At 52.4% G+C, this 57671-nt stretch carries 53 protein-coding genes (1 of these 53 running past the window's edge); 34 read left to right on the plus strand and 19 right to left on the minus strand.

Translation table 11 applies throughout. The features are described from left to right. Positions 1-525, plus strand: coding sequence for a helix-turn-helix domain-containing protein (locus tag NST43_RS00005; protein ID WP_209992853.1), 525 nt, complete (start codon positions 1-3; stop codon positions 523-525). On the opposite strand, the gene NST43_RS00010 is transcribed toward NST43_RS00005, so the two are convergent. Beyond that, complete coding sequence (locus tag NST43_RS00010; protein WP_339221714.1) at positions 522-1142, minus strand: flavin reductase family protein; 621 nt, start codon at positions 1140-1142, stop codon at positions 522-524. The two genes, NST43_RS00005 and NST43_RS00010, sit on opposite strands and share 4 nt — an antisense overlap. 94 nt (positions 1143-1236) lie before the next feature. On the opposite strand from NST43_RS00010, the gene NST43_RS00015 reads away from it, so the two are divergent. Further along, positions 1237-1926 (plus strand): helix-turn-helix domain-containing protein, encoded by a 690-nt coding sequence (locus tag NST43_RS00015; RefSeq protein WP_339221715.1) that lies wholly within the window; start codon positions 1237-1239, stop codon positions 1924-1926. A 15-nt stretch (positions 1927-1941) separates the two neighbouring features. On the opposite strand, the gene NST43_RS00020 is transcribed toward NST43_RS00015, so the two are convergent. After that, positions 1942-2385, minus strand: a complete 444-nt coding sequence (locus tag NST43_RS00020) for an SMI1/KNR4 family protein (RefSeq protein ID WP_339221717.1) — start codon at positions 2383-2385, stop codon at positions 1942-1944. Positions 2386-2590: 205 nt separating this feature from the next. Then, complete coding sequence (locus tag NST43_RS00025) at positions 2591-3001, minus strand: hypothetical protein (RefSeq protein ID WP_339221719.1); 411 nt, start codon at positions 2999-3001, stop codon at positions 2591-2593. Between the two features lie 239 nt (positions 3002-3240). On the opposite strand from NST43_RS00025, the gene NST43_RS00030 reads away from it, so the two are divergent. From NST43_RS00030 to NST43_RS00045, 4 genes are all read left to right on the plus strand, one after another. Beyond that, on the plus strand, positions 3241-3933 hold the full coding sequence (locus NST43_RS00030) for a response regulator transcription factor (protein WP_339221721.1): 693 nt from the start codon (positions 3241-3243) through the stop codon (positions 3931-3933). After that, the gene (locus NST43_RS00035; protein ID WP_339221723.1) at positions 3930-5402 is read left to right on the plus strand and encodes a HAMP domain-containing sensor histidine kinase; all 1473 of its coding nucleotides are present in this window, start codon (positions 3930-3932) and stop codon (positions 5400-5402) included. Before NST43_RS00030 ends, NST43_RS00035 begins: the two co-directional genes overlap by 4 nt. 103 nt (positions 5403-5505) lie before the next feature. After that, positions 5506-6630 (plus strand): hypothetical protein, encoded by a 1125-nt coding sequence (locus tag NST43_RS00040; protein ID WP_339221724.1) that lies wholly within the window; start codon positions 5506-5508, stop codon positions 6628-6630. A gap of 68 nt (positions 6631-6698) precedes the next feature. Then, entirely contained in the window at positions 6699-6935 is a 237-nt protein-coding gene (locus NST43_RS00045; RefSeq protein WP_209992860.1) for a hypothetical protein, read from the plus strand. Positions 6936-7036: 101 nt separating this feature from the next. Here NST43_RS00045 and NST43_RS00050 read toward each other — a convergent pair whose 3' ends face one another. From NST43_RS00050 to NST43_RS00060, 3 genes are read right to left on the minus strand one after another with little or no spacing between them, the layout of a single operon-like run. Further along, a complete protein-coding gene (locus tag NST43_RS00050) occupies positions 7037-8119 on the minus strand; it encodes a mannose-1-phosphate guanylyltransferase (protein ID WP_339221725.1) in 1083 nt (360 codons plus the stop codon). Next, on the minus strand, positions 8112-9218 hold the full coding sequence (locus tag NST43_RS00055) for a glycosyltransferase (RefSeq protein WP_339221726.1): 1107 nt from the start codon (positions 9216-9218) through the stop codon (positions 8112-8114). Before NST43_RS00055 ends, NST43_RS00050 begins: the two co-directional genes overlap by 8 nt. Beyond that, positions 9218-10399, minus strand: coding sequence for a glycosyltransferase family 4 protein (locus NST43_RS00060; protein WP_339221727.1), 1182 nt, complete (start codon positions 10397-10399; stop codon positions 9218-9220). The genes NST43_RS00055 and NST43_RS00060 overlap by 1 nt, the downstream gene beginning before the upstream one ends. 201 nt (positions 10400-10600) lie before the next feature. Between NST43_RS00060 and NST43_RS00065 the strand changes: the two genes are divergently transcribed. The 3 genes from NST43_RS00065 (at position 10601) to NST43_RS00075 (ending at position 12479) form a co-directional block, all read left to right on the plus strand. Beyond that, entirely contained in the window at positions 10601-10897 is a 297-nt protein-coding gene (locus NST43_RS00065; protein WP_209992864.1) for a helix-turn-helix domain-containing protein, read from the plus strand. Further along, positions 10863-11810 (plus strand): DUF1861 family protein, encoded by a 948-nt coding sequence (locus tag NST43_RS00070; RefSeq protein ID WP_339221728.1) that lies wholly within the window; start codon positions 10863-10865, stop codon positions 11808-11810. The genes NST43_RS00065 and NST43_RS00070 overlap by 35 nt, the downstream gene beginning before the upstream one ends. Before the next feature lie 84 nt (positions 11811-11894). Then, a complete protein-coding gene (locus NST43_RS00075; protein WP_339221729.1) occupies positions 11895-12479 on the plus strand; it encodes a 50S ribosomal protein L25 in 585 nt (194 codons plus the stop codon). Between the two features lie 127 nt (positions 12480-12606). Here NST43_RS00075 and NST43_RS00080 read toward each other — a convergent pair whose 3' ends face one another. The 3 genes from NST43_RS00080 to NST43_RS00090 form a co-directional block, all read right to left on the minus strand. After that, positions 12607-13485, minus strand: a complete 879-nt coding sequence (locus NST43_RS00080; protein WP_339221731.1) for a carbohydrate ABC transporter permease — start codon at positions 13483-13485, stop codon at positions 12607-12609. A gap of 112 nt (positions 13486-13597) precedes the next feature. Continuing rightward, positions 13598-14482: a sugar ABC transporter permease gene (locus NST43_RS00085; RefSeq protein WP_339221733.1), complete on the minus strand. Its 885-nt coding sequence runs from the start codon at positions 14480-14482 to the stop codon at positions 13598-13600. Positions 14483-14568: 86 nt separating this feature from the next. Then, positions 14569-15864 (minus strand): extracellular solute-binding protein, encoded by a 1296-nt coding sequence (locus NST43_RS00090; protein WP_339221734.1) that lies wholly within the window; start codon positions 15862-15864, stop codon positions 14569-14571. A 617-nt stretch (positions 15865-16481) separates the two neighbouring features. Here NST43_RS00090 and NST43_RS00095 point away from each other — a divergent pair. Both NST43_RS00095 and NST43_RS00100 read left to right on the plus strand, forming a co-directional pair. Continuing rightward, entirely contained in the window at positions 16482-18413 is a 1932-nt protein-coding gene (locus tag NST43_RS00095) for an S-layer homology domain-containing protein (protein WP_339221735.1), read from the plus strand. A 23-nt stretch (positions 18414-18436) separates the two neighbouring features. After that, positions 18437-20980, plus strand: coding sequence for a hypothetical protein (locus NST43_RS00100; RefSeq protein WP_339221736.1), 2544 nt, complete (start codon positions 18437-18439; stop codon positions 20978-20980). A 92-nt stretch (positions 20981-21072) separates the two neighbouring features. On the opposite strand, the gene NST43_RS00105 is transcribed toward NST43_RS00100, so the two are convergent. After that, positions 21073-21789 (minus strand): GntR family transcriptional regulator, encoded by a 717-nt coding sequence (locus NST43_RS00105; RefSeq protein WP_036723582.1) that lies wholly within the window; start codon positions 21787-21789, stop codon positions 21073-21075. Positions 21790-22062: 273 nt separating this feature from the next. Between NST43_RS00105 and NST43_RS00110 the strand changes: the two genes are divergently transcribed. Then, the gene (locus tag NST43_RS00110; RefSeq protein ID WP_339221737.1) at positions 22063-23391 is read left to right on the plus strand and encodes a 6-phospho-beta-glucosidase; all 1329 of its coding nucleotides are present in this window, start codon (positions 22063-22065) and stop codon (positions 23389-23391) included. A gap of 88 nt (positions 23392-23479) precedes the next feature. On the opposite strand, the gene NST43_RS00115 is transcribed toward NST43_RS00110, so the two are convergent. The 3 genes from NST43_RS00115 to NST43_RS00125 form a co-directional block, all read right to left on the minus strand. Continuing rightward, positions 23480-25825 carry a UvrD-helicase domain-containing protein gene (locus NST43_RS00115; RefSeq protein ID WP_339221738.1) on the minus strand — a complete coding sequence of 782 codons (2346 nt, stop codon included), beginning with the start codon at positions 25823-25825 and terminating at the stop codon, positions 23480-23482. An 817-nt stretch (positions 25826-26642) separates the two neighbouring features. Next, entirely contained in the window at positions 26643-27575 is a 933-nt protein-coding gene (locus tag NST43_RS00120; protein ID WP_339221739.1) for a serine hydrolase, read from the minus strand. 365 nt (positions 27576-27940) lie between these two features. Next, the gene (locus tag NST43_RS00125; RefSeq protein WP_339221740.1) at positions 27941-28396 is read right to left on the minus strand and encodes an Imm30 family immunity protein; all 456 of its coding nucleotides are present in this window, start codon (positions 28394-28396) and stop codon (positions 27941-27943) included. A gap of 136 nt (positions 28397-28532) precedes the next feature. Here NST43_RS00125 and NST43_RS00130 point away from each other — a divergent pair, with 136 nt between their 5' ends. After that, the gene (locus tag NST43_RS00130; protein WP_339221741.1) at positions 28533-28658 is read left to right on the plus strand and encodes a hypothetical protein; all 126 of its coding nucleotides are present in this window, start codon (positions 28533-28535) and stop codon (positions 28656-28658) included. Between the two features lie 37 nt (positions 28659-28695). Here the strand turns inward: NST43_RS00130 and NST43_RS00135 are convergent, their stop codons facing one another. Continuing rightward, positions 28696-29565 (minus strand): Cof-type HAD-IIB family hydrolase, encoded by an 870-nt coding sequence (locus NST43_RS00135; protein WP_339221743.1) that lies wholly within the window; start codon positions 29563-29565, stop codon positions 28696-28698. A 256-nt stretch (positions 29566-29821) separates the two neighbouring features. Here NST43_RS00135 and NST43_RS00140 point away from each other — a divergent pair, with 256 nt between their 5' ends. After that, positions 29822-31063: a DUF445 family protein gene (locus NST43_RS00140; RefSeq protein WP_209992871.1), complete on the plus strand. Its 1242-nt coding sequence runs from the start codon at positions 29822-29824 to the stop codon at positions 31061-31063. Positions 31064-31163: 100 nt separating this feature from the next. On the opposite strand, the gene NST43_RS00145 is transcribed toward NST43_RS00140, so the two are convergent. The 3 genes from NST43_RS00145 to NST43_RS00155 all read right to left on the minus strand — a co-directional run bounded on the left by NST43_RS00145 (position 31164) and on the right by NST43_RS00155 (position 33814). After that, positions 31164-31490, minus strand: a complete 327-nt coding sequence (locus NST43_RS00145) for a P-II family nitrogen regulator (protein ID WP_036695584.1) — start codon at positions 31488-31490, stop codon at positions 31164-31166. A 285-nt stretch (positions 31491-31775) separates the two neighbouring features. Beyond that, on the minus strand, positions 31776-32882 hold the full coding sequence (locus NST43_RS00150; protein ID WP_339221746.1) for a glycosyltransferase family 4 protein: 1107 nt from the start codon (positions 32880-32882) through the stop codon (positions 31776-31778). 104 nt (positions 32883-32986) lie between these two features. Next, positions 32987-33814 carry a hypothetical protein gene (locus NST43_RS00155; protein WP_339221748.1) on the minus strand — a complete coding sequence of 276 codons (828 nt, stop codon included), beginning with the start codon at positions 33812-33814 and terminating at the stop codon, positions 32987-32989. 302 nt (positions 33815-34116) lie between these two features. Between NST43_RS00155 and NST43_RS00160 the strand changes: the two genes are divergently transcribed. The 3 genes from NST43_RS00160 to pulA are packed head-to-tail and all read left to right on the plus strand — an operon-like array spanning position 34117 to position 40215. Then, positions 34117-37590: a PAS domain S-box protein gene (locus NST43_RS00160; RefSeq protein WP_339221749.1), complete on the plus strand. Its 3474-nt coding sequence runs from the start codon at positions 34117-34119 to the stop codon at positions 37588-37590. Continuing rightward, the gene (locus tag NST43_RS00165) at positions 37587-38207 is read left to right on the plus strand and encodes a C39 family peptidase (protein ID WP_339221750.1); all 621 of its coding nucleotides are present in this window, start codon (positions 37587-37589) and stop codon (positions 38205-38207) included. The genes NST43_RS00160 and NST43_RS00165 overlap by 4 nt, the downstream gene beginning before the upstream one ends. A gap of 52 nt (positions 38208-38259) precedes the next feature. Continuing rightward, entirely contained in the window at positions 38260-40215 is a 1956-nt protein-coding gene (gene pulA, locus NST43_RS00170; protein ID WP_339221751.1) for a type I pullulanase, read from the plus strand. A gap of 242 nt (positions 40216-40457) precedes the next feature. Here the strand turns inward: pulA and NST43_RS00175 are convergent, their stop codons facing one another. Next, positions 40458-41126, minus strand: coding sequence for a hypothetical protein (locus NST43_RS00175; RefSeq protein WP_339221753.1), 669 nt, complete (start codon positions 41124-41126; stop codon positions 40458-40460). Between the two features lie 179 nt (positions 41127-41305). Next, positions 41306-41827, minus strand: a complete 522-nt coding sequence (locus NST43_RS00180; RefSeq protein WP_339221755.1) for a TetR/AcrR family transcriptional regulator — start codon at positions 41825-41827, stop codon at positions 41306-41308. Positions 41828-42056: 229 nt separating this feature from the next. Between NST43_RS00180 and NST43_RS00185 the strand changes: the two genes are divergently transcribed. The 17 genes from NST43_RS00185 to NST43_RS00265 all read left to right on the plus strand — a co-directional run. After that, positions 42057-42383: a PadR family transcriptional regulator gene (locus tag NST43_RS00185; protein ID WP_036723569.1), complete on the plus strand. Its 327-nt coding sequence runs from the start codon at positions 42057-42059 to the stop codon at positions 42381-42383. A gap of 5 nt (positions 42384-42388) precedes the next feature. Then, the gene (locus NST43_RS00190) at positions 42389-43372 is read left to right on the plus strand and encodes a permease prefix domain 1-containing protein (protein ID WP_339221757.1); all 984 of its coding nucleotides are present in this window, start codon (positions 42389-42391) and stop codon (positions 43370-43372) included. 293 nt (positions 43373-43665) lie between these two features. Beyond that, a complete protein-coding gene (locus NST43_RS00195) occupies positions 43666-45150 on the plus strand; it encodes a glutamate synthase subunit beta (protein ID WP_339221759.1) in 1485 nt (494 codons plus the stop codon). 548 nt (positions 45151-45698) lie between these two features. Beyond that, the gene (yfcE, locus tag NST43_RS00200) at positions 45699-46250 is read left to right on the plus strand and encodes a phosphodiesterase (RefSeq protein WP_209992883.1); all 552 of its coding nucleotides are present in this window, start codon (positions 45699-45701) and stop codon (positions 46248-46250) included. Between the two features lie 152 nt (positions 46251-46402). After that, the gene (locus NST43_RS00205; protein ID WP_209992913.1) at positions 46403-47437 is read left to right on the plus strand and encodes an agmatine deiminase family protein; all 1035 of its coding nucleotides are present in this window, start codon (positions 46403-46405) and stop codon (positions 47435-47437) included. Positions 47438-47676: 239 nt separating this feature from the next. Beyond that, positions 47677-48552, plus strand: coding sequence for an N-carbamoylputrescine amidase (gene aguB, locus NST43_RS00210; protein ID WP_209992884.1), 876 nt, complete (start codon positions 47677-47679; stop codon positions 48550-48552). A 222-nt stretch (positions 48553-48774) separates the two neighbouring features. After that, on the plus strand, positions 48775-49590 hold the full coding sequence (locus NST43_RS00215) for a transporter substrate-binding domain-containing protein (RefSeq protein WP_339221761.1): 816 nt from the start codon (positions 48775-48777) through the stop codon (positions 49588-49590). A 97-nt stretch (positions 49591-49687) separates the two neighbouring features. Beyond that, on the plus strand, positions 49688-50335 hold the full coding sequence (locus NST43_RS00220) for an amino acid ABC transporter permease (RefSeq protein ID WP_209992886.1): 648 nt from the start codon (positions 49688-49690) through the stop codon (positions 50333-50335). 14 nt (positions 50336-50349) lie between these two features. Further along, positions 50350-51072 (plus strand): amino acid ABC transporter ATP-binding protein, encoded by a 723-nt coding sequence (locus NST43_RS00225; protein WP_209992915.1) that lies wholly within the window; start codon positions 50350-50352, stop codon positions 51070-51072. 257 nt (positions 51073-51329) lie between these two features. Beyond that, the gene (locus NST43_RS00230) at positions 51330-51776 is read left to right on the plus strand and encodes a tellurite resistance TerB family protein (RefSeq protein WP_036695597.1); all 447 of its coding nucleotides are present in this window, start codon (positions 51330-51332) and stop codon (positions 51774-51776) included. A gap of 112 nt (positions 51777-51888) precedes the next feature. Continuing rightward, the gene (locus NST43_RS00235) at positions 51889-52485 is read left to right on the plus strand and encodes a TerD family protein (RefSeq protein ID WP_036695598.1); all 597 of its coding nucleotides are present in this window, start codon (positions 51889-51891) and stop codon (positions 52483-52485) included. Between the two features lie 29 nt (positions 52486-52514). Further along, complete coding sequence (locus NST43_RS00240) at positions 52515-53090, plus strand: TerD family protein (RefSeq protein ID WP_076085949.1); 576 nt, start codon at positions 52515-52517, stop codon at positions 53088-53090. Positions 53091-53140: 50 nt separating this feature from the next. Further along, the gene (locus tag NST43_RS00245; protein WP_036723550.1) at positions 53141-53722 is read left to right on the plus strand and encodes a TerD family protein; all 582 of its coding nucleotides are present in this window, start codon (positions 53141-53143) and stop codon (positions 53720-53722) included. 94 nt (positions 53723-53816) lie between these two features. Next, positions 53817-55142 carry a TerD family protein gene (locus tag NST43_RS00250; protein WP_339221766.1) on the plus strand — a complete coding sequence of 442 codons (1326 nt, stop codon included), beginning with the start codon at positions 53817-53819 and terminating at the stop codon, positions 55140-55142. A gap of 27 nt (positions 55143-55169) precedes the next feature. After that, the gene (locus tag NST43_RS00255) at positions 55170-55916 is read left to right on the plus strand and encodes a TerC family protein (RefSeq protein ID WP_209992888.1); all 747 of its coding nucleotides are present in this window, start codon (positions 55170-55172) and stop codon (positions 55914-55916) included. Between the two features lie 236 nt (positions 55917-56152). After that, on the plus strand, positions 56153-57361 hold the full coding sequence (locus NST43_RS00260) for an HpcH/HpaI aldolase/citrate lyase family protein (RefSeq protein WP_209992889.1): 1209 nt from the start codon (positions 56153-56155) through the stop codon (positions 57359-57361). A 76-nt stretch (positions 57362-57437) separates the two neighbouring features. After that, positions 57438-57671, plus strand: the start of a protein-coding gene (locus NST43_RS00265; RefSeq protein WP_209992916.1) for a phosphoribosyltransferase. Its footprint extends 1059 nt past the window's final position; the window shows 234 of its 1293 coding nt (coding positions 1-234); the start codon lies at positions 57438-57440; its stop codon lies beyond the right edge, outside the window.

Consider the following 57671-nt stretch of genomic DNA (forward strand, 5'->3'; position numbering starts at 1 on the left):
TTGATAGATAATAACAAAGCCGGGCAGAATATATTGAACTTAAGGAAGAGGCTATCCCTGACCCAAACAGAGCTGTCCAGCTTACTTGGCGTAAGCCATCAGGCGGTTTCCAAGTGGGAGCAGGGTGACTGCCTGCCTGATATCGGGGTGTTGCTGAAGCTTGGACAGGTCTTCGGGAAGTCGGTGGAGGAGCTTCTGTTAGGGGAGAGCGTTAGCCGCGATTCAGCTTCTGAGAAAATTGTAAGCCCTCCCATCGAGCTGCCGGATGAGGTCTGGACGCAAGCTTTGGATCATATCCAAGGCCGCATCTCACCACCCAGCTTCAACACCTGGTTCAAGGGCACAAAGGGGAAACAGCTGGGGGAGACTTATTGCGTCTACAGTCCGAGCCGTTTTGCTTCAGAATGGTTATATCACCGTTATTCCAATTTGATTGTACCGATTCTCGAAGATATTACAGGCACATCCAGCCTTAAGGTCGAGTTCTGCTCTATGGGAGCGTGGGACATTAACCGTAAGGATTAGGTTTCTGCCCGGTAGGTTTTGCCAAGCTGATGACCCAGACCAAAATAATGGCGGAAATTGTAGATGAGCGGACTCCATTTCAGAGGATCGATATGTTTGTCATCCATAATAATATCCTGGTGCGCATGTACATGAACAGCTTGTGCCTCAATGATTGCAAAGGCAGACGAATGATCCGGTATCCGGATATGTTGGATGCGTGCTTCAATTTGTAACGGACACTCCATAATTCGTGAAGGCTTAACCGTTTGGGACGCCACAGGTGTGAGTCCGCTGGCAGCATATTTATCCCTTTGATAGGAGTAGCCGTATTGTTGCTTATCATCAGGGACAGGATGTTTACCCGTATAGGGGGCAAGCCGCTCCACATTCTCCCACAGTGAGGGACCGGGGATGTTAATGACGCATTCGGGAAGCCGTTCCAGGTTCTCGATGGCTTTTCCCCCAAGGCCAATTCCTAGTACAATACAGTCTCCCAAGGCCCAGGAGGATGAAATAGGACTGATATTTACGGTATCATCCTCATTCAAGGTGTTCAGTAAGATGACAGGAGTTCCATAATATAAAATCTTGGGTTGTATCGTTACAGTGTTCATCATTTGCTTCGTAGGGTTCATTGTGTTTCTCCTTCCATGTTGTATATCCTACTTCAGTGTATAATATAAATAATTCAACACTCATCGAAGTATGGAATGCAAAAGGAGGGTTAGGATGCAGGCAAATCCGAATGTTGCTATCATCGCAGCTCTAGTGGGTGAAGCTTCAAGGGCAGCAATATTAACCGTTTTACTGGATGGAAGGTTCCATTCGGCAAGCGAGTTAGCATATATGGCAAGAATCAAGCCTCAAACGGCAAGCTTTCATTTGGCAAAATTGATCGATGCTAACGTAGTCGCCGTTGAGAAACAAGGGAGACATCGTTACTTTGCGATTCGGAACCTGGAAGTGGCGCGGGTGATGGAGTCCTTATTGTCTATTGCCCCGCCTGTTGCAGTTAAATCTTTACGGCAATCCTCGCAGGACAAGGCGTTGCGTTATGCCAGAACATGTTATGACCATCTTGCCGGGAATGTGGGGGTGCAATTAACCCATGCATTGCTAAGCAGTGGTATTTTACTTGAACAAAAGGACAGGTATACGGTGACGGAGGATGGCAAGAAATTTTTTGCTGACTTTGGCATTGATGTGAATGAAGCTGCAACGAAACGCCGTCTGTTCTCACATCAATGCCTGGATTGGAGCGAACGCCGCCACCACCTGGCCGGAGCCCTGGGAAATGCCCTTCTGGAGAGAGTCCTGGAGCTGGACTGGGTCCGGCGTCTGCCGGGTACACGTGCGGTACAGGTCACCAATGAGGGAAAAGCGGGTTTTGAAAAAGTATTCTCACTTGATTTGAATTAGCTGCAGGAGATAAAGCTACCACTCCATAAAATTCTCTTCAATCAGCGCAGCGAACGATTCCGCGATCACCTCGTAATCTCCATTGTCGTGATCGATGAGCAGCACCCGGCCTTCGGGGTCAAGCAGGATCGGGTTGCCCGAACCGTCCATGGAGAAGACTGCGCTTCGTGCGAGCAGCCCGCTCATAGCGGTATCCTTGTAATCCTCGCGGAAGGACAACGTTAACTCGGTCACACTCTCCCGTCCGATGGAGGAACCGTTGCTGAAGCCGTGTACGGATAGTCCGGCATAGGCGCCGCCAAAGCTTCGGATGAATTGAACATAATCCTGATCCAGCGACAGACCCAGTAGCTTCTCTGCCTCAGCGATTTGTTCCTCTGTTGCTGGTGTACCGAGCAGACTCTGATTCCCCTCTTTGGTTAAAAAAAGCTGCAAACGTTCCATTAGCGCATCATTCATAGCTATTCCTCCACTTCTAAGGTATCTATTAATCATAACAAGAGCGGGACTTAGGTCAATAGTGCTCTTTGAATGATCTGAATATGTAGCTGCGAAGGCATATGAGCCGGATATTAAAAAGCTGTCCCACGCGCAGTGTACCTGCTCGTAGGACAGCCTTTTTAAATATTTTCAGCCACATTTAATTGTCGCTGCTCCGATTCACTCACCCAAACGAGGTTTCGACACTCTGCGCCACAATCTCCCTAAGCTCGGCCTTCTGTGCGTTGAACTGCTGCGGGGTGATGCTGCCGCTGGCGAGTCTGGCTTCGAGCTGCTGGGTCAGCTGCTTGACTTGCAGGTTAATGATCTGGGTGACATTGCCGCCATTCTCTTCTGCGATGTTACGCAGGGATTTGCCGTCATATAAGGCGTCGTATAGCTCTTCGTCAGAGGTCGGGTTCAGGTTCAGGGCATCCAGCAGCTCATCGGTATCGGCCACATCGGATGTGGACCATTTGGCGACAGGAAGGGTATGTAAAGCCGGCTTACCCCAGGCCGTTCCTCCGAACGACATAGCTACGATCATTGTTCCTACAATCATTACGCGCTTAATATTCATATGTTTTATATTCATGTGTATCATCCTCTTTTCGTGGTTGGTTATATCGGTCAAGGTTCATTATTTACGGCGGCTTGTGAACTTCAGCTAAGTACAGTTTACTAGGCAATACTGAAATGAAGCTTAAGTCTTCTTAAAGATAACCTAAATCTTTGCTTGCCCCTGCCGGTTCCTTGCTCCGGCTTCTTCATCTGCGTTATTCTTGAAGGGCATTACCCGAACGGAACAAGCGAGAGCGGAAGGATGAACCGTCTATGAAAAAAATACTGGTCGTCGATGACGAACCGGCCATTGTAAGTGCGATTGCCTACGCGCTGCGGCGTGAAGGCTATGAGGTCGATACTGCCGGTGACGGGGAGGAAGCGCTAAGCAAGGCGAATACCTTCCGTCCGAATGTGCTGGTGCTGGATGTAATGATGCCGAAGCTGAGCGGTTATGATGTCTGCCGCAAGCTGGAGGACCGGGATGATATTGGAATCATTCTGCTCACTGTCAAGAATGATATTGTTGATAAAATTGTCGGTCTGGAGCTGGGTGCAGACGATTATATGACCAAGCCCTTCGAGATCCGCGAACTGCTGGCCCGGGTGAAGGCGCTGCTGCGCCGGCTGGAGAAGAATACGTCTGAGGTCCGCAGTGAGCTGATCGAATACGGCCTCTTGCAGGTTCACCTAGACCGGCGCAGCGCCGAGCTTGGCGGGGAGCCGCTGGAGCTGACCCCGAAGGAATTCGATCTGCTGCATCTGCTGCTCTCGCACCCGCAGCGGGTGTATATGCGCGAGGAGCTGCTGGAGCAGGTCTGGGATATGGACTATGCCGGGGGAACGCGCACCGTAGATATTCATATCCAGCGGCTGCGCAAAAAGCTGGGCGAGCCCTACCAGAATATCCTGCAAACCGTCTACGGGGTAGGCTATAAGGCAGTGCCTGCGGGGAGCTACTCATGAGAATCAGTATTAAGCTGAAGTTCAGCCTGTTCCTGGCGGCGCTGCTGATTCTGGCCGTCGGCGTGCTGAGCTACTTCGTCCTGCGCGGCGTGGAGCGCAATGAGCAGGGCCAGACGGAGCGCAGTCTGGCTCAGCATGTCAACACAGTCAATCTGCGCGTGAAGCAGACTTACTATACAGGTGCGCGCCTTACACCGCAGGTCTTCATGCAGCAGCGGGGCAAGGCGCTGGCTGCTGAGCTGGCCGGATTCACCGGCCTGGAGGTGACCCTGTACGACAGCCAGGGCCAGCAGGCGGGCACCTCGGCGCAAGGCGAGCCTGGGCCGGGTCCGGGCAAGCCGGATCTCAGCACAGCGCTGGACTACGCGCTGAATAACAAGGTCGCCTACCAGAGTGAAGGCGACAAGCTGTTCTACCTGGCTCCGCTACAGGGACCGGAGGGGCAAATGGGCGTAGTGCAGCTGCAGTATTCCCTGGAGGGAGCCCGCAGCTTCCAGCAGACACTGTTGAATCTGTTCCTGACCACAGGCGGCGTGGTGCTGGTGTTCAGCTTCATCCTCGGGTATCTGTATTTCAACCGTGCGGCTGCCTCCATCGGGCGGCTGAAGAAGGCGGCGGAGGATATCCGCGGTGCCAACTATATCACGGCTCCGCCGGTGCGGCGTAAGGATGAGCTGGGGGAGCTGGCCGAGGGCATCTACTTCATGAGCCGGGAGATCGAGCGCAGCATTGCCGCCAAGGACGATGAACGGCGCAAGCTCCAGCTGGCTGTGGAGAAGCTTCAGGTGCTGGAGCAGCAGCAGAAGCAGTATATCGGGAACATCAGCCATGAATTCAAGACGCCGCTGACCTCGATTAAGGCGTATGTTGATCTGCTGAATATGTATGACGATGACCCTAAGTTGCTGCATGATGCCAAGCTGAGTATTGCCAAGGAGACAGAGCGGCTGTACGAGATGGTGGATAAGGTGCTGCAATTGACGGCGCTGGAGAAGTATGATTTTGAATCCCAGGCAGAGCTGCTGGAGGTTGAGAGTACCCTGCGCGATATCTGCGGACGGATGAAAGGCAAGGCGGAGCGCTACGGCCTCACAGTCACGCTTGACGCCCAGCCTGCGCATATCTGGATCGACCGGGAGAGCTTCATGCATATCTTCATCAATCTGCTGGACAATGCGATCAAATATAATGTCCCGCAGGGGAGTATTTATCTGCACAGCGAGGTCAGGGAGCAGCGGGTATGGATTACTGTTCAGGATTCCGGCATCGGCATTCCGGAGGCGTCGCGGGATAAGATTTTCGAAGCGTTCTATACGGTCAACCGTGACCGTTCCAGAGCCTCGGGTGGCACAGGGCTTGGACTCTCGCTGGTCCGTAATCTGGTGGAGAAGCAGGGCGGCACCATTGCCTTGCTGGAAAGCTCAGGCGAAGGGGCGGCGTTTGAGCTGTCTTTTCCGCTGGTGTCCTGAAAGGATAATGTTTACAACTTAGATATATTTGAGATGCGGTTTGGAAATAAGCGTCCGGTATGCTGAAGAGGCAACATGAGCGATGAGCTGGAGGGAAGCCTGAATGAATCATGAGAGCCATAGAGCCTGGGGCAAGATCTGGAGCATTCTGCTCTGCGGAGCTGTTCTGCTATCGGTTACTGCCTGTAGTACTGAGAACACAGATACACGTGAGGTTGTAGAAAAGGCAGGCCGCAAAATTACAGTCCTCGACAATATCAGCGAACCGGTCTACACGAAGCTGAAGCTTGCGGGCATACAGAAGGTGGAGGGTGTGCGGGGGACGGATTTTGCCGGCGAGGATGTAATGGTAGTGACCAAGGAGAACCGCAGTCTTCCCTCGCAGGTTATTGAAGGACAGGAACGGTATCCGCTGAATCTCTATCTGCATACCCTGTCCACAGGTGAGGAAGCACCGCTTCAGACGGGAGAGCTGAATTACGGCGCGCCGCAGTTGTCTCCGGACAAGATGCATGTTTTCTACAAGGAGCTGTATGACCCCACAGGATTCGGCTATATTATGGATCTGTCCGGGGGTGCCCCGGTGAAGGTAAGTGATGGGGAGTTTCGGGTGGAGGAAGGGAAATGGGCGGATGACGCGCATGTGATTTTTCCCGATATGGAAGGCAATATTCTAAGTGCTGATGTAACCGGCAAGCAGGAGACGATCGTGAAGACGGGCATCCCGTATGTGCATGAGGTGGTTCAGACCGGCAGCCGGATTCTCTATGTTACAGGTGAAGACAGCCAGCTTAGCGCCTATGACACAGTGACGAAGCAGACCAAGGTGCTGCGAAAAGATGTAATCTGGGCGGTTCCTTCTCCGGATGGAAGTCTGCTGGCGATTGTCGAGCGTATCGGACGCGGAGAGATGACTCTGCAGCTCTGTGACAGCGAAGGCAATGAGCAGTCTAAGCTAGCTTCGGGGCAGCAGATCTTCGGCACCAGCTGGTCGCCGGACGGCAAGCTGCTGGCTTATGCGGTCACCGCGGCCGGTTCAACGGATGACCAGCAGGACCTGTTCATTACCGAGGTGGAGACCGGAGAGCAGACGCCTGTGCTGAATGATTTTCATCTGGCTGACCCTCTTCACTGGAGTCCGTCCGGCAAGAAGCTGCTGGCTACAGCTACGGTGCTGAAGGATAATATCTATCAGTTTCTGACCTACGTGGTCAGCCTTCTGGAATAACAACGGCGGGATTCATGGTATAATGGGGGAATCTGCGAACAGGATGAACAGGAAGGAGCAATACCCCAATGGTAGTAACCGCACAGGAAGTGGCGGAGTGGATGGTGAAGGAGATTAAGTTTACAGGAACTTTATACCAGACCGCTGCGATTGAATATGTGAAGGCGAATTTCGGTGAGGAATTTGTATTCGTAAATGAGAATGGCAATGCATCGCTGTCCAAAGAAGTGAAGAAGGCTTTCCGTAAGCTGCATGGCGGCCGGATTGCCTGGGACCGCGACGGATTCCTGTGGGCCTGGACCTGAGACTGGCATGGGCGTAGGGCCAACTTATATTTTAACAAAGGGAGCATTGCTTGTTCAGCAGCGCTCCCTTTTGTATGCAAATAGAACTTACGTGACATCACCTATACATATTCCAGCATCCCTTTTTCCTTGAGCAGGTCAACGATGTCTTTGACGGACTGCGCCTTGTCCTTAGGGCAGATCATGATGGCATCCCCTGTGTCGGCGATGATGAAGCCGTCAACGCCGATGGTGGTGATCAGCCGCCCGTTGCCATAGATAATGGAATTGCGGGTGTCGATGCCGACATGATTGGCCTTGATAATGTTGCCTTCATCATCAGGCGGGAAGATGGCGCCGAGTGCGTCCCAGCTGCCGATATCATTCCAGCCGAACTGGCCGGACAGCACCACTACCTCATCAGAGCGTTCAAGTATGCCATAGTCAATTGAGATATTCTGCAGCAGCGGATAGATCCGGTTAATCGTCTCCTGCTCCTGGTCTGTACCGAGCGCTTCACTGATCGGCAGCATCGTATTATACAACCGCGGCAAATAACGCTTGAAGTTATCGATAATGACCGAAGTTTTCCAGATGAAGATCCCGCTGTTCCAGAGATAATTGCCTGAGGCCAGATACCCCTGTGCCTTCTTGAAATCCGGCTTCTCCACGAATTCAGCCACATCGTATACGGCAACCGGTTTGACTGCGATCGGCTCTTTGTCATAAGCGATGTAGCCGTAGCCGGTGGACGGGAAGGTCGGTTTGATCCCGATCGTGACAATGGCGTCACTCTCCATCGCGACGGTGCAGGCTTCGTCCAGCGTAAGCCGGAACTGCGGCTCATCGGTAATATAGTGATCGGAAGGCAGGACAACCATTAAGGAATCCCCCTCACTCATCTGCTGGATGGAGAAGGCCGCGAACAGGATGCTTGCTGAAGTATTCCGGGCCACAGGCTCGATCAGAATATTGCTCTTCTGCACACTGCTGTGCATGATGCTCTCCAGCAGGACCGCCTGGGTGCGGTTCGTCACAATAACGGTATTCTCCTGCGGAATGATGCCCTTGAAGCGTTCGATCGTATCGTTCAGCATAATATCGTTGCCGCTGATGTTCAGCAGCTGCTTGGGAATTTCCTGTCTGGACAATGGCCAGAAGCGGGTACCGCCTCCGCCTGCGAGGATCGTTGCATATTTATTCATGGTGAGTCACCAGATGGGCAATCGTGAAGGAGATGATGCTCTCCGATCCCTGATTGAGGTTCAGCCCCGAGCTGTGAATCCCGTCGTAGCAAGCCCCGGTCTGGGGATCAATCAGGGAGAGCTGCAAGGAATTATGTCCCGTGTACCAGGCGTAGCATAATTCAGCCTGCTTCAGATAAGCCGGCTCCTGCAGCACTGCGGCAGCCTCCCGGCAGGCGAGCAGCATCTCGCAGGCTTCGATCGGCTGCTCGTCATAGAGAGCAGGCTTCCCGCCGCGCAGCAGCCAGCCATGGCTGCCGATAGGCCGGTAATAGCCTTCCGGTGCGAAGGTCATGGAGATCAGGAAGTCCAGACTTTCTATGGCTGTTACACGAAGCTCAGGATTGCCGGAGAGCGTGGCAGCCTTAAGCAGCGCCCAGGGCAGCATCGAATTTCCGTACGTCAGGCTGTCTTCGTACCAGTTCCAGCCCTCGCCCTTGGTATGGTTGTACTGGTCATTCAGCCGGACCGCGACCGATTCTATAAGTTCTTGAATGTAGGCTTCAGGCAGGAAGGCCCGTTCCTCTTCTGTACTTGGTATATGCGGATAAGGGAAGGAGTAGGTGAGTGCTCCGGGAGTCTCAAGCAAATAGCTGAGGCCAATAACGGCATAGCCCAAGGCGCGGGGAGAGCGCAGGCCACTTATATGCGGCAGTGCCTGGTTGATCAGATACCGGCAGGTGTTCAGCAGATTATCCGGCAGAATGGAGGAGTGGGAGAGTACGAACCCCAGCGCCCAGAGTGTGCGCCCCTGACAATCCTCGGAGCCGCGCTCCTCCAGGAAGGAACGGCTGTAGTCCATGAAGTTGCGGAAGTTACCTTCCTCCGTCTGTGCATGATGGACGAATGAGAGATACGTATGAATCAGACCAAGTGAAGCAGTGTCCTGATTCTGCCGGTACATCAGCACGGCTGCGATTAATGCCCGCGCATTGTCATCGGTCGTGTAGCCCTTGGCACGGTCGGGAACACCGAATTTCGTATGCTGGAAAATGCCCGTGTCATCGGTTATTTGCTTCAGATAGCCGGTATTGAACTGTAACACCGCTGGCGCCTGCATCAGATCACACTCCGGTCAGCCGGTGTGGCAAGGCCTATGATGTCCTGGAAGATGGCGGCATAGGTCTTGGCAACCTCACTCCACATCATTGTACTGCCGAGAGCCTGTGTACGCTGTTCCATATCCCGGACTTTGGCCGGACTGTCCAGCAGCTCTAGAATACAGGCCTCCAGGGAAGCCGAATCGCGGAATTCCGCCAGCAGTCCTCTGCCTCCGGCAAGCATTTCTTCGGCATAGCGGTAAGGGGTGGAGATAATCACTCTGCCATAGCCGACTCCATAAGCGAGCGTTCCGCTGACGGCCTGTTCCTTGCCCAGATAAGGAGTCATATAAATATCCGACATCACCAGGGACTCAATGACCTCTTCCTGGGTCAGCAGCTTGTCGACGAACAGCACATTATTGACCAGGTCTAATTCATGCACCAGATCGGTCAGCTTTTGACGGTATACTTCACCGATCTCTTGTTTGACAACCGGATGCGTCTTGCCCCAGATGATATAGAGCGCGTCAGGATGCTGCTTCACTACGCCGCTCATAGCCTCAATCGCATATTCAATGCCCTTGCCGGGACTCAGGAAGCCGAAGGTCGAGAGGATTTTGCGTTCGCCGAACTTGTATTGAAGCTTCAGCTCTGCACGGGTGGAGGTCTGGACAAAAGGAACGCCGTGATGAATGAATGCTATTTTGGCGGCGTTAATATGATAGACAGAGATCAGATCCTCTACTGTGGACTGGGCCATGGTGACCACCTTGACGCTTCCTTCGGCGAGCCGGGTGATAATCTCATGCTGCTTGGAAGTAGGCTTGGTTAAGACAGTATGGAAGATAACCACGTAAGGAACCTGAAGCTTCTCCGTGAACTGCAGCAGATATTCGCCGCTCTCTCCGCCGTAGATGCCGAATTCATGCTGAATGACTAGCAGATCGGTATCTGACTGGTTGATGTCTCTGGCTGATTCTATATAATCAGATAGCTGATGTTGGTTGATTTCCCGCATGACCTGATCCGTGTAACGGTAGTTCCCGTTGTTATTCATGGCGATGATGCGCGGTTTGTTGAAGCCCTGAAGCTTCGTGAATTCATCCAGCAGATCCTGGGTGAAGGTAGCAATTCCGCATTCTCTAGGCAGGCTGGTGGACAGGAAAACAATGTTTTTATTGCGGTTGCTGTGGTTCATAATAGAAAGCCTCCCTATTGATTATCGAACTTTTGGGGACAAAAAAAGAAAATAAAGAGGGCTTTATTTTCCGGGGATGAGTGGTATAAAATTTGGTTTCTGCAAATTATTTCCTGCCCAAACTATAACATGACCATTTAATCTTGTCAATTTATTGACTCTCTTGAAATCACCGGATATAGTGATGTAGGAGGTGTATGGATGCCAGTCATACGCAGTAAGTTGAGTGAGGTTATGGAGAAGCATGACCCGAAATTATCAATCCGCAAGCTAGCGAAGGACATTAATTACCATTTCGATTCCGTCCGGCGGATGTACAAAGACGAGATGGTACAGTATCCCCGGGATCTGCTGCTGAAGCTGTGTACGTATTTCAATATTCAGCCCGGAGAATTGATCCGGATGGAACCCGATGAGAACGATTGGGCCATAGATAAGACAAATGAATATGAGGAGGAAGGCAATGACAAGGAGCCCGGCGAAGACAGCAACCTGTAATGAACTGCTGGATACCTTTTATGCCAATCCCCGTACCGTGCACGTGGAGAAGCTGGTCTTCTCCGGTGTGGGCGGGCGTGATGTCTACAATATAACGGCTCCGTTCCTGCATGACGGGGAGGAAGTGATCTTGGGAAGAGTTGAGGAACGGGATAGTGAGTTCTCTCAAGTCTTCTTTTTTACATCCGGCGAGGATGGTGTATGGGTTCCCAGAGCGCATACCCACACCTATAATCTGCAGGACCCCTGTGTAACCCGGATTAAGGGCGAGCTGATTGTCGGCGGAGTTGAAGTGATTACGGCTGGGGATAATCCGCCCAAGATAGTCTCATGGGTTACCCAGTTCTACCGGGGATACCGGATCGATTCGCTGCACCATTTCGCCTCCGGTCCGGAGCTGATGAAGGATATCCGGCTGATTGAGCTTCAGGATGGCAGAATCGGCGTACTGACCAGGCCGCAGGGAGAGCGGGGCGGCAGAGGACAGATTGGCTTCACCATTATTGATTCACTGGAGGAACTGCATGAACAGACCTTCCTGGAGGCGGAGATCCTGCAGCATCAGTTCGTACCGGAAGAGTGGGGCGGAGCCAATGAAGCCCATCTGCTGCGCAATGGCCATATAGGTGTGCTGGGGCATATCGCCTGCTTCGACCGTATGGAGAAGAAGCATTACTACTCCATGGTCTTCTCACTTAATCCGGACACTTTGGAGACTACCCCGGTTAAAATCATCGCGGCCAGAAGCGATTTCCCTATCGGTCCGGGCAAACGGCCCGATCTGCAGGATGTGATTTTTAGCGGCGGACTGGTACGCGGAGCGGAAGGCCGGGCGGTATTGTCTGTAGGCGTCAGTGATGCGGAAGCCTACAGAATTGAGATCCCTGATCCTTTTGTCGAATATGAAGTCTGATCCTACTTGGTTTGACTAGATTCTATGGTCATGTTACACTTGAGATGACAAGAATTTATGGTCGAAGAGAGCGGGAACCAAGCAATGAGTACATTTATTCAACTAAGCAATCGTACATCGGAAACAAAGTCCAACCTGAATGTGGCAAGAAAACAGGGCCGCATCCCGGCTGTACTGTACGGCATTGGTAGAGATACTCTTAGTCTTGAAGTGAACGAGAAGGAACTGCTGGAGATGCTGAGAACGAATCCACGGGCGATTCTGCAGGCGAAGCTGTCGGATGGGACGACTATTCCGGTAGTGGTTCAGAACCTTCAGAAGCAGTCGATGTCCGGTAAAGTGCTGCATGTTGATTTCCAGCATGTGAATATGAGCATCAATATGGACAGCAAGGTTACCATTCATTTTGCAGGCGAAGCTGCTGGCGTCAAAGAAGGCGGCGTACTGCAGGTGGAAATCTATGAAGTAGAAGTCCGCTGTATGCCGGGCAATCTGCCTACTTCCATGGAAGTGGATATCAGCAGCCTTGCCATCGGCGACCAATTGCTGGTGTCGGATCTGATTTTCCAGGATGGCATTGAAGTGCTGACCGATCCAAGTACGGTCATGATTCAGATCAAGACTGTACATGAAGAAGTTGAAGAACCGGTAGTAGTTACTCCGGCTTAAATACAGTATGACGCATAGCCCTTTCGGGCAGAACGTACTTGGAAGCTCATGATATTTCATGATTCCGCTACGTCTGCCCGAAGGGGCTTTTTGTTGTTGTGGGGGACAGGAAGGAAGTTAGGGGAGGTTATTTCAGTGCCCCTTCTGTCAGGCCGGCGACGATGTAGCGGTGGAAAAAGAGGTATACGACAATCATTGGGAGCGTAATAATCGCCAGCGCGGAGAAAAGCAGCTTATAGTCGGTCATATACCGGCTTGAGAAGGCCAGCAGGCCAATGGGAATCGTCTTCAGTGCATCATTCTGGATGTACAGCATGGCCAGCAGCAGCTCATTCCATGCATTCAGCGCTGAGAAGATCCCCACGGTGGCCATGTTCGGAATAAGCAGCGGAAGGATAATCCTGCTGTACATCCGCCAGTTGCCGCAGCCGTCCATCCGGGCAGCCTCCAGCAGCTCTTTCGGTATAGAATCCAGGTATGCCTTGAGCAGGAATATGGCCAGCGGAAGACCGGTTCCAATGTAAGGGAGGATTAAGCCCATATAGGAATCCTTCAAATTCAGCTGCTCAAAAATATAGCTCTGGGCAATGAAAAAGGATTGCAGCGGCATAAACAGTCCGAATACGAACATCAGCATCAGGAAGCTGCTTCCGCGGAAGCGGAGCTTGCTGAAGGCGAAGGCTGCGAGGCTCGCGAAGAGCAGGATGCCCGCAACGGTGGCCGAGGTTACAATTACACTGTTGCTGGCGTAGGTGCTCATATTGCCGACCGTCCAGGCTTTGGACCAGTTCTGCAGATTGATCTGTTCCGGCAGTGCGAACGGAGCGGAGAAGATCTCCCGGTTCTCACGGAAGGAGGAGAGCACAAGCCAGAGGATCGGGTAGAAATAGAAGCAGGAAATGACGATCATGAACAGATAATACAGAATATGCGAGAACGCTCTGCGGCTGGCTGCTTCCCCGCCGCTGTAAGCGTTTTTCTTGATATCCAGGGCTGTGGTCGTCAAGAAGTACACCTCACTTTCTAATAATCTCAGAGTTTACATGTTTCGGGGTCCCCGCAAAGTACCTGAGTCATCACCTGAAGCCTCTTTCAGAGGACTGCGAAGCCGTTTCTTCTTAATACTCCAGTACACCGGAGTCCTTCTTATTCAGTCTGCCGGCCACAATCCCGATCACCGCGATCACAATGGTCATGATGACGGCAAGTGCGGAGCCGTAGCCGATGCTCATATGGGTAAAGACTACTTTGACCAGATAGGTCGTAACGATTTCGGTTGAATTATAGGGTCCGCCGTTGGTCATTACATAGAACAGATCGAAGGACTGGAAGCCGGTAAGCACACATAACATGATGCCTGTCTCCACCAGATTACGGATCATGGGTACCTTGATCTTGAAGAAGATCTGTCCTTCCCCTGCGCCGTCCAGATAGGCCGATTCATAGACTTCTCTAGAGATGCGCTGGATTCCGGAATAAAAGATGGTCATATAGAAGCCTGCGTAGACCCAGCCGGATACGATGCAGATGGCATAAAGCGCGGTATCGGGGTTGCCCAGCCAGACACGGGTCCAGCTCTCCAGGCCTATCTTCTCCAGCAGGATATTGATGAGGCCAAAGTCGGAATTATAGACGAATTTCCATAAGTAGGAGACGACTATCATCGGCAGCATGACGGGCACGAAGAATGCAAGCCGGAATAGTCCGCTGCCCTTGCGGCCCATCGTGATTAAGCCTGCGAGCCCGAGTCCGGCAATGACTTCAACAAAGACAGTGGCGACAATATAGATAAGTGTGTGTCCGTAGGAGTTAATGTAGACACGGTCCTGAAAAGCCCGGATGTAGTTATCGAAGCCGGTGAATTGCATAGTGCCGATCCCGTTCCAATCGTAGAAGCTGAATACGAAGGTCATAAGGACGGGGACAAGTACAACAAAGCCAAACAGCAGGAGGGCTGGAGATATGAACAGGTAGGGAGAGAGCTTATTGCTTCGGCCGGACATGGGTCCACCTCCAATTCAAGATTATATAAGGGGGGATGCGTAATCTTCGATTTCCAGATGAATCCGCCTTGTAGACGGACTCATCGTTACTTCAGAGGGGCGATGGTGGTCTCCAGCTCAGCCAGAGCCTCTTCAGGTGATTTGGCGCCGCCGATAACCTCAGAGGTGGCCATGTTGAGCGCGTTGGCAACTTCGATGGAATAGCCGGTATCGGGCGGCGACACAAGCGCTGGAGCATTTTCCATCAAATCGTTCAATTCCAGCGAGAGCGGAAGCATGGTCTCCTTGTCGATCCCGTCTTTGGTAATCGGTACAGCTCCGGCATCGGACAGCTTCTTGGAGGATTCGGCGGAGCTGTAGAGCTTCATGAATTCAATGGCCTCGTCGATCAGCTTGGAGTTTTTATTGACCACCATTCCGTTCAACACGCCGATTACACTGTCCTGATTGCCTTTGCCGTCCGGTATGGCAGGAGTATTGAAGTAGCCAAGCTCAAGTTCCGGCGTCTCTTCGACTGCGGTCGGAGCGAGCCAGCTGCCGATCGGGTGCATGGCACCGCTGCCGTTCAGGAACAGCATGTCCGCCTCACTGTCGCTTGCGGCAGTTACATTCTCGTTAATATAGCCTTTATCCCAGAGTTCCCGTACGTAACCGTAGGCTTTGACAAAATCAGGCGAATTGAACGGCTGCTTCAGCTGCATAGCTTCACTGTAGGCGTCTTCGCCCACAACCCGGGAAATAATATGGGCGACCCAGTTGCCGGCCGTCCACAGATCGGAGTTGCCGATCACGAGCGGGGTGATGCCTGCCTGCTTGATGGTCTCGCATACCTTAAGGAATTCCTCCCAGGTGGCCGGCGGCTGAAGGCCCAGATCATTGAATACCTTTTTATTGTAAAAGATTACGTTCGTCACATCGCCCGCAGTTGGAATCATATACGTCTTGCCGCCAGTAACCATACCATTGAAGGTACCCTCCGCGAACATATCCTTCAGTCCTGAGCTTTGAAGCTGCTCTGTAATATCCGCCGCATAACCGTCCGTTACTCTTGTCTGCAGGCGCTGCCCCGCCCATTCAAAGTACAGGTCAGGAGCGTTCTTGCCGCTTAGCAGATTTGGCAATCCGATCGTCTGATAGGTGTCATCATCCTGATAGCTGAATTCCACCTTAATCCCCTGATGCTGCGCTTCAAACTCCTTGCCGATCGTTTCCCAGACCTTGATCAATCCTTCGCCGGGCGAACCCATAGCAATACGGAGTGTTTCCGGTCTTGCACCGGAGCCTCCGTTATTGGCCGGGCTGTTACTAGAAGCGGCAGAAGAGCAGCCCGTTAAGGCGGTAACCAGCATCGTTGAGATCAGTGCAATCATCCGTTTGTTCATTCGTTAATCGCTCCTTTGATTTGAATTGGCAAATAAGTTGACGCGACTCCGCCCTTTATCCTTAGTCCCTACTCTCCCCTACGTATTCACACTCCTTAATGTAATGTTATATGACTCGTCTGAGTGAGGTGTTTCTGGTTTTTGTGTGTGATTGGTTGAGGAATGAATATTTGTAGTAACAATATTGCTTTCATTATTCATGATAGCAAGGAGCCTGTCAATTGTTTTTTCATGCAAAAAGACATATAAAAATCATTTTCTCCACAAAGTAAGCAGTAAGTATTTTTGACCAATGGATTATTGTAAGCGCAAACAACATTGATTTCACATGGAAATTTACGATGTTATGGGAGTTTATGGAAAAGGGAAGAAGAATATCTCTCTATTTAATAAATGTATTGACAATTTGTTATGATTAAAAATAGAATGTGGGTAAATGTTACTACAATAACATTGATTATATGACATGGAGGTGACATCATAAAACCTGCCCATTTGAAAAGATAACCTGAAAAGGATGTCGCCCCTGGAGATTATGCAGCACATGCTTCCGAAGCAGTTGTGTACGAAGTTATCTGCTGAAGTACCGCTTAACAAAACCTTGAGGAGGAGTGCATATGAAGTTCAAATGGAAGCAGACGCTTGGAGTATTCGCCGTAGTGTCATCCGTGGCGTTTACGGGCGTGTCCACAGCATCTGCAGAAGTAGCGGAGAAGATTCCTGCATGGGCCGCAGAGGAAATAGCCTCGTGGAAAGAGATGGGGCTGCTCAAAGGCAATCAGGAAGGTCTCGTTCTGCCGAATGACGGAATCAGAAAAACAGAATTCGTCGCCCTGATTAACCGGATCTTTAATTTCAGTGAGGAGAGCGGCCAGAGCTTTACCGACGTCCCTAAGACGGCATGGTATGCCTCTGACATCAGCAAAGCGGTTGCTGCCGGTGCTCTTATTGGTAATGGCGAAGGCAGGATCCATCCGCTGGAGGTTCTGACCCGTGAGCAGGCGGCGCTGATTCTCAGCAGAGTATTTAATGTTACAGCCTCCGGAAATTCCTTCGTGCCGTTTACCGATGATGCTCAACTTGCGGGCTGGTCCAAGGAAGCCGTGTATGCTATGAAGGAAGCCGGTTATGTGGCGGGCACACCGCAAGGCGCGTTCCAGCCCAAGAAGGCACTGACGCGGGCCGAGGCCGTGAAGATGATGAATAACACCATGGGCCTCTTGGTTGCCGATGGCGGAGATCATTCGGGAACCTCCGGCAGCAACCTGATTGTGAACACAGCAGGCGGCACATTATCGGATCTGAACTTCTCGGGGAATGTATATATTACTCCGGGCGTTGGCGAAGGTAATCTGAGTCTCATCAACGCAAAGATTGGAGGCGTCGTTTACATAAACGGCGGCGGTATGAACAGCATCACCTTAACGGACAGTCATGTGGGCAGAATTGTAATCAGCAAGCCCGCCTCTCCGGTAAGGGTTCTGCTGAAGGGGAAAACAACAGCCGGGAAGATTGATGTAACTTCTGCTGCCCGGATTGTGAATGAATCGGATCAGACGGTAAGTACCGTTAACGTGTTTACGGGGGCCTCCGCAGATGCTGTCTCTGTGTCAGGGAATGTAAATGAACTGAATGTGATTGCACCGGCGAGCTTCACGCTGGAGGGCGGCCAGATTGGAAGCTTCAACGTCTCGTCTAAAGCAAGCGGCTCAGCGATTAAGCTGAATAAAGGCGGGTTTGTCAAGAAAATGACCTTGAACAGCGCTGCTGCCGTAACCGGCGAAGGGACAATCACGGAAGCTGTGGTCAATGGAGAAGGCGTGTCTTTCTCTGTCAAGCCGGACAAGCTGACAATGAATGCTGAGAAGGTGCGCATAGGCGGACAAGACTTTGATGCTTCAGGTCATCTGATCACTTCGGCGGCCGGCAATTCGGGAGGGGCCGGTTCAAGCGGCGGCACGGGAAGCTCACCCCCTACTCCCACTCAGGCTCCAACCCCCAGCCCGGATACAGGGAGTCCAACGCCGACGCCAACAACGAAACCAACGCCGACACCGACACCAACAACGAAACCAACCCCGACGCCGACAACGAAACCAACCCCAACACCTGAGCCCAAAGCTCCGGAGATGTATACCTATGCTGAAGCCTTAAGCTCGTTCAGCTCCACAGGAGCGGAAGGATTGGCCAAGCAATACCTGACCTTCCTCCAGGACCCTTCATACACGCCTTCGATAGCGAACAAGGATGTGACCATGCCGAACCTTGTGAATGCAATAACCTTTGTAAACTATGAATTTAATATCAAACCTTCCATATTTGCTTCTATGCGGGGGATTAACACCTCTGTATTGGACAAAACCCGGACTTATTTGTGGATCGGAACAGACAGCGGAGTCACCAAAATCAATCTCAAAAGTAATGAAATGACCAGTTATTCCGCACAAGGCAAGCAATTGTACGATGACAAGGTGCTTCTGCTTTTACCGGATGAAAGTACGGGTGTACTGGCTATTACACAGACCGGCGTATCGCATATCTACCAATAAGGAAAGGGGAGCTTACCATGTACATGATGAAGAGAAATGGCGTGAAGATCACGGGTGCACTGCTTGCCTTAACGTTGTTCGTACTGCCGGCGGCGCCCGTGCTTGCGGAGAAGCTGCCTGGTGCGAGCTACTCTCCTGTTAAGCTGGAGGCTGTGCAGACCAAAGAAATGACCTATTACAAAGCCGGATCCGCCTCCATCCCGGGTACCCTTGAATGGGTCACCGGTGCTGCAGCACTCAAATTCCTGCCGATGTCGGTAACCGGGGATGTAACCAGCGTCGTGCTGGACGGGGGCGTCTACTGGATTGGAACGGAGACCGGCCTGCAGCGGGTTGATTTCGGCGCAAGCGATACCAAGGATATTGTTCAGTATATGGCCGGACCAAGGTATCTGTATGGCGGAGACGATCATGTGACGGGACTTGCCAGTGACGGGCAGAACGGCATTTGGGTCCGGACAGTGAGCGGTGTCACGCATATCGCGATGCCGGAGAAGACGCTGCATGACAAATCGTTTATCTATGAGGATCTGGTGAAGTCGATTCTGGACCGGCGCGGCATGGTTCATGGCGCAGGCTTTACCTTTACGGAGACGGACAGCAAGCTGGATGCGGTTAATTACAACTCTGCAACCGGAGTGTTCACATCCACACCTACCACCAGTGACAATGACGGTCTATGGACAGCGATGTATGCAATGGGGGAGATTTTCCGCTATAAAGCACTGCAGGAGCAGTACGGTGCCAGCCCGGCTTCCGGGGAGCAGGCAGAAATTGCTGATGCAAGAGCGGCGGCGCTTAGAGCGACCAAGGCCGTTCTGCTGCTCGATTATGTCTCCGGACGCGGAAACGGATTTCCGGCACGCTCCTATATGCTGACCAGCGAAGAGAGTGCGGCTACAGTGGGCAATTCAGTGTACGGCTACCAATCCCAGAACGGCTTCTGGTTCCAGAACTTTGTCGGGCCGGACATGATTAACCCGAATGGAATCATTCCAAGCATGCAGCGTAACGACGGGGTTGAGCCTATCGGCTATTCCATGGTGAGGGTAACCAAAGATGCAGAGAACAAAAAAGGCTCCACGCTGTTCCCGAGCGGAGGTACGGATGTGCTCAATTACAATGGGCTTGGGCTTAGTCAAGCCGCCATTGACGAGCTGAACCTGACGCGTCCTGAAGGCCAGAAGCTGGGAATTGATATCAAGACACGGGTTGGAACTACCGTAACCGGCGCAGTCTATCAGGTGCTGCCTGTCATTACAGCCGCCACCAACAACAATGACGCGAAGGAAGATAAAACAACGGGCATCAATAATAAGCCGCTGTTTCAGCTGACAGCTCCTGTCTACGAGCAGATTCCGGAATTCTTCAATGATTTGTTCCCGGATAGCGCCATTGTGGACGGGCATATCGACATGAACCAGATTGTGTATAAGGCAGATACTTCTGCAGATGAAGTGGATGGCCATTATGCCATGTTCTATACAGCTTATAAATATCTGGTCGGTGACAGCACCGATCCTGAACTTCTTGAGCTGAAATCCCTCATTGAAGAAACCACGCACCGCATGACAGAGCTGATTTTGAAGGACGACCATTATTACATTGAGGATGCTACCGGCAAATCAACACAGTGGTCCAGATGGTTCGCCAAATACTTCAACGACAGCCTTGGCGTTATGGAGCAGCAGGTACAGTGGCAGTCCAAGATCGGCGTTGACGAAAAAGGGGATGATGCGCTGTCCTACGGTTACGAAGACGGTCCGCTCAACGCACTGCAAGTCATGGCTGCGCTGAAATCAGCAAGCTATATTGTCGCAGCGAGCTATCCGGCTGATTCGGCCAAGTATGAGCTGGCTTATGAGCAGGCTTTTGCCGGCAGCTACAGCAAGGAAGAGCCGTATATCAACGGCCGGGGCTATATGGCGATGGCGCAGGATTATATTGAGCGCAGACTCGTGCGTCAGGCTACCAATGCTTACAGCGAGAACGGCAACCAGCCGGTAACTATGGATAATGCAGGCGATGGCACGAACACCAATGCGACGCTTCATAATGACTGGACCCAATATATCAATTACTCGGATGAAGAGCTGGGCTGGTTCCCGGTATTCATACTTGTTACGCTTGAGCAGGATGCAGGCAGACATGCACAGATTGTAGCAGCCTATGATCAATGGTACTCCAATGAGGTGCGGGAGGAGAATCCGTTCTACACCTTCCTCTACCAGCTTGCGCATCCGGACAAAACCGATGTCGATCTGCAGTCGGCTGTCCGCTTCCTGTACCGTTTCCCTGAATTCCAGATTGAATTCCCGGTGCAGTGGGACCGTCAGGATGTGCTGTATATTGAACCGGGTGACCGCGATGATTATAAACAGACGAACTACGCACTGGCTCCGGATGAGCGGCGCATTATTAAGCATAACTCGAATCCTTTTGAAAATGACAGCCAGACTACCGGGGCCAATCCGGGGTATAACTACCATTCAGGCGGCATTGAGGCTGGTTCGGTATTCACACTGCCCTACTGGCTGGGGCGTTATTTTGAAATCATCAAGGAGTAACAGGGCTTACTGAACTGAAGGTAACGGAGCCGGAGCGCCCCATGCAGGGGTGCTCCGTATGCTCTCTGCGCTGACGGTCGCCCGGCCTTCCTTCATCCAAACTGTCTCTCGATAGTATAGCTGGGGAAATCGCCCCGGAATACGCCGAAGCTGTATTCCAGCGGGGAACCGTCGGCCAAATACGTAAAAGTTCTCACTTGCAGGCAAGGGGAGCCTTCTTTAACACCAAGCAGCCTGCTGGCTGTTTTGTCCGCGAGTACAGGCTTCAGCTGCTCCACAGAGCGGTGGGCCTTCAGGTTATACTCTGACTCAAGGAAGGAGAAGAGCGATCCATCCTTATATTCATTAATGAGCCCCGGGGCGAGATCCCAGGCAATATAAGTAGTCTCATACAAGAGCGGTTCATTATCGGCATAGCGGAGCCGCAATAGCTGGTTTACCGGTGCTTTCAACGGAATATTGAGGAATTCATTGAGCGGGATTTCCGCAGGTGTCACTTTGGCTTCGATAATTGTACTGGTCGGCTCTTTGCCGCTCATCAGCACATCTTCAGTGAAGCTTCGTTTCTGGTTAAGCTGGAGCTCCTTCCGTTTGACAAAGGTACCCTTGCCCTGGTGCCGCTCAAGAATATCCTGAACCTCAAGTTCGCTGAGCGCGAGGCGGATGGTGGTCCGGCTGGCGGAGAACATCTCGCATAAAGCGGCTTCGGTGGGAAGCTTCTCTCCGACAGCATAGAAGCCGGATTGAATCTGTTTGAGCAGTTGTTCTTTAATATTGAAATATAATGTATTATTTGTTCTCTTTGTCATTACAAGTTTCCTCCGATGCCAATTTGTTATATTATATCACGGAAAAAGAGCCGGAGAAACCATATGGAAATGACGGGATTTTGAATCCAAAATGTGTGCACCCTTTGCCTGGTATAGAGATTCACAAATCATTTGAGCGATTAGAAAATCCAATGAGGAGAAAAAAGGTTAAAAAAGGACATGTGTTTGTAGGAACAATAAATAGAATTGTTATTATAAACATCTAACTGGGGCATTGATAGAGCATTTCAAGAGAGACGGAGGAAATCACAAATGAAGAAGAAACACTTGAAAATCGCAGTCATCGGAGGAGGTTCCTCCTATACGCCGGAGCTTGTTGAAGGTCTGATCCGGTATCATGATGAATTTCCGGTTGCTGAGCTGTATCTGGCAGATATTGAAGCAGGGGCGGGCAAGCTGAAAATTATAGGGGAACTGGCGCAGCGTATGATTGATGCAAGCGGCAAGCCTATCAGGCTGCATACGACACTGGACCGGCGCGAAGCGATTCGCGGTGCGGATTTTGTCGCTACGCAGATCCGTGTCGGTATGCTGGATGCACGCTCCAGAGATGAGAAGATACCGCTGGCCCACCATTTAATCGGCCAGGAGACGACGGGTGCGGGCGGGTTCGCCAAGGCGCTCCGCACCATTCCGGTCATTCTGGATATTTGCCGGGATATCGAGGAACTGGCTCCGGATGCGTTCATGATTAACTTCACCAACCCGGCCGGTATCATTACGGAAGCTGTCTCGAAGCATTCCCGGGTCAAGTCTGTGGGACTATGCAATCTTCCGATAAGCACGAAGATGCAGATCGCTGAGCTGTACGGGGTTCCGCAATCGCAGATGTTCATTGAGATTGTCGGGATCAATCACCTCAACTGGACGACCCGGGTACTGATTGAAGGGGAGGATGTGACGGAGGACTTTCTCAATAAGCTGTCGGGAGCCAAGGGGCCTTCGATGGCCAACATCCCCGATCTGGAGTGGGATTCGGAGTTCATTCAGTCCGTGGGTGCACTTCCTTGCCCTTATCACCGTTACTACTATATGAAGGAAGAGATGTACCGCGAGATCTCTGAGCATTACCAGGAGAGCGGCAAGACACGTGCCGATGATGTGAAGGAAGTGGAAGCCGAACTATTCGAGATCTATAAGCAGCCTGAAGTGAACAGTAAGCCGGCTCAATTGGAGCAACGCGGCGGTGCCTACTATTCGGAAGCGGCGGTTCAATTGATGAAGTCCATCTATAATGATACCGGTGATATTCAGACCGTCAATGTGCGTAATCAGGGGATTATTCCGGATCTTCCGGGTGATGTCTCGATTGAGATCAACTGTGTCATCAAATCCGACGGGCCGCATGCGCTTGCACCAAGCAAGCCCCTTCCCCCGCAGATCAGAGGTCTGCTTCAGGTAGTGAAGGCTTACGAGGAGTTGACCATAGATGCTGCAGTGAGAGGAGATTATGCCTCGGCACTGCAGGCGCTGACGATCCACCCGCTGGTGGGCGACGAGCGGATCGCCAAGGAAGTGCTGGCCGACATTCTGGAGCAGAATGCCGAATACCTGCCCCAATTCCGGGTGCGGGCAAGATAAACCCGGGAATAACATTATCAGCCCCTTTCTGCAGCGCCGATTAGCTGCTGAAAGGGGCTGATGTTATGCATGGCAGCCGTGTGTCCTGTTATACAGGGACTTCCCGGGTGCTGTTCTCCATCGGGGATTTGCAGAGCGGGCAGGGCTTGGAGGTCAGATGATCCTCAGCCCCGCCTGCCTTCATCCGGGTCCAGCCCGGGCAGGCTTTGCCGGTGCATGTCCAGACCGGGACAGTATGTGTTCTCGCTGCGGCTGAACCCGGGGCGCTGCTGCGGGTGATAGGCATTCTGCCCGGGCTGCTCCCTCCGGCGGCCGGAGCTGGTGCCTGCGGGCGCGCCGCCGAGCGGAAGGCCGCGAGCATGAAGCGTGAGACCTCCGCCTTCTTGCCCCGATGCCTGGCGGGCGAGCTGATGAACAGCTCCTCCTTGGCCCGGGTAACGGCCACATAGGCGAGCCGGCGCTCCTCTTCTAATGCGGCAATGCCCGCTTCGGCTGCGGCTCTGGCCGAAGCCGTGCTGATCACCGTTACCGAAGCCTTCCCTGGCTTGCGGTCCTTGGGGCGGGCCTCCTCCAAGGCGGAGCTGTGCGGAAGTATGCCCTCGGAGGCTCCGATCAGGAAGACTACGGGGAACTCCAGTCCCTTGGATTTGTGAATGGTCATCAGCGCCACCCGGTTGCCTTGCTCCTTCAGCCCCGGCTGCCGGTTCTGCTCATTGCGCTCTGTTACGTTGTCGATGAATTCGAGGAACAGCGGAATCGTAGCGAAGCGCTCTGCCGAGGCCTCCAGCTCATCGAGCATTTCCTTCAGCGTCTCCCGGTGCAGCGTAGCCTGATGGCGCTCGCTGCCTTCGATGAAATAATCGTAGAATACCGTGCGGATCTGGCGGATCGCTTGTAGCGGCGTCAGCTCCCGCAGGCCGCGGATCAGGTCCAGCCGCTCGCGCAGCCTGACTCCCTTGAAATCCTCCATCCCTGGCATGGACAGCAGATGAATTAACGGTCCCTGCTTCGCCTGCACCGCCTCCATGCGCCGGATATGCTCCATTCCCTTGTCCCGGCTCATGTAGAGTGTCGGCAGAATATTCTCCATGGCGGCGAAGTCCCGGCGGTTCACCGATAGTCGCAGGTGATCCAGCACCGGAGAGATCAGCCAATGCTCATACAGCAGCTGGCCTTCCCCATAATCTATATAAGGAATATCGCGCAGCAGCAGCAGCTCCAGGACTGCCCGGTTGCTGCTTGTCGCGCGGTATAACAGAGCGAAATCACGGAATTCCCGGGTCCCGCTCTGAGTCTCACGCTCAATATGCTCCACAATCTGCGCGGCCTCGTCATCTGCCGTCTGCGGACGCAGATAACGGGGCGGCAGACCGCTGCTGCGGGCGGCCTGTAGTGTCTTGGCGCGGCGCCGTGAATTATGGCGGATGATACCGTTACCCAGCCCAATGATCGCCGGGCCGGACCGGTAGTTGATATCCAGCGTGATCACCTTAGCCTGCGGATACAGCTTCTCGAACTCCAGGATGAACTCGCTGCGGGCTCCGTTGAAGGAATAGATCGTCTGGTCATCGTCGCCGACCACCATCAGATTATCCTGCGGAGCAGCAACCATCTTCACCAGCTCATATTGCAGCGCATTCGTATCCTGGAACTCATCGACCATCACATATTGATACTGCTGCTGCAGCTCCCGCAGCAGCGCAGGCTGTTCGCGGAGCATCTGGTAGGCGAGCAGCAGCACATCGTCGAAATCGATCTTGAAATGATCGATCTTCCACTGCTCATACGCAGCCAGGATAGCCTTCATCTCCTTCTCTGCTTCTGTAGTTTCCGGCAGCTGCCCGGGCAATCCCATGTTCATCTTGCAGGCCGAGAGCAGACTGAGCAGATTCTCCGGCGGATAGGCATCCTTCGGCAGTCCCAGCTCACGCATAATCTGCTTCAGCAGAATATGCTGGCGGCGGGTCTCGCTGAAAATATCCTGCCGCATCCCCTGCCGCCGCAGGAAATAAAGAAAGAACGAGTGGAACGTACGCGCCTGCAGGCGCGCAGCATCCCCCTCGTTCACCCCGGGCAGCAGGGCAATCCGCTCGCGCATCTCTGCTGCTGCCTTGCTGGAGAAGGTCAGCAGCAGCAGGCGTCCTGGGGCGACGCCGCGCACAGACAGTAAATACCCGGTTCTGCAGATCAGCACCGAGGTTTTGCCGGAGCCGGCTCCAGCCAGTGTCAGCAGCGGCCCGAGATGATGGCGTACCGCCGAGACCTGCGGCGGATTGAGCAGAATGCCCCCGGCCTCCAGCCGCCTGAAATAAGCCGCATCGCTGTCCCCCGGCTGTACCGTCTCCCGGCTCGTCCGGGCTGAGGCTACCTTCGCCTGTGGTATATTCTCACCGCTGGCTCCCAGCGGGATATTATGAAATAAGAGCTTGTTCATTAAGTTCACCTTCGTTTATTCTATAAGCTTATCTGCAAGTTGAAATGAAGATACGGATTAAGGACTAGCCTGCCTGATATTGTATCTTGGGATATCTGGCTGTTGTTGGGAGTGGAGAACCGGTGACTGCGGATCTAATGCTGCGAGTTGGCCTGTGGGGAACTTCCGGGCGTAAGCTGTCGCTCTCCAGTTCTAAATCCTGCACGAAATACAACATTGCCCTCCGAAAATATCGCTAAATCCCAAAGTTGTTGTATACAACGCAGCATTCCACCTTATTTAAGCAAATGATCCAGATAATTGCTGTATTTCAGAGACAATTTCATAATTCAAAACCTGTGCTATACCTGGTTTTTTTGAGCATAGAAAAAGGAATATCTCCCCAAATTCTCGAAGTTACAGGTGACGAAACCAACACCCGAGAATGAAAAGAGGTAATCCCTATCTATTTTCTATTCGACAAGAAGAACTGTTTTCCTTTGAGGAATTGCTCCTGATGGGCCCGGAAGATAAATACAGCCAAATCTTTGAGCACTTAAATCTGGCTCCGGTCTTGTTAGCGCTGGGGAAAAAGACCCTAAGGCTATGTGACCGGCACCCATCTTGCCGTGGATTCCTCCATGGTCGAGGCTTGGGATTGCCAATTTAGCGAATCGGCCTCCAAGCGAAGCTCCGGTGGCCCAGCAACTTCAGTTCGAACTTACCGAGCCTGAGCAGAAGGTTGTGAATGAGCCACCGAAGAAACCCGTTTACAGCAAGCGCGGACGTCCACTGAAACCTATTCCGGATGTATTCCAAGAATTTTCCCTATGTAGCCTTATAGCTTATCCACTAACGTGTCCCAGGTCATCTCAAGAATCCCGGTCATATGGTCAGGTTCATCAGATACGTAGGTTACCACTGCGTTCTTATCCGGCAGCACAACAACATATTGACCATACAATCCGTCGAGACGGTATGAGTTAGGATAGGAGTTTATCCATAGCTGATATCCATAGCCCTGCTGATGGTCTGCTGTAGCAAAGTCAGGGGTGAAATCATCTGTTTTTATCTGAACGGAAGTCGCTTGTTCCACATAACTTGAAGGAATGAGCTGCTGTCCATTCCAAGCCCCTTTGTCCAGGAGCAGCTGTCCGAATCTGGATAAATGCTCTGCGGTTAAGTGTAATCCCGAGAACCCTTGGGGGAAGTCCAGGGGGCATTTGTCCCACTCAGGCTTGGGGATATCAAGCGGCCGGAATATTTTCTCATACAGGTAGTCATCCAAGTTAGTGCCGGTAGTGCTGCTAATGATTCTAGAGAGCATATAGGTGGCTGAATTATCATAGGTAAAATGAGTCCCCGGTTCAAAGACAAACGGCTCATTAAAAAACAACTCACAAATATCCCACTTGTGCCCACTTCTCCAATCTGCTTTGTAAACGGGACATTCTGCATGCCCGGTCCCCATACACAGCAAATGATGAATCGTGATCCGCTTCAGAAATTCTGTATCGTGAGTACAGGCATTTAAGTATTCCGGAAAAAAATCTACAATAATATCATCGAGTTTGAAGTAACCCTCATGAGCGGCAATCCCCACAGCCATGGAAGTAAAAGTTTTGCTTGCAGAATATAATAAGTGCGTCTGTTCCTCCTCAAAATCATGCCTGGCTATTAGCTCGCCGTTCTGTCTGACCACCACGTTCAAAACACGGAGATTCTGTTCATTCGAAGATGCTACCAAGTCGTCTAATAGTACAATGTTCATTGTTCCGCCTCCGCCAGCTGTAAAGTTAAGAGTATTTGGAATTTGTTTAGTCTTACGAGTAAGTTACTTAATTCCAAAGCCTTGCTGCAACTGAGTTTTTTGGTGTTAAAAAAATGAGAACCTTCCCAAATCTCGAAGTGTTAGGTTACCACACGCAACACCGAGAATAAAGGATGAACTCTCAACTTTATAGTATTCGACAAGAAAGCCTTTTTTTCCTTGGAGCATCTCTTAGAATTGTTACCGAAAATTTATAAAAAACGAGTTCAATTAGTAGGATTTTCTAAACTGGTGTGGAGGATAGTCTTCCCCCGGAACCGGTGAACCTCGATTTTGAAGAATAGGACAGCAATTTGAATCCCGGCTTACTTCAGTCTGGAGAGAATGTAATTCACCTTACGCTCAAATAACCGGGGCTTATCTTCCTTGATTTCCTCCAGCAGGAACATCAGACATTGCTTGATTCGTGGCGGCATGCGCACAGCGATCTCAGCGTAATCCCTGCGGAAAGTGTCGTCCTGGAGAATTCTTTGATTCAGCACAATCGCCCAGTTGCGGGCATGCTCCAGCATCTCCGGCAGTGATTCCAGCAGCTGGGTCAGATACATCTCCATCTGGACACTCTCCACAAAATGAACAAGGCTGAACATCACCTCTTCCTGCTCCGTATCATCATCGAATACTTTGAAGATCTGGTGAATGACGGCATCCTCCGTATCACCGGCCAGACCCTCCAGTGCCTGATCGAACTGCTCGCATTCCAACTCGGTGCGCAGCAGCCGGTTCTCATATAGCCGGGCAATCCCGGGGTATAGGTTCATAGAGTAATTCCTCCCAGCAGAAAATAACGCCATTTATCATAAAGTCCAATTTTTGACAGATAAGGCTAATATATTGGACATAGGACTAGCTGATTATAACAGATGTACAAATAGAAGTGAGGTATGGAGGGATATCATGTTTATTCCGGTGCTTATGGAATTAACCAATGCCGAACGGCTGACGCTCATTCTATATCTGGCAGTCAACCTGGGCGCCATCTCATTATTATGCTTTCGGCGCTCAGGAACCGACCGCCACTAACAGGAACAGCCTTCATGCGAAGGCTGTTTTGCTGTCGCTACGCTTGTTCCTTATCCAGAAGATGCCGCAGTCCCGCCGCTACACCATTCTCCGTATGGCTTAATGTAATGAAGTCGGCGGTCTGCTTCAGCACGGGTGCGGCATTCTCCATGGCAATCTTGTACCCCGCCATCTCGAACATAGGCAGATCATTGTAGCTGTCGCCCATCACCGCCACTTGCTCTGCAGGAATCCCGTAATGGGCAGCGAGCATGCTTACACCGGCGCCCTTATTTGCTTCCTCATGGTTGATCTCGATATTGTTGACATGCGATGCGGTAATAATCAGTCCGGGGATGGCGGCGAACCGCACAGAGGCTTCCTTCAGCAGCTCACGGTTCAGCGAGAAAACCAGTGTCTTATAGATCAGATTCTCTTCCTTGCTCCAGACGTCCTCCATCTTCTCCACATAGGTTACCGCTGCCTGCTGGAACTGCTGGTCTACCATCGCCTGGAGCAGCCAGGCCAGTTCCTCGGGAACCTCAGTATCCTTATGAGCAGCCAGCTTTTCCAGTTGTACCCGCTTGTCCAGCTCCACATATACGTTATCCTCAGTGTATACCTCGTAATACAATTCAGGAATTTCATTCAGCCAGCGCAGCGCGGGGATAATATCCTCTTTATTCAGCGGAGTGCTTGCCGCCACCGTCCGGTCAGCCAGCGTGATCACAGCACCGTTAAGACTCACCACAGGGCACTCCAGATCAGCCAGCCGCAGCTGCCGCTCAGCGTCCATGTAGGACCGGCCTGTAGCGATAATCACGATATGCCCCAGGCGCTGTGCTTGAAGAATAGCTTCTTTGTTCTCGTTGCTGATTTCACCCTCCGCATTGAGCAGTGTTCCGTCCATATCCAGTGCAATAAGCATGTGATTGATCTCCTGTTCTATCTGTTTATTTTATCATTATTTACTCGGAAACTTAAAATTAAAGTGTTCATCTATAGTATTACAGAACAGCCTCCTGCTGCATACAGCGTGACGGATTTTCAGAAAAGAGTACTCACGTGGTACAATGTAAGGCAGACCTGTAACCTGACAGCCTGGTTCGTCTTCTGCATGTGAAAGGGACGATGCCCGGGATGCTAGCGGCATGGGGTCGCTATGTAAGGGGGAAAAGATACTGATGAAATCCAGAAATTTAGCTACGATCTCTCTGGCTATTATGGCCTGCGGCTTTCTGTTCACGTTGTTTCTGCCGGAGAATCTGGCAGTTATTCTGCTGAGAGGGGGCTTCGAGGCAGGTCTGGTCGGAGGAATCGCCGACTGGTTTGCTGTGACGGCGCTGTTTCGTCACCCGCTGGGCCTTAGAATTCCGCATACCTCGCTGCTGCTGAAGAACCGGGATAAGCTGATCCAATCCCTGATCTCTGCGATGGAGAATGAGCTGCTGAACAAGGAGAGCATTGAGAATAAGCTGCGTACCTTCAATATAGTCTCGCTCGGAGCTGCCGTGCTGACCCGGTTCTTCTCCAGAAAAAAAGCGCGGCAGGAAGTGCTGGAGCAGCTGAAGGGCTTCGTACTGCGGCTTCCGGTAGAGCAGGCCGTTCCGTATATTCAATCGGCAGCGGCAAGCTATCTGCGTGAAGCTAAGCTCGGAGTCGCCGCAGACACTATTGCCACCAGCCTGATGAATGAGGGCAAGGACATTGCAGCCCTTGATTTTGCGCTGGAGGGGATCTCCGCCTGGAGCGGACGCCCGGAGACGCGGGCCATGCTGGGCAAGATTGCAAGTGAGAAGCTGGCTGAGGTAAAGCTGGGCGGACTGAAGGGGATGGCCTTCCAGGCCTTCGTCGGGTTCGTGGATGCCGATATGCTGGGGGAAATGCTCCAGGGTATGGTGCAGTCAACGATCCGTGACTTTAAGGAAGAGGATAGCCCCTACCGGGAGGAGGTCATCCGGGAGATCCGGGTGGCTCTGTTCCAGCTGCTGAGCGATGAAGAACGGATTGCCTCGCTGAAGAATTGGGCACTGAATGAGCTTCAAGGGGAAGCGGCCGCCGCATTTGTGCTGCAGCAGCTGCAAGGGCTGCGCGGCAAGGCGGTTACGCTGCTGGAAGAGGACCGGGGCCGGGGCGGGCGCAAGCTGTTCTCGCTGTATGCCGCGCTGGTCCGGCGGGTTAGCCAGGAGAAGGAATGGATTCAGACCTCGGAGGACCGGATTCGCGGGACGCTAATCTCCTTCGTGGAAGCTAATCATTACCGGATCGGGCAACTGGTCAAGGAGAACCTCGATCAGATGGACGATGCCGCTCTGGTGAATATGCTGGAGGAGAAGGTCGGCAAGGATCTGCAGTGGATTCGTGTCAACGGGGCCGTCTGCGGCTTTGTGGTCGGGCTGGTGCTTACTGTCATCCAGCTGATCTGAGATTGCTATATCAGGAATTCATAAAGGCAGCAAGGCAGTCCCCGGTCGTCCGTGATGACGGAGAGCGGGGGGATGCTTTGCTGCCTCTTTCATAGACGCCCTATAGCTGGTTCTTGCCGTTGCTTATGGTGAAAACCTCCTGTACCGGCAGGACAAAGATTTTGCCGTCGCCGAAGGAGCCATGCTCACCGGATCTGGCCGTACGCATAATAATGCTGATGACGTCATCTTTGTCTTCATCCTGAATGACGATCATCAACAGTTTTTTTGAGATTTGATTGTAATGGTTGGTTCCGACCTGAATGCCCTTTTGCTTGCCGCGCCCGAGCAGATCCATTTTGCTGATGGAGGGGAAGCCGGCCAGCAGCAATTCGGCCATCACGTCATCCGCTTTCTCAGGTCTTACGATAGCTTTGATCATTAACATAACGATGCACCCTTTCTACAGCGAATAATAGGTTGTAGGGGGTTGCCAATATCTCGGTGGCTTACTGTACAGTGCATTTGTTTAATGGCAACGCTTACATGTGTAGTATATTATTAACTCTCGGCTGCATCCTGCGAGAAGGATCACAAAATCCGTATGACACATTGTCGCATCTTGACTGGGCTTACAGTTCGGCACTGTCCGCTCTCGAGGAAAGCACTGTAAGGTAAAGTGTTATGCCCTTTCATTAACCTGAGTAGCCCTCAAGCAGAAAGCCTCCTCTGGTTACCGTGATCCCGCCAGCTTCAAATAAATATTCTCCAGCAGCTCTGCGGTGTGCTGCCACTCATACATCTGCAGCGCATCGCTTCTTCCCTGTAGTCCGATCCTGGCGGCAAGGTCCGGATTGCGGCCGATCTGCAGCATACGGCTGGCAAAAGCAGCAGGGTTCCTGTACTGCTTCACCAGATAGCCGTTACGGCCCGAATCGATAATCTCCCGGATTCCGCCGTTGCTGGAGGCAATAACCGGCAGCCCCGAGGCCATAGCCTCCACATTCACCAGCCCGAAGGCTTCATGCTGCTGGGATGGGCAGATGAAGCAGTCGGCGGCTTGATACATACTATGGATATCCTCATGAGGAATATTGCCGAGAAAAGACACCTGTACGCCGAGACGCCGGGCAAGGGCTCTCAGCTGCCGGAGATATGGCGGCTTCCCCTTGCCTGCAATCAGCAGCCGGGCAGGCATATGCCGGTTCAGGCGGTGCATGGCGCGGAGCAGTACAGGCACTCCCTTGCGCGGAATGACCCGGCCTACGAACAGGACTGTGAAGCCGGGGCCAATACCATGCAGCGTGCGCAGACGCGCCTTCTCCTGCGCAGACACAGGGGTGAAGCGCGACAGGTCTGCTCCCAGAGGAACTACGCGGAGCTTGCTGCGGATGCCGGGGAATCTCCGGATAAGCCGCTGCTCCAGGGAGCTGCTGTTGACCGTGACGGCATCGGCCAGGGCCAGGCTGCGGGAGATACCGGGCTCCTGCGGGACGAATGTGAGAGAGTGGAGGAATATCAGCACCGGAGTGCCGGGGTACTGCCGCTTCACAGCCGCCGCCAGCCGCGGCCGGTTATCGATCTGAATAAGGTCGAACGGCTCGGCAGCTTCCAGGAACGTAAGAACGGAGCTGCGGTACCGGGAAGGGGTGCCTGAGGGCAGCCGGATGAACTTGACCTGCTCTATCTCTTCCGTGTCTGGAAGCCCAGAGGCTCTTCGGCTCACAATGGTTACCTTATGTCTCTTGGCCACCCTCCGGGCGATATTCCAGATGCAAATCTCCACCGAGCCGTCCCCGGGAACCGTGAACTGCTCCGGTGCAATCATGCAGATGTGCATTGTAGCTGCTCCTCCCGCTGCATAGTAGATAGGGTTCTTAACCTAACATATGCGTTCAGGCGTGCAGAAGATACAGGAGCAAGCAGGGAGCGGCCATCTGCGGCTTAGCTGCCTGTCTGTCTAAGCGTAGCGGCAATGACTCCGGCAATCGTCTGCTCATACTCCAGGATCTTCAGCTTCCCCGCCGCGATCTGCTTGTACCCGGAGACCATAGAAGATAAGGATTGTCCGGCAAGAGCCGGATTCTGCTTGCGGATGGCCGCTTTGAAGTCGCTCCAGTCTGCCGTTAGCCGCTTGTTCAGGGCAGAGCCTGCGCTTTTCTGTGACTTGATTAAGCTTTGCGGTCTGTCAATGCCGGCCAGGGTCCTGCGGGCGGCGGCCATCCGGCGCGTACGGGTATCCTTGGCGGCCTTGAGCAGCGCTTCCTTGTCGCGGATCTCCTGGCGGGCCATCTGGACCAGCAGCTTCATGGCTTCCGACTGGGCCTTCAGGACGGAATTCAGCGTCTTGTCCTTCAGTCCCTTGAGCAGGGAGATCCGCTTGTTCAGCGCGCTATATTGATCGAACAGCGGCTGATAACGCTGCTTGGCACTGCTGACGGCGGCGCTCAGCCGGGTAATGGATGCCTGATCCATATTCTTGATGGACTCCCGGACTGCATTCAGCGCTTCTGCATTCTGATCATGAAGCGTCCTGATCTGCACCTCCCGGCTGTCATACCCAGCAGACAGGGCGGTCAGCTCTGTGAACTGGCTCTTCATCCGTGCGCGTGAAGTGCTGTCCGCCTTAGCAGCAGTCAGGTCAAAGGAAGCCTGAACCGATGAGGTAATCACCGTCGCCGCTGCCGAAGCTGGACCGGCCGGGAAGCTAAGGGTAAGGACAATCAAGAGGGACAGCAGCAGCAGACAACTGGGCTTATACAGTTTGTTCATTACATTCCTCCGCTTGTCTCCATGTCCCGAAACACAAAGAAAGCACCCGCAGTAAAGGCCAACAGGCCTCTATTACGGGTGCTTCCAGCGTAATGAGTCACGAAGATAGTTTTGCTTTTTATTATAGAGATAATGTCTTAATTTTGTCAATATTATCAATTTTAACTTATGAGCATCAAGGGGGAGGACGTTCATTTCAATCCGTGACAGTCTTATCGTATACTGTGATGGAAGAACGGCAAGTGAAGCACAACAGAGGGTCTGCAGAAGCGACAGCCCCAAGATGAAGGAGGCCTTAGGTGATGGATAACCTGGCTAGTAATAACAGCATTCTCGATCAAACCTTCCAGTTATCTCCGGTGGGGATGGCTGTATGGTCTCCGGAAGGAGGCAGATGGATGAAGATTAATCCTGCTTTTTGCAATATGCTGGGCTGTACTGAGGCTGAGTTTCTCTCAGGGACTCTATCGGGGGCTGGCAGGGATCTACAAGATGAATTCTCTATTCAGCGAATCGGGACAGAGCTTGCACAGCAGCAAGGACAGCCTCTCCAGGTGGATCAGCGGTTCTCCGGCCGTGACGGGCATCCGTTCTGGCTCTCCCTGACCTTCATTCCGGCGCAAGAGGAGCCATCCGGCCGGACTGTTATTGTATATGCACAGGATGTAACAGACAGTAGAATTGCAGACCAGCTAACCGTAGACAGCCGCGATCTGTACAATTTATTCATAAAAGACGATCAGAGCATGATCTCCTTCTCCCTGCCGGACGGGACGATAACCTTCATATCGCCGTCCTCCTATTCCCAGATCGGGTATCATCCGGAGGAGGTTATCGGCAGGAACCGCGCAGAATTCTATCACCTGGAGGATGTTGAAGCCGTCAACAGCTCCGGCGGCTTGCTGAAGAACGATATCTCCATCCGCCGCCTGCGCCACAAGGAGGGCCAATATCTATGGTTCGAGACGTCCTTCCATGTGATCCGGGGCGATAAGGGTGAGATCACACGGATTATGGGGATCGGGCGTAACGTGACCCGGCGCAAGCATAGCGAGGAGGCCCTTGCGTCCGCGCAGCGGGTGGCGCGAATAGGATCATGGGGCTGGGATCTGGTGAAGGGCAGAGTCACGTTCTCCGACGAACTGCGGCGTATTCTGCAATATAGTGTGGAGACAGGCCAAGTGAATCAGGAGGCCTTCCTGGCACTGGTGCATCCGGAGGATGTCCGGATTCTGCAGGAGGCCGTAGAACGGGCTATGGGACTAGGGGAGCCGGGGAATACGGCTTACCGGATGATTTTGCCGGATGGGAAGGTCCTGATGGTGCATGTCCAGTGGGATGTCATCCTGGGACCGGAGGGCCGGCCAGCCCAGCTGTTCGGCATGATGCAGGATATTACCGAGCGTATGCATATGGAGGAGCAGCTGCGGGAGAGTGAACGGAACTTCCGGCTGATGTCGGAGAATTCCCTTGACCTGATCTCCCGTCATGCGATTAAGGACAGCATCTTCCTGTATTGCTCGCCGGCCAGCCGGTCGCTGCTCGGTTATGAGCCTGAAGAGATGATCGGCACCAGTGCCTACGATTACCTGCATCCCGATGATCTGGAGATGATTCTGAATCAGATGGCGGAGAGTGAAGATTCGGGATTGATTCCCCCGGCCTCCTACCGCTACCGCCACAAGAACGGTACCTATGTCTGGTTTGAAACGAACAGCCGTTATATTTTTGATGCGCAGGGCCGGAAGACAGAGATTATTGCGGTAGGCCGTGACATTACTGAACGTAAGCAATTCGAATCGAAGCTGCAGGAGAATGAGCAACGCTACAAATCCCTGTTCGAGTATAATCCTGCGGCGGTGTATTCCATGAATCTGCAGGGGGACTATCTGACGGCGAATGCCAATCTGGAGAAGCTGACCGGCTACTCGCTGGAGGAGTTGCTGGGTAATTATTTTGGACCGCTGGTAGCTGACAAAGATATTCAAAAGACGCTGCATCATTTCACCCTGGCCAGCCAGGGAGAGCCGCAGAGCTACGATCTGACGCTGATCCACAAAGACGGGCATCCGGTGGAGATCAATGCGATTAATATTCCTATTGTTGTGGATCGTCAGGTGGTAGGGGTGTATGGGATCTCCCGCGATATTACAGATCATATCAGGTACACGGAGCAGATCGAGAAGCTGAGCAATGATTATACCCTGATTCTCAATGCCGTGTCCGAAGGAATATTTGGTCTGGACAACGAGGGGCGGGTCACCTTTATTAATCCTGCGGGGGCGCATATGCTGGGCTTCGAATGTGATGAGATTGCCGGGCATCCTTACCTGGACCCCATCCAGCAGACCGCGCTTGACGGCAACCATTACCGGCCGGAGGAGTCTCCGCTGATGCGGGCAGTCCGGGCAGGAGAAGCCCATCAGAGCCTGGATGCGGTGCTGTGGCGCAAGGATGGCTCCAGCTTCCTGGCCGAGTACCAGGTTACCCCTCTGTTCGACAAGGGCGAGCGCAAGGGAGCGGTCGTTGTCTTCCGTGACACTACCGGGGAGAAGGAGATTATCAGAGCCAAGGAGCTTGCGGAGAAGGCGGACCAGGCCAAATCGGAATTTCTCGCCATCATGAGCCATGAGCTGCGTACACCGATGAACGGAATTATGGGCATGACCGATCTGCTGAGTGAGACGGAATTGACGGAAGAACAACGGGGATATGCTCAGATTATCAGCGAGAGCAGTACATCCCTGTTATATATTCTTAATGAAATTCTGGATTTCAGCAAAATCGAAGCCGGTAAAATGACGCTTACCCACGAGCCGGTAAGTCTGGCGGAATTGCTCGACAATATCACGGAGCTGTTCATGCCGAAGGCCCGTGAAAAGAATATTGAGCTGTCCTGCCGCATGGCTGCGGATGTGCCGGAGCTGATTATGGGAGATGCGGCCCGGCTGCGCCAGGTGCTGGTGAATCTCGTCAGCAATGCCGTGAAATTCACCGAGACAGGACAAGTCTCCATTCTGCTGAGCAGAGAATATAGCAGGGACCGCAGGAAGCTGACGCTCAAATTCAGCGTGGCTGATACAGGTATTGGCATCCCTCCTGAGAAGCAGCCGCTGCTGTTCCAGTCCTTCTCGCAGCTGCACCCGTCCATTAACCGCAAGTATGGGGGAACCGGCCTGGGCCTGGCGATCTGCAAAAAGCTGGTGGAGCTGATGGGCGGTGCCATCACGGTCGAGAGTGTCGTCGGGGAAGGATCTAATTTCTATTTCATCCTGCCTGTAGATATGGAGCTGGAATCGGAAGGCAACTGGGAGGATACGGTGCTCGTCTCTGATCCGGCGTCGGCCTCTGAACAGATTAGCATCCCGGAAGAAGGCGAATCTGCTGCTGAATTCGGGCCTCTACGTATATTGGTGGCGGAGGATCATCCGGTGAATCAGAAGCTGCTGGTGACTATGCTGGACAAAAGAGGCTATGCCGCCGATCTGGTCGATCATGGCGAAGCGGCGGTGCAGGCAGTGCTCCGTGAGCGGTATGATCTGGTATTCATGGATGTACAGATGCCGGGGATGAGCGGGCTTACGGCAACGGCCAGAATCCGCGAACAGGCGCCTGCTCCGCACCAGCCGTATATTGCAGCTGTGACAGCGTATGCCCGAAAAGAGGACCGGGAGCGCTGCTACGCGGCGGGCATGGATGACTTTGTCAGCAAGCCGTTCCTGGCTGCCGATATTGACCGGGTGCTGGAGCATTGCAGCCATAGGGTATCCCTATGAGCCGGACGCCTGCCGGGGAGCGGCTGAAGGCGAAGGCGTATACACAGTGGGAGACAGGCGTAGCCTCGCCTTCTTCAGCCTGCGGGCCGGCGACCATGGCCGCTCTTCTGGAATATTGGCATTCGCAAATGGGCCGGACGTTTATTCCGGGTATCCGCCATTTTGATTCCATGGCCGCGCATATCAATTACATCTACACCCATCATGGCGGGACGCCGTGGGGCATGAGCACACGCGGCTTTGTCAGAGGCCTCCGGGCGTACATTGGCGCGGCCCTGCCGCTTTTAAGTAACCGCTCCGACCTGATTAAGATATCCGTGTTCAATGATATCGGGCGCTACCGGGCCGAGATTAATGCCGGGCGTCCGGTCGCGCTCAAATTCGACAAGTGGTTCAGCCTCCGTTGGCGGGGCAGATATGCGTATGACTATCATTGGGTGCTGGGAATCGGTTATGAGGATGAGGAGGACGGCTCCTGCACGCTGATTGTCCATGACAACGGGATGCAGCATCCGGGCGGCGGCTATACGCCGGGCAGAGAACGGCAGATCTCCTATTCCGCGAATAAAAAAATACTTACGATGGTGTCGCTTAACCTGAGAAGAAGAGTTGAATAAAACCCAGGAGTTCTGCCGTATATTTAGTTAAGGGTAAAGGAGGCGGTATGCCTTGTCAGTACAGAAGGAAATGAAGGAACCGATTGATTACGGGGACCCGGCGGCTACCAGCGGAATCTCCGTCTTCGACCGGAATTTCGATGAGCTGTTCAGCTATGACGGAGAGGATCTTGGCCTAACCTATTCGGCGTCCGGCTCCGCGTTCTGTCTGTGGGCCCCGACGGCCCAGGAAGCGGAGCTGGTGCTCTATCCATCCTGGAAGGATGCTGCGCAGCGGCAGATACCCATGATGCGAGACGTCCGGGGAACCTGGAGACTCAGCGTTCCGGGCGATCTGGATGGAATGTTCTACACCTACAGGGTGCGTATCGGGGAGCTATGGAATGAAGCGGTGGACCCGTACGCCCGCGCGATCGGCGTGAACGGGGACAGAGGGGCTATACTGGATCTGCGCAAGACCGATCCCGCGCGCTGGACGCAGGATAAGCCGCCGCTGGAGGACCCGGTGGATGCGGTGATCTATGAGCTTCACTTGCGTGACTTATCGGTTCATCCTGCCAGCGGGATTAAGCATACAGGGAAATACCTCGGCCTTGCAGAAGCCGGAACCCGGGGTCCTGAGGGCATTGCCACCGGTCTTGATCATATTGCCAGTCTGGGTGTTACCCATGTGCAGCTGCTGCCTATCTATGATTATGCGACAGAAAGCGTAGATGAGACCCTTCTTACGGAGCCTCATTATAATTGGGGATATGATCCCAAGAATTACAATGCTCCTGAAGGATCTTATGCGTCAGATCCGTATGTTCCGGGCCTGCGCATCCGGGAGCTGAAGGCAATGATTCAGGCACTTCATGACCGCGGCCTGCGTGTCATCATGGATGTGGTCTACAATCATGTCTATGACGGCTTCCGGGTGAACTTCACCAAGCTGGTTCCCGGCTATTATCTGCGGTATAAGCAGGACGGGCGGTTGTCGAACGGCTCAGGCTGCGGGAATGATACTGCTTCCGAGCGGAGGATGATGTCCCGCTTCATCGTTGAGTCCGTGCTGTACTGGGCCAGGGAATACCATATCGACGGCTTCCGCTTCGATCTGATGGGTCTTCATGATGTAGGGACTATGAACGAGATCCGCCGTCGTCTGGATGATCTGGACCCTTCGATTATAACGATAGGCGAAGGCTGGGTGATGGACACGGAGCTGGCCGAGGACCTTCGGGCCAACCAGTGCCAGGCCAATCAGATGCCGGGCATCGGGCATTTTAATGACGGCTTCCGCGATGCCGTCAAAGGGAATATATTCCTCCATGACCAAAAGGGCTTCATCAGCGGCGGGTTCGGCTTCGAGCGCAATGTGAAGGCAGGCATTGCCGGAGCAATCTACTACGGGCCCGGCCTCGGGCAATACGCCCAGGAGCCGCAGCAGAGTGTGAACTTCGTGGAGTGCCATGACAATCATACACTGTGGGATAAGCTGGTATTGTCTACGGCAGGAGCAGAAGACGAGCAGCGCCGCGCTATGCACCATCTGGCCTCGGCTATGGTGCTGACGAGTCAGGGGATACCGTTCATCCATGCAGGACAGGAATTCCTGCGGACCAAGGACGGTGTGGAGAACAGCTATAAATCGCCAGTGGAAGTGAACTGGCTGGACTGGGAACGCTGCGCGGAATATGCCGAATCAGTAGCGTACATGAAGCAGCTGATCGCGCTTCGCGCGGCTCATCCCGCCTTCCGGTTGCGTACCGCAGAGGAGATCCGTGACCATTTGGTCTTCGAGGACGCACCGGCGCAGGCGGTGGCTTTCACACTCCGCGATCATGCCGGAGGAGATTCTGCGGAGCATCTGTACATACTGTACAATGCCAACCCGGAGGGTGCAGCCCTGAAGCTGCCCGAACTGGGTACATGGGACATTGTATTCGGCGAGAAGCAGATCAGCGGGCTGGAGGGCGGCATTTTAACCGCTGCAGGAATTGGCATGATTGTACTTGCTGTGAACTAACTGATAGGTATCGCGATTATAGGTATCACGCCGAAGCAGGCTGCCGGGGCAGTCTGTTTTTTGCTGTGGCGGAAATATGCTTAATGTATGCGAAAAACCGAACACAATGTGCTGACGGAGGGTGAGTGGGCCGAATGTGTGCTAAAAACCGACTACAATGTGCAGACGGGAGGGTGAATGGCTGGATGTATGCGAAAAACCGAATACAATGAGCTGAGGCAGTGGGGCGTGCCGGATTAGGCTCAAACACTCACCCGCGACATTAGAGCCGAAATGGCAGTGAACAGCCAAACCAGTAAACAGAGGAGGGCAAGTATCGAAAACAAGCTAACTTCTAACATAGAACGGCCAAGACTGGTCTGTACGGCTATACACAAAATGGTCATCAGCCAAGCTATACAACCTGTATGCAGGAGCAGACGCTGTTTGCCGGACCCTAGACTCGAATGTTCCAGCAGCCAGGCGGGTAACAGCAGGGTTTGGAGAGAATGGAGACCAATTCCATGGAGTACAATATAATTGCCCCCAGCTCCGATAAAACGGCCTTGTAAACTCATCATGAGCATTCCTGCCAGATTAGCTATGAATACCGACAGCAAGGCATAACGGATACCATTGATAAGTACAGGGCGCGATAATGGAGCTTTCATCCTCAAAAATTGAATAGTAAGCAGGATACCCGAGACGACAAAAGAAAGAGATACGACGCCAAATAAAGCTCCCGCAAGGGTAACCACCGGTCCGCCGACTTTAGAGAAACGGGGATTAAAGCCACGGAAATTCTGCAGGGTTTCAATTACATAGCTGTATGAAGCCGCAGCAATAAAAAGCCGGCGAATCACTTTTCTCCTGCGAGCAGTAAAGCCTGCAAAAGGTAAGATAGCAGCAATGGATAACAGAAAAATTCCCAATGCTGCTGCAAACGAGAATACATTTTTAATATCACCCTCCGGTAGATGTCATCAACTCGTTGAACATAGTAGGCACGATTAGCTCACTCCTTTATTTATTTATTGATTAATAAATATTCATTAAAATAATTGCAAGCAGTAACAGATAGGAATTTATCCGTTTGCTGCTTGCACATCCTTCATTCTTTAGTCATTTGTATGGATTGTTTTATTTCTGATAGATCAAGCACCTCGGATAACGTGACTAGCAGCCCTATGCTCATAAAACGGATTGCATTTCCTTCCGCATCAGGTACCCTGGCTTTCTGAAATTTGGCAGTCACTTCGTTAAAAATAGTCGTATAGAGCTTAGCAGAATGTTGTTTGATCCCCGCTTCCGATATGGTGTAAGCCTGCATGACCATCAGTACTTCGGAACGGTGTGTCTGCATTAAGTTAAAAAAACTGGCGCCCATAGCGCCAACCAGCTGATCAGCAGGTGCTTCGACTTCCATAAAAGTGTTATGAATTCGATCGTATGCACGTTTTAACACAGCTATGTATAAGTCTTCTTTGTTGTCAAAGAAATGAAAAATGTAGGGTTGTGTAACTCCCGCTGCTTTAGCTACCATGGCAGTTGTTGTCCTGTAGTAGTCATATTCTGCAAATAAGGTCAAGGCACTTTCCATAATTTTTTGCTTCTTATCTTCCTTTGCTGCCATTATGATCATTTCCAATCGTTTATTTATCGAGCGATAAATAAATCATATAAAAGAAACATTTCTCTGTCAATCCTTCTGTTCTTGCTAACAGCTCGATGCACGGATAACGCCCATAAACCCGCTTTTAAAAATAATTCTCCATTCATCATAAACACTACTTCATCTGTCGTAGTAATTGTGCTACAATAAACCTAATTACTACGACAGATGAAGTATGGGAGGCAGGCAATTGATCAGCAGTGATGTGATTAGGGGATACAACGACACGATGATCCTCTACATGCTTCTGGACGGGGAGTCTTACGGCTATGAGATTTCCAAGAATATACGGAAGCTATCGGAAGAGAAATACATTATGAAGGAAACCACTCTCTATTCGGCGTTTACCCGGCTGGAGAAGAACGGTTATATTGATTCCTTTTATCTGGATGAGACGTTTGGCAAAAGACGCACCTACTACCGCATCACTCCGCAGGGTCTTGCCTACTACCGGGCCAAATGTGAGGAATGGCAGATCACGCAGGAAGTTATCAACAAATTCATAAAGGAGCTGTGAGGAACTTGGATACCATCATTGTATATTTGAACAATATGTTCGCATCTCTGCCCAGAACGGAACAGATGGTGATGCTGAAGCAGGAGCTGCTTGGCAACATGGAAGAGAAATACTATGAACTGAAGCATGAAGGGAAGACGGAGAATGAGGCGGTGGGCATCGTGATTTCCGAATTCGGCAACATCGATGAGCTGGTCAGCGAGCTGGGGCTTGGAGAGGTTCGTAAGGAGGAAGGACTATCTATGCTGCCCATGCTGGATGAGCTTGCTGTAGAGGGATTTATTGCTGCCAAAAAAAGATCCGGCCTGCTCGTAGGCTGGGGCGTAGGGCTGATTATGCTGGGCGCTGCGCTGCTTATCCTGATCTCAGGTCTGGGGGAGAACGGGTTCATGGACTCTGTATTCTCTGAGGATGCGATGAGCATGATCGGGTTGGTCTCCCTGTTACTGCTCCTGGTTCCTGCTATCGCGTTATTCATCTACAGTGGCACGAAAATGGAGAAATACAAATACATGGAGTCCGGGTTTAGTCTGCCGTATCCTCTGGAGGCGTATATTAAGCAGAGACAGTCCGCCTTTGCCGCCACGTATACGTTGTCAGTCATCATGGGTGTCTGTTTATGCGTATTGTCGCCGGTTGCCATCTTTGTAACTTCTGCGTTTGGAGATGAATTCAGCTCCTACGGGGTGGCCGTTCTGCCGATAATGGTGGCTGTAGCCGTGTTCCTCTTCGTGTATTACGGGAATATCCGAAGTGCGTACCAGCAGCTGTTGAAGACAGGCGATTTCAGTGAAGCGAAGAAGGAGGAGGACCGGATTGTCGGTGCGGTTGCCGCTATTATCTGGCCGCTGGTTACCTGTGTTTTTCTGGTCAGCGGTTTCGTGTTCGACCAGTGGGAGATCAACTGGATCGTCTTCCCGTTAACGGGGATTCTGTTCGGGGTGTTCAGCTCGGTCTACAATATGTTCAAGAAAAAAGATGCTGCCTGAGTCTGCTGTACACTATTTGCCACACAACGTTAATAAAAAAGGTGACATTGCTCATGTTCCCTCCCTGCGGATAGGTGGTAATATGAAGGCATTTATTCCCCTTATGATAACCGTGCAAGAGCCTGTACCGGGGTGATTTGAAGCCCCATTATAGCCTCTTGCTTCGCTGCTTTACAGTGACAGAATAACGGACGGTGACAGAAGAGTGTGTTTCTTTTTGGAGCCGGGTGTGGGCATGAATGCCGTCTATTGCATTTCGGCGGCCAATCAGAGAGACTCGGAGGATGACAGGGATGGGTAAAACAACCGGATTTATAGAATATCAGCGGCGGACGCCTGCTGAATGCGAGCCTATGGAGCGGATTAAGAACTGGAATGAATTCTCGGTTCCGATGGAGGAAGAACAGCTGCGTGAGCAGGGTGCCCGCTGTATGGACTGCGGAACACCGTTCTGTCATGTCGGGCGTATGTTGTCAGGAATGGCCAGCGGCTGTCCGCTGCATAATCTGATTCCCGAGTGGAATGACATGGTATACCGCGGCAACTGGCAGGTCGCGCTGAAGCGCCTGCACAAGACGAACAATTTCCCCGAATTTACGGGACGCGTCTGCCCTGCGCCATGTGAAGGCGCTTGTACGGTAGGGAAGAACGGCGATCCGGTAACGATTAAATCGATCGAAAAAGCGATTGTAGATAGAGGGTTTGCCGAAGGCTGGATCGTTCCTGAGCCGCCGCTTACCCGGACAGGCAAGAAGGTGGCCGTCGTCGGCTCCGGCCCTGCCGGGCTTGCCTGCGCAGCCCAGCTCAACAAGGCGGGACACAGTGTAACGGTATATGAGCGGGCTGACCGGATCGGCGGCCTGCTGACCTATGGCATTCCCAACATGAAGCTGGATAAAAAGAAGGTGCAGCGCCGGGTGGATCTGCTGGCTGCGGAAGGCGTTACCTTCGTCACCCGTACTGAGATTGGCAGGGATATTTCAGCAGCTCAATTACAGGAGGAGCATGATGCGGTCGTCCTCTGCGGCGGCTCTACCAAGGCGCGCGACCTGCCGCTGGAGGGCCGGGAGCTGCGCGGCATCCATCAGGCGATGGAGTTCCTGACACTGAATACGAAGAGCCTGCTGGATTCCGGGCTGGATGACGGGGAATATCTGTCGGCGGCAGGCAAGGATGTTGTCGTCATCGGCGGCGGAGATACGGGAACGGACTGTGTAGCCACTTCGATCCGCCACGGCTGCCGCAGCGTGATCCAGCTGGAGATTATGCCGCAGTCGCCATTGACCCGCCAGCCGGGCAATCCTTGGCCGGAATGGCCGAAGGTGTTGAAGGTGGACTACGGACAGCAGGAGGCAGCTTCTCTATATGAAGAAGATCCGCGCCGCTATCTGGTCAATACCAAGCGCTTCGTCGGCGATGCAAGCGGACATGTACAGGAGCTGCACACGGTGCGTATTGAATGGAAGCGCACGGAGGATGGACGGATGATCCCTGTAGAAGTACCGGCCAGTGAAGAGGTCATTCAGGCCCAGCTGGTACTGCTGGCTCTGGGCTTCACCGGACCGGAAGAAACGGTGCTGGGACAGCTTGGCGTAGAATGCGATGAGCGTTCCAACGTTAAGGCAGAGTTCGGCGCACAGACAACGAATGTGGAGGGAGTCTTCACAGCCGGTGACATGCGGCGCGGCCAGAGTCTTGTGGTGTGGGCGATTAACGAAGGCCGTCAGGCCGCCCGCGAGGTAGACCGCTTCCTGATGGACTCGTCCAATCTGCCTTGAGGTATGACGGAATAAGGGGAGAGAGTTTGAGTTTGGTGCTCGCTCCATTATGAGACGTCCTGTTAAGGAACGCCTGATAGGGCGTGTTCTGCCAAGCGATGTCTGCCAAGAGACGCCCTCCCGGGCGTCTTGCTTTGCGTTCACACGCCCCGGCTGACCATTTATAATAGGATGCAGGTGTGCGTGGCGTGCAGCGTTCGCATCTAATGTTGCACATAATGCAATTCCTACCTGAAAATATGCAGAATTTACGTGGAATTGTTGCACAGAATGCAGGATTCAACCTGCTATTTCGCCCGGAGGAGAAGGAATACTGCCTTTTATACAACAATTGTGGATTGGGATTGGAGTGCTGAGCGGAATGTTGCATTTTGGGCAGGATTTTGGCAGAGGGTCTTAGCTGGAGTGGCACAAGGCGTTATAGTAGAAGTTAGTGTATAAGCAGCAGTAAGATTAGAGGTAGCATTAGAGGTAGCAGTCAGGGCGGAAGCAGAAGTCAGGCATTAAACTATACTATTAAACTATACCAACAGAAAGGAAGCACTTACATGAAGCTGATGTTTATTTCCGATATCCACGGATCGCTGTACTGGCTGGAACAGGCGCTGGCGAAGGCGGAGGAGGAGCAGCCGCACACGCTGGTTATACTGGGGGATTTCCTGTATCACGGACCGAGGAATCCGCTGCCGGAGGGGTATAATCCGCAGGGGGTTGCCGACAGGCTGAATGCTTACAACCAATCGGGCAAATCGCTGGCGGCGGTAAGAGGGAACTGTGACGCCGAGGTGGATCAGATGCTGCTGCACTTCCCGATGATGGGCGACTATGTACTGATTCTGCATGAAGGCCGCAAAATCTACGCCACGCACGGGCATGGCTTCAGCATCGACCACTTACCGGCGCTGGCCCCGCAGGATGTATTCATTCAGGGGCATACGCATCTGCCGGTGGCAGAGGTGAAGGACGGCATTACCCTGCTCAACCCCGGATCGATTGCACTGCCGAAGGAGAACAACCCGAACTCCTACGGCGTTCTGGAGAATGGGGAATTTCTCATTAAGGACTTCAGCGGCAATATCATCAAGCAGATCAGGCTGTAATAACTCAGCTTCCACAATAATCCCTCTGGATATTTCCAGAGGGATTATTGCTGCGCAGCAATTGAGCCCACCGGCATATTAATGTATGATGGGTGAGGAGCTTGCGGGCAGATCCCCGGCTTCAAAAACTAAACAGCAGAGGTAACTAAATGATGCATCCACGTGATTTACACTATACAATGCCGGCCGAATGGGCCAAGCATGAACGGACCTTCATTTCCTGGCCGGTGAAGGACTCTATGGTACACCCTGATAATCATGAAGCGGTCAGTACAGGCTATGCCGAGATTATCCGTGCGATTGCCGAATTCGAGCCGGTGACGGTTATCGTCAATCCCGATGAGCTGGATGCGGTAGAGAAGCTGGCGCTTGGAAATAATGTCACACTGCTCCCGATCCGGCACAACGATGCCTGGCTGCGGGACAACGGACCGACCTTCCTCACGGGTCCGGGTGGGAAGCTGGCCGGAGTCAACTGGAAGTTCAATGCCTGGGGCGGCAAATACTCGCCTTGGGATCTCGATGATGAGGTGGCTCCGCAGATTCTGAAGCACCTGGAGGTCAGCGCGTTCGATGCTCCGCTGGTGATGGAGGGCGGCTCTATTCATACGGATGGCGAGGGCACCCTGCTGACCACAGAGGAATGTCTGCTGAATACGAACCGTAATCCTGAGCTGAGCCGCGAAGAGATTGCCGGTTATGTCAAGCAATATACCGGGACGGAGTCCATCATCTGGCTGAAGCGCGGCCTCAGCGGGGATGAGACGGACGGGCATGTCGATAACATCGCCTGCTTCGCGGCACCGGGTAAGGTGATTATCCAGGTCTGCGAGAACCCGCAGGATGAGAACTATGCGATTACGCAGGAGAATCTGCGTATTCTCGAGCAGGCAGTCGATGCCAAAGGCCGGAAGCTGGAGATTATCCGCATTCAGCAGCCGCCCCGTACAGATTATGAGGACAGCCGTCTGACCCTGAGCTATCTGAACTTTTATTTTGTGAACGGCGGTATTATCCTGCCGGTCTTCGGCGGTACAGCGGCTGAGACGGACAAGCTGGCTGAAGAGACGCTGGCCGGACTGTTCCAAGACCGTAGAATCCGTACCGTGAACGGAATGGCCGTGATCGGCGAAGGCGGGAACGTGCATTGCACCACCCAGCAGATGCCTGCAGTGGATGGAGCTTAACGAAAAGCGAAAAGAAGCGGAGGGGAAATTTGGAACTGTAGGAGCGTTAGCGACCGCCTGAAAGCTTTCCGTAGGAAAGCTCGCTTCGGAAGCATCAGCTGTCACCGGATTTCAACCGCGAAGAGTCGATTAAATCAAGAAATCTGGTGACAACAGCGGCCGGAAGTCCAAATGTTCACCGCAGCGACGACCAAGCTTTGAGTTCTAAGTGTTATAAGTTCATACAAGGAGGAACAACCATGAGACAAGTAAAAGTAGCCGCGACGCAAATGAGCTGTTCCGGCGACATTGATGAGAATATCCGCAAGGCGGAGACACTGGTTAGAGAGGCGGCTGCCCAAGGCGCGCAGATTATTCTGCTGCAGGAGCTGTTCGAGACGCCGTATTTCTGCCAGAAGGAGAAGTCGGATTACTATGCTTATGCTACAGAGCTTGAGCAGAACAAGGCGGTGAACCACTTCAAGGCTATCGCCAAGGAGCTTGCCGTGGTGCTGCCGATCAGCTTTTATGAGAAGAAGAATTATGCGCGGTACAACTCGCTGGCGGTCATTGATGCGGACGGAACCGTGATGGGCAAATACCGCAAGAGCCATATTCCTGACGGTCCGGGCTATGAAGAGAAGTTCTACTTCAACCCGGGCGATACCGGCTTCAAGGTGTGGAATACCCGTTATGCCAAAATCGGAGTTGGCGTATGCTGGGACCAATGGTACCCGGAAGCTGCCCGGGTGATGAGCCTGATGGGTGCGGAGATTCTGTTCTACCCTACAGCCATCGGCTCGGAGCCGCAGGATGGGTCGATTGATTCCAAGGATCACTGGCAGACCTGCATGCTGGGTCATGCTGCCGCCAACCTGATTCCTGTCGTGGCCTCCAACCGGATCGGCAAGGAGACTGACGAGGATTCCAGCATTGACTTCTACGGCTCGTCGTTCATCGCTGGTCCACAGGGCAACAAGATTGTCGAAGCCGGACGGGATGAGCAGACCGTGCTGGTCAGCGAATTCGATCTGGATGCGCTTGAGGTAGGCCGGATCGAATGGGGGATCTTCCGTGATCGCCGTCCAGAGCTGTACCGGTTGATTGCTTCCTATGACGGCGATCTGACCTTCTAAATTATGTGCTAATAGGTTCTATTGACCATTCAGTAAGCAGCCAGGATGCTGCCGGGGAGCTCTCTCCGGGGCGTTTTGGCTGCTTTTTTGCATGAGATGTTACAATATATCGATAATAATGTAATGTTATATAACACAATGAGATAAAGTTAATTGTCATCACTACTTTAATCTGATAAAATCTCCTTAAGTTATTTTACAAATAAGTGGGGGGATTGGAGAATGGGAATCCGGAAAAAATGGGCGATGTCAGGTATGGTGGCACTCCTGGTCTTGGCAATAGCGGGTTGTGGCTCTGATAATGATGCGAAAGGCGGCAGTGCGGACGGGAAAAGCCTCAAAATCGCTACGGATGCCAGTTATGCACCAATGGAGTATATGGATACCGATACGATCAAGGGCTTTGACATTGATTTCATCAAGGCGGTAATGGAGGAGGCCGGCATCGATTACACGGTCACGAGCACAGGCTGGGATACCATGCTGACCAGTGTGAAGCAGGGCACGGAATACCAGGCGGGCGTATCCTCGGTATCGATTACAGATGAGCGCAAGGAAACCTATGACTACTCCATCCCTTATTTCGAATCTACGAATATGATCATGGTTAAAGAAGGCAGCGACATCAAATCCGCCCTGGACCTGAAGGGGAAGAAGGTTGCGGTTCAGGCAGCCACCACAGCTGATGAGCTGATGAGCGGCATTATGGGCATTGACAACGGTAACCTGAAGCGGTTCGACAGCAATGCGGTAGCGCTGATGGAGCTGAACGGCGGCGGTGCGGATGCGGTGGTTGCGGATATCGCCATCGTGAACGAATACATCAAGAACAATCCGAAGGAGAAGCTGACCGGCATTATCGACAAGGAGAATTTCGGCTCTGAGTACTACGGCATCCTGTATCCGAAGGGCAGTGAATGGAAGGCCAAGTTGGACCCGGCGATCAAGAAGGTCATCGAGAACGGCAAATATGCCGAGATCTACAAGGAATGGTTCGGCGAAGAGCCGGACACGGCGGCGCTAATGAACGCGAAGTAGCGAAAGGGCCGGGAACAACTAAGCATGCGTAATGATTGCTATTGCGCGTGCTTCTTTTTTTGAGCAAGCCACAAGCAGAAGAGAAGGGAAGAATTCTATGGATTTCAGATTCGACATCATCGTTCATTATTTACCGGTTCTGCTAAAAGGGACCTTGTTCACCATCGGTGTATCACTGGTCTCCATTCTGTGCGGCTCCCTGCTGGGGCTGATTATCGGCTTCGGTAAAATGGCGCCCAAATGGTATTTCCGCTGGCCGTTCCATGCCTACATCAACATCTTCCGGGGTACGCCGCTCTATGTGCAGATTCTGATCGTACACTTCGGGCTGATCCCGTTGTTCTACGGCAAAACCTACGTGCTGATGAGCGCATTCGTGGCGTTGTCGCTCAATTCCGCCGCCTATTCTGCGGAGATCTTCCGCGCCGGTATCCAGTCCATCGACTCTGGGCAGCGGGAAGCGGCCTTGTCCCTCGGAATGACCCGGCAGCAGGCGATGCGCTTCATTATTCTGCCCCAGGCGATCAAACGGATGGTTCCCGCGTTCGGGAATGAATTCATTGTGCTGGTTAAGGATTCCTCGCTGCTGGCGCTGATTGCCGCCCCTGAGATTATGTACTGGAGCAATACCATGAAAGGCCAATACCTGCGGATCTGGGAGCCGTATCTGACCGCTGCACTGATCTATTTCATTCTTACTTATTCGCTCAGCAAGCTGCTTAATTATATTGAACGGAAGGTGTAACCCCTATGGAACCGATTATTTCAGTCAAGCATCTGTACAAATCATTCGGTGCCCATCAGGTACTGACGGATATCAGCGTCGACATTCACAGCCGGGAGGTTGTGGTCGTCATCGGGCCTTCGGGCTCGGGCAAATCGACCTTTCTGCGCTGCCTTAATCTGCTGGAGCAGCCGCAAGCGGGCGATATTATCATTGAAGGCACTTCCTTGATGGCCAAGAGCACAAGGATTAACGATATCCGTACCGAGCTGGGGATGGTCTTTCAGCAGTTCAATCTGTTTCCGCACCGGAAAGTGATCGAGAACATCATGCTGGCCCCGATGAAGGTGCGGAAATGGACGGCGGATCAAGCAAGGCAGAAGGCATTAGAGCTGCTGCAGAAGGTGGGTCTTAGCGAGAAGGCGGAGATGTACCCTTCCTCGCTCTCCGGCGGTCAGGCCCAACGGGTGGCGATTGCCCGGGCGCTGGCGATGGAGCCGAAGATCATGCTGTTCGACGAGCCGACCTCGGCCCTGGACCCCGAGATGGTGGGCGAGGTCTTGGCGGTTATGAAGGAGCTGGCCCGTGAGGGGATGACCATGGTTGTGGTGACCCATGAGATGGGCTTCGCCCGTGAAGTGGGGGACCGGGTGCTTTTTATGGAGCAAGGGGCCATAGTCGAGCAGGGTGCGCCGGAGCAGTTGTTCGGTAGCCCGTCGCATGAGCGTACACGGGAGTTTCTGTCCAAGGTGCTGTAAGAATCGCCCAAAGTAGAATATTGTTATTTAATCGGTTATATTAGAAGAGTAAGAAATAGGCAATAAGTCCAAGCGTGAATAGCTGCCCAGGGTGGCGGGGAGGAGGCTCGGGGATATCTTTTTTTAAAGTATAAGGATGACAGAGGTTCTGCATAATGATTTATCCTTATATTTCCGGCAGACAAGGATAGGGTGCTTAATAAGACCGCATAGGCTTTCTGCTGGTCATAATTCCATAATGATAGAAGGAGAATACGATGAGCACATTTAAAAATTGGTTGAATACGACAAAAAACGGACTGACAGAACAGGTTAAGAAATTTAAAAATAAAGACTTCATGAATGCTGTAGTGGCAGGCTGCGCACTGGTGGCTGCGGCTGACGGCAAGATTGAGGAATCCGAGAAGAACAAGATGGCGGGGTACATGAATCTCAGCAATGAACTTAAGGTATTTGATATGAGGGATGTCATCGCCCAGTTTAATTTCTATGTGAGCAACTTCGAATTCTCGCCCGAAATCGGCAAGCAGGAAGCGCTCAAGGCGATTGCAAAGTTCAGCAGCAAACCGGAGATTGGCCGCGTTATTGTAGGCGTATGCTCCGCGATTGGTGCGGCTGACGGTGACTTCGATGAGCATGAGAAAGCGGTTGTGCGGAATATCTGCAATGTGCTGTCACTTAGCCCTAGCGAATTCAGCCTGTAATTACAGGCTGGATTCCATTTGCTAATTAGGTGAAACTTTAGGCGATTCATCGCCGTATCACTGATGTAACACCCGCAAGCACACTTCTATCTGGAAACGGAGGTACTTCAAGTTGGCTGGAATTAATCTGGTAAAAGGTCAGAAGATCGATTTAACCAAAGGCAATGCCGGACTGTCTAACGTAATTGTAGGACTGGGTTGGGACCCTGCCGAACCGGCAAGAGGATTCTTTGGCGTCAAGAAACAGGCGAACGTGGACTGCGATGCCTCAGCGCTGCTGCTGAATGAGAACGGCAAGCTGACCAATAAGCTGAACCTCGTCTGCTTTCACAACAAACAGAATACGAACAACTCCGTGGTTCACTCGGGAGATAACCTGACGGGTGAGGGAGACGGGGACGACGAGCAGATTAATGTGAATCTGAAGTCGATTCCTGCCGATGTCCATAAGGTTCTGGTTGTAGTCAACATCTACGATGCTGTGAACCGCAAGCAGGATTTCGGGATGATCAAATCTGCGTATATCCGGATTATTAATGCGGCAGGCAACGCAGAATTGGTTAAGTTTAATCTGACAGACAATTATACAGGCTTCACAGCACTGATCTGCGGTGAGCTGTACCGTCATGGCGATGAGTGGAAATTCGCCGCCATCGGTGAAGGCGCCCACGCAGCGCATATCAATCAGCTGGCAGAACGCTATATCTAAATCCAATTTGAGAAAAGAGGGCTCTATTCATGGCTATCAACTTATCCAAGGGACAAAAAATCGATCTGACCAAAACCAACCCGGGCTTATCCAAAATCACAGTCGGCCTAGGATGGGATACGAATAAATACGATGGCGGTAAGGACTTTGACCTTGACGTTTCCGTGTTCCTGACCAATGCCAGCGGTAAAGTAGATAAAGAAACCAACTTCATCTTCTTCAACAACAAGCAGAACGAGAACGCATCTGTCGTTCACACCGGCGATAACCGCACAGGGGAAGGCGACGGAGATGATGAGCAGGTTCAAGTCGATTTGCTTAATGTTCCTGCAGATGTGGACAAGATTGCCTTCACCATTACCATCTATGAAGCAGAATCCAGAAGCCAGAACTTCGGACAAGTCTCCCGTTCTTATGTGCGTATCGTCAACGATGCGAACAGTGAGGAACTGATCCGTTTTGACCTGGGTGAAGATTTCTCCGTTGAAACAGGCGTAGTTGTAGGCGAATTGTACCGTAACGGCGCAGAATGGAAATTCAATGCGATCGGCAGCGGCTATAAGGATGGCCTGTCTGGCTTGACCCGTGATTACGGCCTGCAATAAGGCCTGGCGGTTCCGGGAATTAAATCTGTAAGGAAAGAGGGTTTTTTACAGTGACGATCAGTCTTTCCAAAGGACAGCGGATTGATCTTACCAAAACCAATCCGGGTCTGACCAAAGTAGTTGTAGGACTGGGCTGGGATACAAACAAGTATAGCGGCGGCAAAGATTTCGACCTTGATGCATCAGCATTCCTGCTGCATGAGGACGGCAAAGCCAAAAGCGAAAATGACTTTGTATTCTATAACAACCCAAGCGGCGGTACTGGATCTGTAACCCACACAGGCGACAATCGTACAGGGGAGGGCGACGGGGATGATGAGCAGATCGTCGTAGACTTCAGCCTGGTGCCTGCCAATATTCAGCGGATCGGGATCACGGTCACGATCTATGATTATGAGGCCCGGGCACAGAACTTCGGACAAGTCTCCAACGCCTTCGTCCGCGTAGTGGATGCATCCAGTGACCGTGAGATTCTGCGGTTCGATCTCGGCGAGGACTTCTCCACTGAGACTGCTGTGGTCTTCTGTGAATTCTACCGCCAGGGGGCGGATTGGAAATTCCAGGCGATCGGCAGCGGCTTCGCCGGCGGACTAAGTGCATTATGCAAAAACTACGGGCTGGACGCGCAATAAGAGCTTCAAAGGCGGGATCATCATCGATCCTGCCCTTTTTATACACAAAATCTGATAAGTTGCGCTCTTATCCATGTATAAAGGTGGCGTAAGAATGAATACAGAAGTAGTCAAAGGGCAGAAAGCAGACCTGACCAAAGGGAACCCGGGGCTCCGCAGTATTACGGTTGAGATCGGGTGGAAAGCTCCGTCTTCCATGGATATTGATGCTTCCGCATTCCTGCTTGGAGCGGGCGGTAAAGTGGGCAGTGACGACGATCTGATCTTTTATAATAACCCGTCTACTCCCTATATCACCTATAAGGATGTACCTGGGACGGCTTCGGGCGGATTGAAGCAGTTCGAGGTCTCGCTGGAACGGATTCCGGCAAACATAGTGAAGATTGCCTTCACCCTTACTCTGTATGACGGAGAAAACCGCAAGCAGATGTTCGGACAAATGAGTGAAGCGGAGTGCCGGATCGTGAATCAGGCGACAGGTGCGCAGCTTCTGCGGTGTAACCTTGGAAATCAGTTCTCTGTGGAAACGGCTGTTGTAGTTGGAGAATTATATAGACATGGTGAAGAATGGAAATACAGTGCGATTGTTGCGGGCTTCTCGGGCGGGCTTAAGGCGCTCTGCGGCAACTATGGCATAGAAGTAGCGGACGAGCCTGCACCGGCACCGAAGCCGCCGGAACAGACGCCGTCGCCGGGACGCCCGCCGCTTCAAGTGCCGCCGCCCCGCGCGGAGTCCTCCAGACCGAATATTGTGATTCCTCCACCACCTACACCGGCACCGCCTAAGCAGGAGGCTGCTCCCGCACCGGCGCTGAATCTCAATCTGAAGAAGATTGAGCTGAAGAAGAAGGGCGATTCGATTAACCTGAAGAAATCCGCCTCCGGTCTGGGTGAGCTGTTAATTAACCTGAACTGGAACCAGAAGCAGGGCGGAGGGCTGTTCAGCCGTAACAAGGGCGGGGTGGATCTCGATCTGGCCTGTCTGTATGAGCTGAAGAACGGCAGCAAAGGCGTGGTGCAGGCACTGGGCAATGCGTTCGGTAACCTGCAGCAGCAGCCTTATATGATGCTCGATGGAGATGACCGGACCGGCTCCGTAACATCTGGCGAGAATCTGCGTATAAACGGAAGTAAGGTTGCCCAGATCGAACGGATTCTGGTGTTTGCCTTTATTTACAAAGGAGTTACCAACTGGTCTGAGGCGGATGGAGTGGTTACCCTGAAGCAGGATGGAGGACCGGATATTATCGTTAATCTGGACGAGCATAACAACCGTAAAGGCATGTGCGCCATCGCGCTGATCCGGAATGTGGACAATGAGACCTTCAGTATTGAACGGCTCGTGCAATATTTCAGCGGTCACCGAGAGATGGATGAGGCTTATGGCTGGGGGCTTCGCTGGGTAGCGGGAAGCAAATAATTTGATATTACCGGAGGCGCAAGTGGAATGGACTGGTTCAGTGATTTTTTTAGGAGTATCGGTGAGAATTACGGGCATTTCTTCTCATGGAGTGATATTGCAGGAACGCTCTCCGACCCTGTCAGCTGGGGGATAATCGGAAGCCTGATTCTGCTGGAGGGTCTGCTGTCGGCTGATAACGCGCTTGTACTGGCGGTAATGGTTAAGCATCTGCCGAAGGAGCAGCAGCGTAAGGCGTTGTTCTACGGTATTATCGGTGCTTACGTATTCAGATTCCTGGCCATTGGTCTGGGGACCTATCTCGTCAAGTTCACGCTGGTTAAGGTGCTTGGAGCCTTGTATCTCTTCTACATTGCCTACAAAGGGTTGTACAAGGGCAGCAGCGGAGAAGAGGGAGAGATTAAGAATAAAGGCGCCTCATTCTGGAAGACGGTACTCCTGGTTGAATTAATGGATATTGCCTTCAGTATTGACAGCGTGGTAGCTGCATTCGGTCTTAGCAGTGAAGTATGGGTACTCTTCCTGGGCGGTATCCTCGGCGTACTGATGATGCGCGGAGTGGCACAGGTGTTCCTCAAACTGATTGCCAGATATCCTGAACTGGAACAGACGGCATTCCTGCTCATTGCACTTATTGCCGGTAAAATGCTTGCCGGAGCCTTCGGCTATGAATTGCCGCATGTCATTTTCTTTGGGATTCTGATTGCGGTGTTTGCGGGTACTATTCTATACAGCGCAAGCAAACGCAAAAAAGAGGAAAACCGCAAAGCCTGAACCATCTAAAAACCTGATTCATAAGTTCATATGTATAGCTGTACAGGAAGGCGGGGAGTTCACGGGAAGGGTGGACTCCGGCGTGCTTCCGGGTAATCGTTATATGTTGTAGCATGGCCTTTGCCTGGGTCTTGAGCAAGCCGGATGCCGTCCCCTAGAGGACGGCATCGCTGGTTCTGCTTGCTTGCAAATGGCTATTTGTCAGGTGCTTGGCACATCATTAAGGGGGAAGGGCCTTGAGATATTTCGATTACCTCACACAAGAACAGGAAGCCTCATTATTCCATGTTCCGCCGGTTTCATTTGATCACACTACCCGCAAGGATTTACTGGCTTATGCCGTCGGAGCAGCCCTTTATATGCCGGCCACCCGTGCCAGTGTTGCCGAAGATATTATTAAGCTGAGAGCCTCGGGGCTTATCACGGTAATCATAGATTTGGAGGATGCCATCGGGGACGGTGAAGTGGATTATGCTGAAGAGTCCATCGTCAGGCATCTGGCGTTTCTGTCCGCTTATGCGGAGAATGAGCCGGAGCAGCGCGGCAGTCTTCCGCTGCTGTTCATCCGCGTACGTAACCCTGCACAGCTGCGGGATCTGATTTTTCGGCTGGGATCATTAATCACCATGCTGACCGGCTTCGTCTTCCCCAAATTCTCTGTAGAGAACGGTACGGATTATTTCGAGGCCATTGCCGATTATAATGACACACGGAGCTATTCAGCCCCTGTGCTGTATGGGATGCCGATTCTGGAGAATGCACCGGTTATCTACCGGGAGAGCCGGATGGATACTTTGCTGGGGGTCCGCGATCTGCTTGGGCAATACCGCGAGTATGTGCTGAATGTCCGGATTGGAGCGACGGACTTTTCCAGTCTGTTCGGACTCCGCCGCAGCCCGGATATCAGCATCTATGACCTGACACCGATCCGTGACTGCATGTCGGATATTATTAATGTATTTGGCCGGGTGGAGGAAGGCTACGTGATCTCAGGACCCGTGTGGGAGTATTTTGCCAGCAAGGGGCACCGGGTCCTCCGCCCGCAGCTGCGGGAGACGCCCTTCGAGGATACCTACGGCAAGCATGGCCGCGAGATGCGCAACAGCTTCATCTCAAGCTCGATGGACGGGCTGATCCGGGAAGTGATTTTGGACAAGGAGAACGGCATTGTGGGCAAAACCATTATCCACCCTTCCCACCTCAGACCGGTGCAGGCAATGTATACCGTAATGCATGAAGAGTATGTGGATGCCTTAAGTATTGTAGACAGCAATGATGGCAGCCGCGGCGTGTTCAAGAGTGAATACTATAACAAAATGAATGAAATCAAGCCTCATTTGAACTGGGCCAGACGAATCTTACTACGATCTCAAATATACGGGGTGTTACATGAACAACAGAATTTTGTCGGATTACTACCCGAGAACGAGTATACACACGTTTAACATTGTCGAGAATCTGCAGGTTACGGTAACGGAAACCTCCAATCCTTTTCATATGCCCGTGGATTCCTTGTTCTCCATGGCTGCACGAATCAATAAGAAGCGCTCCTTCCTGTTCGTCAGCAAAGTGCTGGGCAAGCATATTCCCGTAGGACCGTATACCCCGCTGCTCAGCGGAGCGGCACTCGCCTTGCTTCTGTATCTGGAGATGAGCGCGGATACCGCTGACCGGGTGGTTATGGACCCGCTGATGAACCAGGCCGTTCATGGCCTGATCCATCCTGAATATGCGGAAGAAGCTTATCATGCGCTG

Origin of the sequence: Paenibacillus sp. FSL H8-0332 (assembly GCF_037963835.1) — a bacterium.
GTDB classification, from domain to species: Bacteria; Bacillota; Bacilli; order Paenibacillales; family Paenibacillaceae; genus Paenibacillus_AQ; species Paenibacillus_AQ rhizoplanae.

Bases quoted from the DNA above. Each gene is read 5' to 3' on its own strand.
- NST43_RS00180 (WP_339221755.1), bottom strand. From the start codon at position 41,827: ATGGCAGCAAAGGAAGATAAGAAGCAAAAAATTATGGAAAGTGCCTTG.
- NST43_RS00010 (WP_339221714.1), bottom strand. From the start codon at position 1,142: ATGAACCCTACGAAGCAAATGATGAACACTGTAACGATACAACCCAAG.
- NST43_RS00135 (WP_339221743.1), bottom strand. From the start codon at position 29,565: ATGCTTATTGCACTGGATATGGACGGAACACTGCTCAATGCGGAGGGT.
- NST43_RS00015 (WP_339221715.1), top strand. From the start codon at position 1,237: ATGCAGGCAAATCCGAATGTTGCTATCATCGCAGCTCTAGTGGGTGAA.
- NST43_RS00255 (WP_209992888.1), top strand. From the start codon at position 55,170: ATGGACTGGTTCAGTGATTTTTTTAGGAGTATCGGTGAGAATTACGGG.
- NST43_RS00230 (WP_036695597.1), top strand. From the start codon at position 51,330: ATGAGCACATTTAAAAATTGGTTGAATACGACAAAAAACGGACTGACA.
- NST43_RS00220 (WP_209992886.1), top strand. From the start codon at position 49,688: ATGGATTTCAGATTCGACATCATCGTTCATTATTTACCGGTTCTGCTA.
- NST43_RS00040 (WP_339221724.1), top strand. From the start codon at position 5,506: ATGAATCATGAGAGCCATAGAGCCTGGGGCAAGATCTGGAGCATTCTG.
- NST43_RS00075 (WP_339221729.1), top strand. From the start codon at position 11,895: ATGAGTACATTTATTCAACTAAGCAATCGTACATCGGAAACAAAGTCC.
- NST43_RS00195 (WP_339221759.1), top strand. From the start codon at position 43,666: ATGGGTAAAACAACCGGATTTATAGAATATCAGCGGCGGACGCCTGCT.
- NST43_RS00115 (WP_339221738.1), bottom strand. From the start codon at position 25,825: ATGAACAAGCTCTTATTTCATAATATCCCGCTGGGAGCCAGCGGTGAG.
- yfcE (WP_209992883.1), top strand. From the start codon at position 45,699: ATGAAGCTGATGTTTATTTCCGATATCCACGGATCGCTGTACTGGCTG.
- NST43_RS00055 (WP_339221726.1), bottom strand. From the start codon at position 9,218: ATGCAGGCGCCAGCGGTGTTACAGTTCAATACCGGCTATCTGAAGCAA.
- NST43_RS00110 (WP_339221737.1), top strand. From the start codon at position 22,063: ATGAAGAAGAAACACTTGAAAATCGCAGTCATCGGAGGAGGTTCCTCC.
- NST43_RS00205 (WP_209992913.1), top strand. From the start codon at position 46,403: ATGCATCCACGTGATTTACACTATACAATGCCGGCCGAATGGGCCAAG.
- NST43_RS00240 (WP_076085949.1), top strand. From the start codon at position 52,515: ATGGCTATCAACTTATCCAAGGGACAAAAAATCGATCTGACCAAAACC.
- NST43_RS00120 (WP_339221739.1), bottom strand. From the start codon at position 27,575: ATGAACATTGTACTATTAGACGACTTGGTAGCATCTTCGAATGAACAG.
- NST43_RS00125 (WP_339221740.1), bottom strand. From the start codon at position 28,396: ATGAACCTATACCCCGGGATTGCCCGGCTATATGAGAACCGGCTGCTG.
- NST43_RS00085 (WP_339221733.1), bottom strand. From the start codon at position 14,482: ATGTCCGGCCGAAGCAATAAGCTCTCTCCCTACCTGTTCATATCTCCA.
- NST43_RS00070 (WP_339221728.1), top strand. From the start codon at position 10,863: ATGACAAGGAGCCCGGCGAAGACAGCAACCTGTAATGAACTGCTGGAT.
- aguB (WP_209992884.1), top strand. From the start codon at position 47,677: ATGAGACAAGTAAAAGTAGCCGCGACGCAAATGAGCTGTTCCGGCGAC.
- NST43_RS00130 (WP_339221741.1), top strand. From the start codon at position 28,533: ATGTTTATTCCGGTGCTTATGGAATTAACCAATGCCGAACGGCTGACG.
- NST43_RS00095 (WP_339221735.1), top strand. From the start codon at position 16,482: ATGAAGTTCAAATGGAAGCAGACGCTTGGAGTATTCGCCGTAGTGTCA.
- NST43_RS00105 (WP_036723582.1), bottom strand. From the start codon at position 21,789: ATGACAAAGAGAACAAATAATACATTATATTTCAATATTAAAGAACAA.
- NST43_RS00250 (WP_339221766.1), top strand. From the start codon at position 53,817: ATGAATACAGAAGTAGTCAAAGGGCAGAAAGCAGACCTGACCAAAGGG.
- NST43_RS00050 (WP_339221725.1), bottom strand. From the start codon at position 8,119: ATGAATAAATATGCAACGATCCTCGCAGGCGGAGGCGGTACCCGCTTC.
- NST43_RS00020 (WP_339221717.1), bottom strand. From the start codon at position 2,385: ATGAATGATGCGCTAATGGAACGTTTGCAGCTTTTTTTAACCAAAGAG.
- NST43_RS00025 (WP_339221719.1), bottom strand. From the start codon at position 3,001: ATGAATATAAAACATATGAATATTAAGCGCGTAATGATTGTAGGAACA.
- NST43_RS00155 (WP_339221748.1), bottom strand. From the start codon at position 33,814: ATGAACAAACTGTATAAGCCCAGTTGTCTGCTGCTGCTGTCCCTCTTG.
- NST43_RS00090 (WP_339221734.1), bottom strand. From the start codon at position 15,864: ATGAACAAACGGATGATTGCACTGATCTCAACGATGCTGGTTACCGCC.
- NST43_RS00165 (WP_339221750.1), top strand. From the start codon at position 37,587: ATGAGCCGGACGCCTGCCGGGGAGCGGCTGAAGGCGAAGGCGTATACA.
- NST43_RS00215 (WP_339221761.1), top strand. From the start codon at position 48,775: ATGGGAATCCGGAAAAAATGGGCGATGTCAGGTATGGTGGCACTCCTG.
- NST43_RS00030 (WP_339221721.1), top strand. From the start codon at position 3,241: ATGAAAAAAATACTGGTCGTCGATGACGAACCGGCCATTGTAAGTGCG.
- NST43_RS00150 (WP_339221746.1), bottom strand. From the start codon at position 32,882: ATGCACATCTGCATGATTGCACCGGAGCAGTTCACGGTTCCCGGGGAC.
- NST43_RS00065 (WP_209992864.1), top strand. From the start codon at position 10,601: ATGCCAGTCATACGCAGTAAGTTGAGTGAGGTTATGGAGAAGCATGAC.
- NST43_RS00145 (WP_036695584.1), bottom strand. From the start codon at position 31,490: ATGTTAATGATCAAAGCTATCGTAAGACCTGAGAAAGCGGATGACGTG.
- NST43_RS00035 (WP_339221723.1), top strand. From the start codon at position 3,930: ATGAGAATCAGTATTAAGCTGAAGTTCAGCCTGTTCCTGGCGGCGCTG.
- NST43_RS00160 (WP_339221749.1), top strand. From the start codon at position 34,117: ATGGATAACCTGGCTAGTAATAACAGCATTCTCGATCAAACCTTCCAG.
- NST43_RS00045 (WP_209992860.1), top strand. From the start codon at position 6,699: ATGGTAGTAACCGCACAGGAAGTGGCGGAGTGGATGGTGAAGGAGATT.
- NST43_RS00100 (WP_339221736.1), top strand. From the start codon at position 18,437: ATGATGAAGAGAAATGGCGTGAAGATCACGGGTGCACTGCTTGCCTTA.
- NST43_RS00140 (WP_209992871.1), top strand. From the start codon at position 29,822: ATGAAATCCAGAAATTTAGCTACGATCTCTCTGGCTATTATGGCCTGC.
- NST43_RS00060 (WP_339221727.1), bottom strand. From the start codon at position 10,399: ATGAACCACAGCAACCGCAATAAAAACATTGTTTTCCTGTCCACCAGC.